The organism is Thalassospira xiamenensis M-5 = DSM 17429 (assembly GCF_000300235.2).
Lineage (GTDB): Bacteria > Pseudomonadota > Alphaproteobacteria > Rhodospirillales > Thalassospiraceae > Thalassospira > Thalassospira xiamenensis.
Genome location: NZ_CP004388.1, coordinates 1599362 through 1655950 on the forward strand (window position 1 = coordinate 1599362; position 56589 = coordinate 1655950).

54 protein-coding genes and 1 pseudogene (2 of these 55 only partly in view) are annotated in these 56589 nt (G+C 55.7%); 31 read left to right on the forward strand and 24 right to left on the reverse strand.

Annotated elements, in window-relative coordinates; genetic code table 11:
- Both TH3_RS07495 and speB read right to left on the reverse strand, forming a co-directional pair.
- A protein-coding gene (locus TH3_RS07495) for an ABC transporter substrate-binding protein (protein WP_007091791.1) crosses the window boundary here: on the reverse strand, window positions 1-909 show its 5' portion. It extends 72 nt beyond the left edge of the window; only the first 909 of its 981 coding nucleotides appear in the window; its start codon is at window positions 907-909; its stop codon lies beyond the left edge, outside the window.
- An 83-nt stretch (window positions 910-992) separates the two neighbouring features.
- Window positions 993-2015 (reverse strand): agmatinase, encoded by a 1023-nt coding sequence (speB, locus tag TH3_RS07500; protein WP_007091792.1) that lies wholly within the window; start codon window positions 2013-2015, stop codon window positions 993-995.
- 99 nt (window positions 2016-2114) lie between these two features.
- Here speB and TH3_RS07505 point away from each other — a divergent pair, with 99 nt between their 5' ends.
- Complete coding sequence (locus TH3_RS07505; protein ID WP_007091793.1) at window positions 2115-3053, forward strand: LysR family transcriptional regulator; 939 nt, start codon at window positions 2115-2117, stop codon at window positions 3051-3053.
- A gap of 27 nt (window positions 3054-3080) precedes the next feature.
- Here TH3_RS07505 and TH3_RS07510 read toward each other — a convergent pair whose 3' ends face one another.
- Window positions 3081-4766: a pentapeptide repeat-containing protein gene (locus tag TH3_RS07510; RefSeq protein ID WP_007091794.1), complete on the reverse strand. Its 1686-nt coding sequence runs from the start codon at window positions 4764-4766 to the stop codon at window positions 3081-3083.
- Between the two features lie 421 nt (window positions 4767-5187).
- Here TH3_RS07510 and TH3_RS23555 point away from each other — a divergent pair, with 421 nt between their 5' ends.
- Window positions 5188-6393 carry a LysR family transcriptional regulator gene (locus TH3_RS23555; protein ID WP_007091795.1) on the forward strand — a complete coding sequence of 402 codons (1206 nt, stop codon included), beginning with the start codon at window positions 5188-5190 and terminating at the stop codon, window positions 6391-6393.
- 68 nt (window positions 6394-6461) lie between these two features.
- On the opposite strand, the gene TH3_RS07520 is transcribed toward TH3_RS23555, so the two are convergent.
- The 4 genes from TH3_RS07520 to TH3_RS23425 are packed head-to-tail and all read right to left on the reverse strand — an operon-like array spanning window position 6462 to window position 11416.
- Window positions 6462-7391 carry a hypothetical protein gene (locus TH3_RS07520; protein WP_007091796.1) on the reverse strand — a complete coding sequence of 310 codons (930 nt, stop codon included), beginning with the start codon at window positions 7389-7391 and terminating at the stop codon, window positions 6462-6464.
- Between the two features lie 16 nt (window positions 7392-7407).
- A complete protein-coding gene (locus TH3_RS07525) occupies window positions 7408-8958 on the reverse strand; it encodes a hypothetical protein (protein ID WP_007091797.1) in 1551 nt (516 codons plus the stop codon).
- 28 nt (window positions 8959-8986) lie between these two features.
- On the reverse strand, window positions 8987-10228 hold the full coding sequence (locus TH3_RS22820) for a hypothetical protein (RefSeq protein ID WP_007091798.1): 1242 nt from the start codon (window positions 10226-10228) through the stop codon (window positions 8987-8989).
- Window positions 10229-10276: 48 nt separating this feature from the next.
- The gene (locus TH3_RS23425; protein ID WP_007091799.1) at window positions 10277-11416 is read right to left on the reverse strand and encodes a collagen-like triple helix repeat-containing protein; all 1140 of its coding nucleotides are present in this window, start codon (window positions 11414-11416) and stop codon (window positions 10277-10279) included.
- 552 nt (window positions 11417-11968) lie between these two features.
- Here TH3_RS23425 and TH3_RS22825 point away from each other — a divergent pair.
- Entirely contained in the window at window positions 11969-12112 is a 144-nt protein-coding gene (locus tag TH3_RS22825) for a hypothetical protein (RefSeq protein ID WP_007091800.1), read from the forward strand.
- Between the two features lie 86 nt (window positions 12113-12198).
- Here the strand turns inward: TH3_RS22825 and TH3_RS07540 are convergent, their stop codons facing one another.
- Window positions 12199-12966, reverse strand: coding sequence for an outer membrane protein (locus tag TH3_RS07540; protein ID WP_139328314.1), 768 nt, complete (start codon window positions 12964-12966; stop codon window positions 12199-12201).
- Between the two features lie 287 nt (window positions 12967-13253).
- Between TH3_RS07540 and TH3_RS07545 the strand changes: the two genes are divergently transcribed.
- The 3 genes from TH3_RS07545 (at window position 13254) to TH3_RS23490 (ending at window position 16001) form a co-directional block, all read left to right on the forward strand.
- Window positions 13254-14369: a patatin-like phospholipase family protein gene (locus tag TH3_RS07545; RefSeq protein WP_007091802.1), complete on the forward strand. Its 1116-nt coding sequence runs from the start codon at window positions 13254-13256 to the stop codon at window positions 14367-14369.
- A gap of 424 nt (window positions 14370-14793) precedes the next feature.
- A complete protein-coding gene (locus TH3_RS07550) occupies window positions 14794-15264 on the forward strand; it encodes a hypothetical protein (RefSeq protein WP_007091803.1) in 471 nt (156 codons plus the stop codon).
- 176 nt (window positions 15265-15440) lie between these two features.
- The gene (locus tag TH3_RS23490) at window positions 15441-16001 is read left to right on the forward strand and encodes a sugar O-acetyltransferase (RefSeq protein WP_007091804.1); all 561 of its coding nucleotides are present in this window, start codon (window positions 15441-15443) and stop codon (window positions 15999-16001) included.
- 64 nt (window positions 16002-16065) lie between these two features.
- Here the strand turns inward: TH3_RS23490 and TH3_RS07560 are convergent, their stop codons facing one another.
- On the reverse strand, window positions 16066-16599 hold the full coding sequence (locus TH3_RS07560; protein ID WP_007091805.1) for a cytochrome b/b6 domain-containing protein: 534 nt from the start codon (window positions 16597-16599) through the stop codon (window positions 16066-16068).
- Between the two features lie 115 nt (window positions 16600-16714).
- Window positions 16715-17020 (reverse strand): PepSY domain-containing protein, encoded by a 306-nt coding sequence (locus TH3_RS07565; RefSeq protein WP_007091806.1) that lies wholly within the window; start codon window positions 17018-17020, stop codon window positions 16715-16717.
- A gap of 187 nt (window positions 17021-17207) precedes the next feature.
- Here TH3_RS07565 and TH3_RS07570 point away from each other — a divergent pair, with 187 nt between their 5' ends.
- From TH3_RS07570 to TH3_RS07580, 3 genes are all read left to right on the forward strand, one after another.
- On the forward strand, window positions 17208-17879 hold the full coding sequence (locus tag TH3_RS07570; protein WP_040060702.1) for a response regulator: 672 nt from the start codon (window positions 17208-17210) through the stop codon (window positions 17877-17879).
- 9 nt (window positions 17880-17888) lie between these two features.
- A complete protein-coding gene (locus TH3_RS07575; RefSeq protein WP_007091808.1) occupies window positions 17889-19289 on the forward strand; it encodes a sensor histidine kinase in 1401 nt (466 codons plus the stop codon).
- 88 nt (window positions 19290-19377) lie between these two features.
- Window positions 19378-20952, forward strand: a complete 1575-nt coding sequence (locus TH3_RS07580; protein ID WP_007091809.1) for a DUF5677 domain-containing protein — start codon at window positions 19378-19380, stop codon at window positions 20950-20952.
- A gap of 61 nt (window positions 20953-21013) precedes the next feature.
- On the opposite strand, the gene vapC is transcribed toward TH3_RS07580, so the two are convergent.
- The gene (vapC, locus tag TH3_RS07585) at window positions 21014-21412 is read right to left on the reverse strand and encodes a type II toxin-antitoxin system tRNA(fMet)-specific endonuclease VapC (RefSeq protein WP_007091810.1); all 399 of its coding nucleotides are present in this window, start codon (window positions 21410-21412) and stop codon (window positions 21014-21016) included.
- A 3-nt stretch (window positions 21413-21415) separates the two neighbouring features.
- Complete coding sequence (vapB, locus tag TH3_RS07590) at window positions 21416-21646, reverse strand: type II toxin-antitoxin system VapB family antitoxin (RefSeq protein WP_007091811.1); 231 nt, start codon at window positions 21644-21646, stop codon at window positions 21416-21418.
- A 329-nt stretch (window positions 21647-21975) separates the two neighbouring features.
- Between vapB and TH3_RS07600 the strand changes: the two genes are divergently transcribed.
- From TH3_RS07600 to TH3_RS07625, 6 genes are read left to right on the forward strand one after another with little or no spacing between them, the layout of a single operon-like run.
- Complete coding sequence (locus TH3_RS07600) at window positions 21976-23016, forward strand: LacI family DNA-binding transcriptional regulator (protein ID WP_007091812.1); 1041 nt, start codon at window positions 21976-21978, stop codon at window positions 23014-23016.
- An 11-nt stretch (window positions 23017-23027) separates the two neighbouring features.
- Window positions 23028-24032, forward strand: a complete 1005-nt coding sequence (locus TH3_RS07605; protein WP_007091813.1) for an ABC transporter substrate-binding protein — start codon at window positions 23028-23030, stop codon at window positions 24030-24032.
- Window positions 24033-24953, forward strand: a complete 921-nt coding sequence (locus tag TH3_RS07610) for an ABC transporter permease (protein WP_007091814.1) — start codon at window positions 24033-24035, stop codon at window positions 24951-24953.
- Window positions 24954-24955: 2 nt separating this feature from the next.
- The gene (locus tag TH3_RS07615; RefSeq protein WP_007091815.1) at window positions 24956-25774 is read left to right on the forward strand and encodes an ABC transporter permease; all 819 of its coding nucleotides are present in this window, start codon (window positions 24956-24958) and stop codon (window positions 25772-25774) included.
- Window positions 25771-26847, forward strand: coding sequence for an ABC transporter ATP-binding protein (locus tag TH3_RS07620; RefSeq protein WP_007091816.1), 1077 nt, complete (start codon window positions 25771-25773; stop codon window positions 26845-26847). Before TH3_RS07615 ends, TH3_RS07620 begins: the two co-directional genes overlap by 4 nt.
- Window positions 26848-26871: 24 nt before the next feature.
- Complete coding sequence (locus tag TH3_RS07625) at window positions 26872-27702, forward strand: phosphodiesterase (RefSeq protein ID WP_007091817.1); 831 nt, start codon at window positions 26872-26874, stop codon at window positions 27700-27702.
- A 29-nt stretch (window positions 27703-27731) separates the two neighbouring features.
- Here the strand turns inward: TH3_RS07625 and TH3_RS07630 are convergent, their stop codons facing one another.
- On the reverse strand, window positions 27732-28922 hold the full coding sequence (locus TH3_RS07630; protein WP_007091818.1) for an FAD-dependent oxidoreductase: 1191 nt from the start codon (window positions 28920-28922) through the stop codon (window positions 27732-27734).
- Window positions 28923-29155: 233 nt separating this feature from the next.
- Between TH3_RS07630 and TH3_RS07635 the strand changes: the two genes are divergently transcribed.
- Window positions 29156-29482, forward strand: coding sequence for a DMT family transporter (locus TH3_RS07635; protein ID WP_007091819.1), 327 nt, complete (start codon window positions 29156-29158; stop codon window positions 29480-29482).
- Between the two features lie 9 nt (window positions 29483-29491).
- On the opposite strand, the gene TH3_RS22350 is transcribed toward TH3_RS07635, so the two are convergent.
- From TH3_RS22350 to TH3_RS07650, 3 genes and pseudogenes are all read right to left on the reverse strand, one after another.
- Complete coding sequence (locus TH3_RS22350; protein ID WP_076519708.1) at window positions 29492-30454, reverse strand: NAD-dependent epimerase/dehydratase family protein; 963 nt, start codon at window positions 30452-30454, stop codon at window positions 29492-29494.
- A gap of 193 nt (window positions 30455-30647) precedes the next feature.
- Window positions 30648-32016, reverse strand: a pseudogene (locus tag TH3_RS07645) (IS1182 family transposase).
- A gap of 99 nt (window positions 32017-32115) precedes the next feature.
- Window positions 32116-32580, reverse strand: coding sequence for a RidA family protein (locus tag TH3_RS07650; RefSeq protein WP_007091979.1), 465 nt, complete (start codon window positions 32578-32580; stop codon window positions 32116-32118).
- 227 nt (window positions 32581-32807) lie between these two features.
- On the opposite strand from TH3_RS07650, the gene TH3_RS07655 reads away from it, so the two are divergent.
- From TH3_RS07655 to TH3_RS07665, 3 genes are all read left to right on the forward strand, one after another.
- Window positions 32808-33713 (forward strand): DMT family transporter, encoded by a 906-nt coding sequence (locus TH3_RS07655; protein ID WP_007091978.1) that lies wholly within the window; start codon window positions 32808-32810, stop codon window positions 33711-33713.
- 194 nt (window positions 33714-33907) lie between these two features.
- Window positions 33908-35626 carry a phosphoethanolamine transferase gene (locus tag TH3_RS07660; RefSeq protein WP_202965960.1) on the forward strand — a complete coding sequence of 573 codons (1719 nt, stop codon included), beginning with the start codon at window positions 33908-33910 and terminating at the stop codon, window positions 35624-35626.
- 67 nt (window positions 35627-35693) lie between these two features.
- Entirely contained in the window at window positions 35694-36326 is a 633-nt protein-coding gene (locus TH3_RS07665; protein ID WP_007091976.1) for a TetR/AcrR family transcriptional regulator, read from the forward strand.
- Window positions 36327-36341: 15 nt separating this feature from the next.
- Here the strand turns inward: TH3_RS07665 and TH3_RS07670 are convergent, their stop codons facing one another.
- Window positions 36342-36764 carry a secondary thiamine-phosphate synthase enzyme YjbQ gene (locus TH3_RS07670; RefSeq protein ID WP_007091975.1) on the reverse strand — a complete coding sequence of 141 codons (423 nt, stop codon included), beginning with the start codon at window positions 36762-36764 and terminating at the stop codon, window positions 36342-36344.
- Window positions 36765-36941: 177 nt separating this feature from the next.
- On the opposite strand from TH3_RS07670, the gene TH3_RS07675 reads away from it, so the two are divergent.
- The 4 genes from TH3_RS07675 to TH3_RS07690 all read left to right on the forward strand — a co-directional run bounded on the left by TH3_RS07675 (window position 36942) and on the right by TH3_RS07690 (window position 40492).
- Complete coding sequence (locus TH3_RS07675) at window positions 36942-37274, forward strand: hypothetical protein (protein WP_007091974.1); 333 nt, start codon at window positions 36942-36944, stop codon at window positions 37272-37274.
- Window positions 37275-37397: 123 nt separating this feature from the next.
- A complete protein-coding gene (locus TH3_RS07680; protein WP_007091973.1) occupies window positions 37398-37964 on the forward strand; it encodes a cupredoxin domain-containing protein in 567 nt (188 codons plus the stop codon).
- A gap of 89 nt (window positions 37965-38053) precedes the next feature.
- Complete coding sequence (locus TH3_RS07685; RefSeq protein WP_007091972.1) at window positions 38054-39760, forward strand: copper resistance system multicopper oxidase; 1707 nt, start codon at window positions 38054-38056, stop codon at window positions 39758-39760.
- Window positions 39761-39766: 6 nt separating this feature from the next.
- Complete coding sequence (locus TH3_RS07690) at window positions 39767-40492, forward strand: copper resistance protein B (RefSeq protein ID WP_007091971.1); 726 nt, start codon at window positions 39767-39769, stop codon at window positions 40490-40492.
- 58 nt (window positions 40493-40550) lie between these two features.
- Here TH3_RS07690 and TH3_RS07695 read toward each other — a convergent pair whose 3' ends face one another.
- From TH3_RS07695 to TH3_RS07715, 5 genes are all read right to left on the reverse strand, one after another.
- Window positions 40551-41384 carry a DODA-type extradiol aromatic ring-opening family dioxygenase gene (locus TH3_RS07695; RefSeq protein ID WP_007091970.1) on the reverse strand — a complete coding sequence of 278 codons (834 nt, stop codon included), beginning with the start codon at window positions 41382-41384 and terminating at the stop codon, window positions 40551-40553.
- A gap of 149 nt (window positions 41385-41533) precedes the next feature.
- Window positions 41534-41746 carry a DUF3185 family protein gene (locus TH3_RS07700; protein ID WP_007091969.1) on the reverse strand — a complete coding sequence of 71 codons (213 nt, stop codon included), beginning with the start codon at window positions 41744-41746 and terminating at the stop codon, window positions 41534-41536.
- Window positions 41747-41932: 186 nt separating this feature from the next.
- The gene (locus tag TH3_RS07705) at window positions 41933-43591 is read right to left on the reverse strand and encodes an autotransporter outer membrane beta-barrel domain-containing protein (RefSeq protein WP_167710557.1); all 1659 of its coding nucleotides are present in this window, start codon (window positions 43589-43591) and stop codon (window positions 41933-41935) included.
- A 370-nt stretch (window positions 43592-43961) separates the two neighbouring features.
- Window positions 43962-44546 carry a cysteine hydrolase family protein gene (locus TH3_RS07710; protein WP_040060720.1) on the reverse strand — a complete coding sequence of 195 codons (585 nt, stop codon included), beginning with the start codon at window positions 44544-44546 and terminating at the stop codon, window positions 43962-43964.
- A 98-nt stretch (window positions 44547-44644) separates the two neighbouring features.
- The gene (locus tag TH3_RS07715; RefSeq protein WP_007091966.1) at window positions 44645-48355 is read right to left on the reverse strand and encodes a vitamin B12-dependent ribonucleotide reductase; all 3711 of its coding nucleotides are present in this window, start codon (window positions 48353-48355) and stop codon (window positions 44645-44647) included.
- A 982-nt stretch (window positions 48356-49337) separates the two neighbouring features.
- On the opposite strand from TH3_RS07715, the gene TH3_RS07720 reads away from it, so the two are divergent.
- The 7 genes from TH3_RS07720 to TH3_RS07755 all read left to right on the forward strand — a co-directional run bounded on the left by TH3_RS07720 (window position 49338) and on the right by TH3_RS07755 (window position 53428).
- Entirely contained in the window at window positions 49338-49700 is a 363-nt protein-coding gene (locus tag TH3_RS07720; RefSeq protein ID WP_007091965.1) for an NADH:ubiquinone oxidoreductase subunit NDUFA12, read from the forward strand.
- Window positions 49701-49856: 156 nt separating this feature from the next.
- Window positions 49857-50360, forward strand: a complete 504-nt coding sequence (mlaD, locus tag TH3_RS07730) for an outer membrane lipid asymmetry maintenance protein MlaD (protein ID WP_007091963.1) — start codon at window positions 49857-49859, stop codon at window positions 50358-50360.
- 154 nt (window positions 50361-50514) lie between these two features.
- Window positions 50515-50760: a hypothetical protein gene (locus TH3_RS07735; RefSeq protein WP_007091962.1), complete on the forward strand. Its 246-nt coding sequence runs from the start codon at window positions 50515-50517 to the stop codon at window positions 50758-50760.
- Window positions 50761-50766: 6 nt separating this feature from the next.
- Window positions 50767-51210 carry a DUF2155 domain-containing protein gene (locus tag TH3_RS07740; RefSeq protein ID WP_007091961.1) on the forward strand — a complete coding sequence of 148 codons (444 nt, stop codon included), beginning with the start codon at window positions 50767-50769 and terminating at the stop codon, window positions 51208-51210.
- Between the two features lie 421 nt (window positions 51211-51631).
- Window positions 51632-52225, forward strand: a complete 594-nt coding sequence (locus tag TH3_RS07745) for a YceI family protein (RefSeq protein WP_007091960.1) — start codon at window positions 51632-51634, stop codon at window positions 52223-52225.
- A gap of 73 nt (window positions 52226-52298) precedes the next feature.
- Window positions 52299-52853, forward strand: coding sequence for a cytochrome b (locus TH3_RS07750; protein WP_007091959.1), 555 nt, complete (start codon window positions 52299-52301; stop codon window positions 52851-52853).
- A 2-nt stretch (window positions 52854-52855) separates the two neighbouring features.
- Window positions 52856-53428 carry a YceI family protein gene (locus TH3_RS07755; RefSeq protein ID WP_007091958.1) on the forward strand — a complete coding sequence of 191 codons (573 nt, stop codon included), beginning with the start codon at window positions 52856-52858 and terminating at the stop codon, window positions 53426-53428.
- Window positions 53429-53512: 84 nt separating this feature from the next.
- On the opposite strand, the gene TH3_RS07760 is transcribed toward TH3_RS07755, so the two are convergent.
- Window positions 53513-55138 carry a methyl-accepting chemotaxis protein gene (locus tag TH3_RS07760; protein ID WP_233421852.1) on the reverse strand — a complete coding sequence of 542 codons (1626 nt, stop codon included), beginning with the start codon at window positions 55136-55138 and terminating at the stop codon, window positions 53513-53515.
- A 16-nt stretch (window positions 55139-55154) separates the two neighbouring features.
- On the opposite strand from TH3_RS07760, the gene TH3_RS23050 reads away from it, so the two are divergent.
- Complete coding sequence (locus TH3_RS23050; RefSeq protein ID WP_167710541.1) at window positions 55155-55400, forward strand: hypothetical protein; 246 nt, start codon at window positions 55155-55157, stop codon at window positions 55398-55400.
- Here the strand turns inward: TH3_RS23050 and TH3_RS07770 are convergent.
- Window positions 55397-56589: the 3' portion of a methyl-accepting chemotaxis protein gene (locus TH3_RS07770; protein WP_233421853.1), read on the reverse strand. It continues 418 nt past the right edge of the window; the window shows 1193 of its 1611 coding nt (coding positions 419-1611); its start codon lies off the right edge, out of view; its stop codon occupies window positions 55397-55399. The two genes, TH3_RS23050 and TH3_RS07770, sit on opposite strands and share 4 nt — an antisense overlap.

Below are 56589 nucleotides of genomic sequence, written 5' to 3' on the forward strand. Positions count from 1 at the left end.
AAGCGCCTTGGCGTTTTTGATCGTGCCCAGAATGCCGCCTTCGTTGGCCGGGTCCATGAAGGTCTTGTTCATCGCATCGTCATAGAAAACGATACCGGCACGGGTTTCGGCAAACACCGCCGGGTCTTCAAGCCAGCCGCCAACACCCTTTGCCATGATTTCATCGGCTTCTTCGACATTGTCCTTCTGCCATGCAATCGCCTTGGACCATGCCCGATACAGGCCTTCCATTGCCGGACGGTTTTTTTCAAGCATGTCATTGGTGGTGACCATGATGTCGGTGATCAGGCCCGGAGTTTTGGTGCTGTCGACCAGAACATGACCATGATCGGTATCCTTGCCACGCGTCAGCCACGGTTCCCACGTCACCGCCGCATCGACCTTTTGCGCGACAAAGGCCGCACCGGCATCGCCGGCCGACATGTTAAGCGCGTTAACATCCGAAAGCTTCATCCCGGCGTCTTTCAGAAGGACGCTCAGGAAAAACTGCGAAACCGAGCCCTCGGTAAAGGCGATGGATTTGCCCTTGAGGTCGGCAATGGTTTTGATGTCCTTGCCCGCGACAATGCCATCGCCGCCACGTGAATCATCAAGCGCGAACAGATAGGATAACGGGTGTTCGGGGCTGTAGAAGGCCAGCACCGTATCAATCGTGGTGACGGCAACGTCAATCCGGCCAGCGGCCAGGGCCGGCATGCGGGTTTTGACGTCTTCCATCACGACCAGATCTACATCAAGGCCTTCTTCTTCAAAGAAACCCTTGTCGCGTGCGATGTAAAGCGGGCCATAACCGACCCATGTGGAATGGGCGATGGTAAGTTCCTGATTGGCCGATGCCGGGGCCGATAGGCCCCAAACCGTACCAAGGGCGATGGCCGACAGGCACAGTCCTTTGAACAGATGTTTCATTTCAAGTCTCCGCTGTGAAGTTCACTGATGATGTTTTTATGGATGGGGGCTTTGGCCCCCTTTATGGACGTCATTTATGGGCGTCATTTATTGTTGGGGTTGCGTGTAGCTGGTGACGTGGCCAGAACACAAAGCAGTTCAAACATGATCGAAATGCCAAGCCATGCGGTGCCGCCCGACGGATCAAAGGGCGGGGAAACCTCGACCAGATCAGCCCCGATCAGGTTAAGGCCATTCAGCGCGCGCACCATGCGCTGTGCCTCCCGGCTGGTGAAGCCGCCGATTTCGGGCGTGCCGGTGCCGGGTGCAAAGGCGGGATCGATGCTGTCGATGTCAAAGCTGACATAGGTGGGCTGATTGCCGACGATCTCGCGGGCTTCGCGCATGACGGCATCAATGCCGCGATCTTCGACTTCTTCCATGCGGATGATGCGGACCCCTTGGGCAAGGCCCCATTCGACATCCTCGCCATCATACATGGTGCCGCGAATGCCGATCTGAACGACGCGTTTGGGATCAAGATAGCCGTCCTCAATCGCGCGGCGGAAGGGCGTGCCGTGGGTATAGCGATAGCCGTTGAAATAGCTGTCAAACAGGTCGGTATGGGCATCGAAATGCACCATGCCAAGCGGCTGATCCGCCCCCAGCGCCTTTAAGATCGGATAGGACACCAGATGATCACCACCCGCCGAAAGGGGTGCGATGTTTCTGGCCTTGAGCGCGCCGATGAAAGCACAGACCTTATCGAGCGTATCCATGATGTCGGCCGGGTTGACCGGGCTATCGCCGAGATCGGCGACATTGCGCACGGCAAAGGGATTTAACCCCGTTACCGGATGGCGCGGGCGGATCATGGTGGACAGGTCGCGCAACTGGCGCGGGCCGTGACGCGGACCGGGCCGGTTGGTGGTGCCGCCATCCCATGGCACGCCCAGAATGGCGATATCGACCTGTTCAAGGGCGGTGTCGGACAGGCCCAGCAACGGCAGGCGCATGAAGGTCGGCACACCGGCAAAACGCGGGATTTCCATGGCCGAGGGTGGCTCGAACGTTTTAATTACCGGGCCGGTATGGGGCTTTGCGGTGGGGATGGTGTCGCTTGGCATGTTTTTTCTCCGTGAAGTCCTTGCATTCACGTTGCCATAGGGTGACGTGTCCAATAATATCAAACTTCAAGAGTAAACGTCGGAAGTTTCCAACCTATCATGGCGGCCACCGTTCCCCCGTTAAGCGATGTTGATCTGCGGCAATTGCGGATTTTTCGCGCCATTGTCGAAAGCAACGGCTTTAGTGCCGCGCAGGAACAGCTTGGCCTGTCGCGTTCGACCATCAGTGCGCAGATGTCGGCCCTTGAAACGCGGCTTGGCGTTTCGCTGTGTCGGCGCGGGCGGTCCGGCTTTGCCTTAACCGAACATGGGCAGAAGATTTATAACGAGGCGATCAAGCTTTTTGCCGCCGAAGACAGCTTTCGCGCCGAGGTCGGCGCGATCCGTGGCAGCCTTGTCGGGGAATTGCGGATTGGTGTTGTTGATGCGGTGGTGGAAAACCCCAATTGCGCGCTTGATCTGGCACTGGCGGCGTTTAACGAACGCGCACCCGATGTGCATGTCACGCTTCTGATCGTGTCGCCCAACCAGATTGAAAATGCGTTGCTTAGTCGGCAGATGGAAGTGGCGATTGTGCCCAACCAGCCGATGAACAGTGCGGTGCAGATGCAGCAACTGTTTTACGAGGAACAGCGGCTTTATTGCGGCATGCGCCACCCGCTTTTTGAGCGTGATACCGCGAAAATGCCGATGGAAGATGTGGCGGAGCTTACCTTTGCCAGGCGGGGTTATTCGGTGGCAACCGCGTTTCAATCGCTTTTCAAACATCCGCCGAGTGCGACGGCCTATGACATGGAGGGGCTGGCGCACCTGATTTTAAGCGGCCGGTTCGTCAGCTTCCTTCCGACCCATTTCGCCGCCCGGTGGGAAGAACGCGGGGAGATGAAGGCGCTTCGCCCCGATTTCCTCAGCTTCAAGATCGGCATGTGCATGGCGCATTTCCCCAATACCGTGCTGTCGCGCATGGCACGTGAGTTTTGCGATTGCCTGAGTGCCGCACACCCGGTTTATGGCGGGGCGAAGAAGCGGGCGGGGTGACACGCCCGTGTGCCACTTTGCCGTGCGTTACAGACGGAACCGGTTGCGCAGACCAAGGCCGATCAGGAACAGGAAGATGAAACTGAGAACGCCTTGAGTGATCATGAGGATATCGACGCACAGGCCGGGGTCTGTGCCGTAAAGCGCGGTTAGGGCATCTGTGCGCAGGTCGCGCGATTGCGGGAGGAAGGGTAGGCTGTTGCTGGCTGACAAGACTGCACCTTGCGCCCATCCCGCCCACCAGTTGGCGAATGTTTCTGTCGCGAGTGTTTTGTAAGCGCCAATGCTGGCGGCGGTGAGCACGATAAGGGCGGCAAAGGGCCGCAGGATATTCTGGCCGTAATCGCTAAACGCGCTAAAGGCCATGTCGAGAACCGATCCAAGCCAGGATGTTTCAATCCACCGTCGCGCCCTGTTTTCATCGGCGGAAAAGCGCAAGGCAGCTTGATGGTCTTTGTTGGTTTCGGCGAACTCTTTGAGGCGGCGTAGACGTGCCCCGTCTTGCGGGTCTTCTGCGGCTTGCGAGAGTTTTATGGGCCAGCAGTGGCGTTTCCAAAGGCGACGCAGTTTGTTGAAATGCCTCAGGTTTATCCATTTCTTTCGGGCAAACTTGTATGAAAGTCGCGAAATAACGCCGACTTCCGAAACAGCCTTCATATGCAACTGATCGGATCGAAGGCCAGGTTTTTGCCAGCGACGTTGCAATTTGACGGTTAGCGCGCTGAGATCAACCTGATGCGCGTAGCGGGTGGCGCGAAGATCCGGGATGATCGACAGATTACCCTTAAGAGTAAGTGGGCCGTCAAAAGAGGCACTGTGCAGGTTGAGCGATTTTAGTTTAGAGGCAGAGGAGGGGAGAGTGAAAGTAGCCTGACCCTCGATAGTTAGCCCTTCAGCTTCAATGCTGCTTGATCCAATGGCTTTAGGGTTAAAGTTTAAGTGTCTGATCTGTGTTTGGCTCAAGTTTATTGAACAGTTGCCGAAAGAGACCTCAGAGAAGAGAGCGTCGCCGTCGTTGAATTTGGCTGCCGATAAGTTCAAGTTGCCTTTGTCGAAAGTAGCACCAGTGAAGTAAAGACTGCCTTTGTCGAATGTAGTGCGGGCTAAATAAAAATCGACTGTGCCGAAACTGGCGTCAAAAAAGTACAAGTTGCAATTATTGAATTTGGCGCCAGAAAATCTCAAAATTTCATTACCGAGGGTGGTATGAGAGAAAGAGACATCCCTGTTGTCAAAGTTGGTGCGCGAAAATTCGATTAGGTTGCCGTCAAATGTGGCGGCAGAGAAAATCAGATCGCCTTTGCTAAATTTGGCGTCAGAGAAGGATATTTTACCGTTACCGAAGGTGGACTTAGTAAAGTTCACTTGACCTTTGCCGAAAGCGACACCTGCAAAGCTCACGGTGCCGTCGCCAAAAGTGGCATTTGAGAAATTTAAGTTGCCATCGCCAAAATTGGCGTTACTGAAGTTTACGTCACCGTCGCCGAATGTAACGTCTGCAAAGTCCACGCTACCGTCACCAAAACGATAGCCTGAGAAAAAGAGGTTTTTGTTTGGATTCCGTTCGTGAGAAAAATCGACATTTGCAAAGCTGATATCCCAGCCTGGATGACGATCAATCCAACTGTTCCAAGCCTCTCGCCCTCGACGCCAAAGTTTGAGGGCTTCTTCGCCTTCTAGTTTTCGTATTTCCGGCTTGGTTTCTTCCTTCATGACCCTGAATTCATTCTCTGTTTTGTGCAGGTGCAGTTGGGCACCACAATGCCCTTTAAAGTAGCGTTTGGCGATATAAAACCGGGCGTGGCGGGAGAGGTTTTGTCGTCGGCAAGCTCATCCCCTATCCGTCATTCCGGGCGAAGACCCGGAATCCATCTTGCCACGGGCACGGTTTTTGACATGACCGGGTGAAGTGGATGCGGCACGGAGGACTGGATTCCCGCGGGCGCGGGAATGACGGGGGGTGGGTGGTTTGATGCGGCGGGGTCGTGTGTTGTGCCCGGTGGGGCCGGGGGCGCGTGGTTTGGGTTTGGGGGCGGTTTGGCGACGGGATGAGCGGGCGCATGCAGGAATAGCTGCACAACGCGCAATTTACCCGTTAGTGTTGCAGTCCGGTCAACCAGTTAGCGGATGAAACATGCTGTCTTCCATCAGTTTGCGCCATATGCGGGTTTTTGTTGCGGTTGCCGATCATGGCACCTTTACCGCTGCGGCGGAGGTTTTGGGGCTGACGCCGTCGGGATTGACGGCGACGATCCGGCAGTTCGAGGATGTGGCGGGAACGCCGCTTTTTGATCGCACGACGCGACAGGTGACGTTAAGCGCCACCGGCGCGCGGTTTTTACCCACGGCGCGCCGGTTGATCAGCGAGTTTGAAGAGGCGCTTGGCGATCTTGATGCGCTGTCCAAGGGGATTGGCGGGACGATCCGCATTGCCGCCGCCCCCTCGGTCCTGACGCGCATTCTGCCCGGCGTGATCAGCCGGTTTGTGGGTGAACATCCCGATGCACGGCTTCGCCTGGACGAGCTGAATGCGGGCGAGGTGCATGAGGCGGTGGCGCGTAACGAGGCGGATTTCGGCATTGCCGGGGAATGGCATGCCCTGCCCGATATTGCGTTCAGCCCGCTGTTTTCCGACCGGTTCGGGGTGCTGTGCCGCCCGACCCATGCCTTTGCCAAACGCAGTGCGATTGCGTGGTCGGAACTGGCCGATCAGGCGTTTGTCGGGCTGGGCCCGGAATCGGGCACGCGCGCGATGATGGCGGCACCGGGAAGCTGGGCCGGTGGCGCTGGTGGCACTGCCGGTGGTACTGGTGGCGGTGGCGCGGGAGAGGTGCCGGTGGACCCGGCGGAGGTCGCGGCCTCCGACGTGCTGAAGCGCGCCGCCGCCCTTGGCCTGCCCGAGGCGCAAATGGCCCTGCGCCGGGCGAATGCCAGCGAACGGGCGATTGAGCGGGTGGCGAAAATGGCGAAACCCCGCCAATCGGATGCGGTTCAGAACAGCAACGGCGGCGGGGCCAAGGACGGGCCGGGCAGTGCGATGATCGACCCGGTCGCGCAATTGCGCCCGATTGTCGAAACATCCAATACGCTGACACTGGCCGCGATGGTGGCCGAAGGGGTGGGGATCACCGTCCTGCCGGAACTGGCAGCAAGGGTCGCCGACCTTGCAGCACCGGGAAAGCTGGCCTTCGTGCCGCTATGCGAGCCCGTCCGCAAACGCCCGATTGGCATCATCACCCGCCAAAGCAGAAGCCTGTCACCGATTGCGCGGATTTTCCTTGCGATGGTGATCGAACAAGCCCCGAAAATGGATTTGCCTGCGGCGATTGAGTGGGGGTGAGGTTTCTTTCTGTGTTTTCCCTTGCGTAATGAAAGGCCAGACGTTCATGAATAGGGACCTGTGACAGGCTAGATTACTGCCCGTCTTGGGCTTGGCGGCTCGACCAAGGTATCGTCTCCCTGTAATGGCGTCGTATTGTCCCTGCGCCAGGGGCGCGTGAGACTTTGCGCAGGCGTTTCAGTCGGGATTGCCAGGCGCAATGATCCGCCCAGTTTTTCATACTGATCTTTCATTTGTTCTCTTGAGCGGAGCTGTTCCTTTGCCTTTGATGAATCCTTTCCGAGATTCATGACCTTTTTTAACCGGCTGTGTGGATAGACATCGTCAGCCGTTACAGGTGCGGTGAAATGGTTCAGCGTATATTCAATTGCGGCGCGCACGCCGATCTTCGCGATCTCCATTCTGCTTAGGTTTGCATCAATTGCGTCTTGCATGGCGTGGGTGACATAGGCCCTTCTGCGGGCATCCATCAGGGCATGGTTGCTTGCCGTGTCATGCGGATCTCCGAACAATCCCGATCCTGTGCGGGTCGGGTGCTGCATTACTTCCGTTTTTAATGAATATCCGGAATGTGATGTGGAAATCCGGACAGACGACATCAGGTCTACAAGAAGCTTGAAGGCATCCCAGTCCTTTGCCATGTCAGTTAATTTGAAACCCTTCACGATGTTTCTTGTCAGGGCTGTGGAAAACAGTTCATCCTGATTTTTCTCGGCGGCGCGGAACACCCGGTTCATGTCTTTATCAGATCGAAAGGAGCGGAATTTTTTTCCGTTTTTCTTCTCTTCTCGGGTCATGCGCGCCAAGACATCGGGTTTCAGGCTGTCGCGCAGCTTAAGGACAAGAAGCGTTCCGTTTTTTGAGGCCGAGATGCGGTCGCCAATTTTCAGAGCGAGGATGTCTCTGTCGCCGGTGATCCTTAAAAGACGCCGTATTGTGGAGGCAGGGATTTTTACCCCGCCTCCTTTTTTACTAACTTTTTTCGCTGGATTAGGCATGATTGCTTTTCCCCGATCAATCTGAACTATCGGTGATGGCGAGGGCCGACAGAGTATATTGATTGGAGGCGTTGGTTGGTGTTTCGGGAGTCACGGTGATGACAATCTTATTGGTGCCGACCACCAGATAGTCGTGATAATTTACCGAGGACAAATCGAGGTTGCGCAGCTCGATAGAGGACATGTTGTTTTGTGCTCCGCGGCCTTCAGACTGATCAACGATGACCTCTTCTGTCCAGATATCGTTGATAAGGCAGCTTAGTTTGCAGGCACTGCTTCCCGGTGCAATCCAGTGGCGCAACAAAAGCCTGAAATCGCTGAGCAGGTCGGCCGTTTTAAAGATGATCGTGAAGGTTGCGTTCTTTGCCGTATTGCTGAACGAAGTTGTCATGACCTCTTCAAAGCCAGAGCCGGTTACGAGAATATTGTTGGCCTGAGACACAATTTTGAAAGTCTGGGTCGCGCTGGGCTGGACATCAAAAAGATTGTTTCTGAACCCGATGCCCGCGCCATTTCCAGAACCGGCCTTCAAGGGGGCGAGGGCATATTGCCCGAGATCAATATTGGTTTCGTCAATACTTTGAGAACAGAGCGTATCCGTGTTCAGGGTAACGGTCGGCGCGTCTGTACCAGAAGTGTGGGTGGCGGTTAACAGGCTGAAATTATGGTGGATATCAAGCGTTTCGATACTGGTAAGGTTTCCGGGAAATGTGACTTCCCACTCTGCCATCATTGTAAAGTCAATACCGAAAAGGGAAAGATGGCTTGGTGGCTGGAGAATGGGAGTTGGGGTGCCATCTTCCTGCTCGATAATCTGCAGGCGGTTTAACACATATGTCGGAAGCTGCACGGAAGTGCCATTGAGCTGATGAAACTGTATGACATCCCAAGGGTAACTTTGAGCCCAAACCCATTCGGATGTCTCGCCAATCGTGTTGTTACCGACATCGTTGCTCAGATTTTTTGCCGCCCCGTAAGAGGACCAGTCCTTGATACTCATTTCCGTTCCGGACGCAGCTTGTTGGCTGCTGTCATATCCGGTGCCCGATGTATTGGACTTGGAATGACCACTTTCCCAGGAATGAGAATAATCGACCTCGACATTTCCGGTTGCCATATCTCCAAAGAACCCCAGGCCCGCCTGAACGCCAAAGGTGTTGATGTTGGAAGAGGACGATCCGTTTGTGTGTTCATTGGAGCGCGTTTTGGTCGAGCCGTCTGACGTATTGCTATTGGTTTCAACCGATGAATTCAATGTACGCGGGAACATGCGTTTGAGGGTTGCGGTGACATTTGGCACAGTACACCGAAGCGAGGTGTCAGCCTGTAGATAAACCGGATAATCCGCAAATCCATCGGGGTTTCCGGAGTTCATATTGACACCAATTCCCGGTGACAGAACCCGAACCTTGGTTTTGACATTGTAGCTGTTTGATTGTGAAAGGTTCTGAACGTTTCTGTTTTTGGTGAATTCGTAGGTTATGATTGCCTCACCAAAAAAGCCGTTTGTCGGGTCCGATAGTGTTTCCTTGAATTCCTTGGTGAAGAAGTCCTGTAACTTGGTCATGATCAAGGCCTCCGATCTGGATGTTTATTTAGGGATGTGTGTTTTCGAAAAGTACGATTTGAGGCGCAGGGCGGCTTTTGCCGTTGCGTCCTTTGAGACCATCGGGGCCATTGGCACCCGATCTGGCGTAGGAATATGGCGTTTGGTCAGGGATGCCACCGTGCATGCCACCCGATCCGCCCTTGCCACCCGTACCGCCATCACCGGCACGGCCGCCAACCGATTGAGACGTCAGGCATTGGATCATGTGGCGTCCGGCTGGCGGCAAACTGACATACACGTCACATGCAAGGCCGCCATTGCCGCCATTGCCGCCATTTCCCCCGCTGCCGCCATTGCCTCCCTGACCACCTTTGGTGCGGCCAACGAGACCGGAAGGAGTTTGAATGCCGTTGGCTCCGTCTCCTCCTTGGCCACCGTTGCCACCGTTGCCACCGTGTGATCCGGGAAAACCGTCTCCGGCTTTGGCATCGATTGTGATTGCACCCTTAGTCAGGTTGGTAAGTTTGCGCAGTCGGATATCTGCGAGATACAACATGCCGCCGTTGTCACCATTTTCACCGGGCTGTCCGTTGGATCCGTTCTTTCCGGCGGTTGCAACACCGTGTGCCGTGTCGGCCTTGGCATCAAGGTAGAACGGCGTTTGCACAAGAACCGGTTCCTGTGCCGGTCTTCCGTTTACGCCGTTCTTGCCATTGCGAAGGTTTTCGGAGACAGGAGCCGTCAGGCGTATTCTTGAGGCAGGAATACCGTCATCGCGCAGCTGAATGTGAAAACTGGCGCATTGATCTGGTAGTGCTTCAACGTTTTGGCAATCGAGAATGAAAACATTGCCCCGCAGCTGCAGGCCACTGTTTTTGCCGATCAACAATTTGCCAATGGTCATTTTCAGATAGATTTCCCCCGGGGCGACATCCCAGGGGAATTCAGATGCAGGTGTCGAAAAATCGACGGTCTGACCTTCGTGGATTGTAAGAATATCGGCATGTATGTGTTTGACGTTGAGCGGAAAATGTCGCTCCAACGATTTCTGGTCGGCATGAGGATAATCATGCCCGCCAAACATGTATGCTTCGCCCCGGTCATGTTCACCGATGCCCAGCTTTGAGCGTGTAGATGCGAGCAGGGGGCCGAAAGATTGCTGACTTCTCCAGATCCGCTCCGACTTTGAAATCGGACCAAAAAAGTTCTTGGCCTCTGTCAGATCGTGAAGCTGAAGATAGTCGGTTGTTGCCATTTTTACGCGATCAAGTGTTTGTAAAATGGTCATTTCGGCCCCCTGAGTTCGTAGGTGCTGGCTGCCGTTCAAGGCAGGCGGTTAGGCGTTGTTATTTTTCGTGACGGTCGCTGCCGGGCCACTGCGCCCCAAGGTACCCTGGGCACCTGCACTGCCAGCCGTCCCGTTAGAACCTTGCGGGCCGTGGTTGCGGTGTTTCGTGCCATTGCCGCCTTGGCCGCCAGTTCCGGCGGAACCAGCGCCACCGCCAGCGCCACCTGCACCACCGGCTCCTCTAACGCTGTTAATTGCAACGCTGGATTCCTGGGCTCGTGGCATCGTGAGGATAACTGCGCCCGTTGTCGGGGAGCCTTGACCACCCTGGCCACCATTGCCGCCATTGCCGCCGTTTCCGCCAGCTCCGCCCTTGCCACCATCTGACAAGTCTTGGCAGCCCGAAGAGTGCGCCGTGCCGCCGCTGCCGCCGGTACCTCCCGCGCCACCTGTCCCGCCTGGCCCACCCTGGCCTCCATCACCTTGCTTGATGTAGAGACTGAGTGGAGAACTGCCATCAATGGCGACTGTGCCAAAGTTCAGGTGGGCGAGGCTCGAAGGGTTTCCGGCAGTGCCGGTATTGCCGCTGCTGCCCGCTTTGCCGTTTTCGCCGGGGGAGCCTGCATTGGCGTAGCCCGTGCCACCGGTACCATTTTGGCCATTAGGGCCAGCGGCACCTGACTGACCGGCTGAACCGGCGTTGCCATCCGAGCCGGTCAATCCGATGTGATAGGGAATGCCGGGGCAGTTCTGTTTGACGGTGACTTTATTGGCTTTGATGGTCACCTGCGTTGATTCATAGAGCAGAGCGCCACCGTCAAAGATCAGCTCATCGACATTGATCAATTGCGGCATGCTGCCGGGCTTGAATGTTTCCAGATCAGAAATCGTTTTTTTCGTGCCGGTTGTCTGCGCCATCTTCATCGGGAAGAAGCTATCTGCATATTTCTGATCGTCATCGGAAAGCGTCGCCGACTTGTCACTCACATATGCTTGCAAGCGGGCCATGCGCTGCTGCTCGACGGAAGAGCCGACGGGTGGGGCAAGTGATGCCAGAAACTGTTCGCGTGTTGACGATGGCAAGGTGGAACCGATCAGGTCCTGCAGGTCTTTAATCGAACCGATTGTGACAATTTTTGTTACCGCGTCTTCCGACTTCGTAGCGGCTGTCTTGGTATTATTAGCCATTTGAGACTCTCCTGTTTGTTTCGTTGGCCTGTAACGGTTGGCCATGAGCGACTTGCTGCGATTTCGAATAGAGTCCCCGGGCCCGGGTTTCTGAAATTTCAATCAATGATTGATCAACAATAAAAGGATAATCTTATAAAAAGAAAAATGTCTATTTAAATTTTATCACAAAATATTTTATGCACTTAAAGGTTGTATTTTGAGTCGCGCGCTGTAGCTTGCTTGGGAGTAAAATCATATATATCTCAAGGAGATCAGGGCTGCTGGGGCGATGGAGTGACCAGCGTGGCATTTTGTTTCGTCGGGAGACGAGATGAGGGCGAAAACATTAGAAACCAGATTGGGAATCGAAGACTTGATTGCGGGAGAAGGCTGACAAAAAGCGATAGAGCTGGGCAGTTAGTGTCAGAATAAGATAACAATAAGCGAGGCCGACAAAGTGCAATAAAAGCCAACTCAAAATATCAACCTTTCGCTTCATTAGGGTACCGACAGGGCTTTTCCCTAGGAAGCTGGGGCAGTGGATTTTCTAAGGACGGGCAAGGCTCCGAGATGATTGAACCGTTCCGCAAACGCCCGATTGGCATCATCACGCGGCAAAGCAGAAGCCTGTCGCCGATTGCGCGGATCTTCCTTGCGATGGTGATGGAACAGGCTCCGAAAATGGATTTGCCTGCGGCGATTGAGTGGGGGTGAGGGGCGGTGTTACTCGCAAAGAGAATGCCGCACCAGAAGGCGGGCGTGGTGTGGCCTTCTGGTGCGTTTTGACTTTGGCGCGTGCTCTAGAAGCGTTTGATCAGGCCAATGCGGATATTATGGGATTGGAAATCCGAGTCATATTTGAAATCGTCGGTGTTTGCATTGTCCAGATTGTCGCTGCCATCGGTGATGTCCGGATAGTAGCTGAAGACATAATCGCCGCGCAGGGCCCAGCCATCATCAAGCATATAACCCGCACCGATCGCCGATGAAACGCCGATGGCGGTTTTCGTATCGGTGAAGGTCATGCTGTTCGGGGCTGCGTCGCTGAACCGGTGTGTGGTTTTAAACCGGCTGATGGACGGGCCCAGGGAGGCGTAAAGCTGGACCCTGTCCTGCACATATCCGATTTTTGGCCGCAGGCTCAGCGAGAAGTTTGTTTCAATGGTTGTGCTGCTGCTAAACGCGTTGGCATTTGTATTGTAGTTTCCGCTGAAATTCTCGGTTTCAGAGAAATCCATCACGCTGACATCGCCTTCAAGCCCGTAGGTGATGTTGCCAGTTTGCCAGTCATACCCTGCCAGTAACGAGCCGGTGACATCCCATCCGTCGATCTTCCGTTGCAGCAACGGGTCAAGCTGTGTCTTGTCCCCCGCGAAGAAATAGGGCGACACGATAGCGTTTGAGTCCGGATTTGCGGCACTATAGGCACCGCCCAGTGCCAGACCGCCATAGAGGCCCTGCCAGTTTTGGGTGGATTTTGCATCTTCGGCAAATGCCGGAGTGATCCCCGAAATCATTGCCGTCATTGTACCAAGCATCAAGGCCGCAGCCATTCTGCGTGTGTTCATTTCCCCACCCCTATATGTGAATATCGCACTGAAACTGTTCCTGAACTTCTGTCAAAAGCCGTTGAGGGAAGCAAGCATATTCGTGTTTCTATATATTTGAAAAAGCTTGATAAATTGACAGTGGGATGTATCTGGCGGTGTGCCATTGGTTTGCGCCGCGTGGGGGGGGAGGGCAAACTGATCCGGTTCCTGGCCAATTTTAACCCTTCCAAACTGGTAATTCTTCGCATGTGCAACATATCATGAGGGTGGGCGTGGCCCGCGAGTGAGATGGCGCAGGAGTTGGCATGAGCGAGAGTGCGAAGAAGTCGACGGCGAAGAGCAAGGTGAACGGGCGCGGGAACGCGAACGGCAAAACCAACGGCAAGACCAATGGCAACGGCAAGGCCAAAAAGCCGCGCAAGCATATCAGTCTGGCGTTGCAGGGCGGCGGGTCGCATGGGGCGTTTACGTGGGGGGTGCTTGACCGGCTGCTTGAGGATGAGGAAATCACGGTTGAGGCGATTTCGGGGACCTCGGCCGGGGCGATGAATGCCGCGGTGGTGACGTCGGGCTTTGCCAAGGGCGGTTATGAGGGGGCGCGGATCGACCTTGAGACATTCTGGCGTGCGGTATCGGAAGCCGCCCGGTTCAGCCCGCTTCAGCGCAGCCCGATTGATATCCTGTTTGGCAACTGGTCGCTTGAAAACTCGCTGGCTTATATGTGGCTTGATATGAGTGCGCGGGTGTTTTCGCCCTATGACCTGAACCCGGCGGGGGATAATCCGTTAGCCGCGATTTTGAACGAGGTTGTCGATTTCAGGGCGATCAATGAAAGCCCGGCCAAGCTTTTTGTCACCGCGACCAATGTTGAAACCGGGCAGGGGCGGGTGTTTCGCAATCCCGATATCACGGTGGATGTGCTGCTGGCGTCGGCCTGTCTGCCGACGATTTACAAGGCGATTGAGATTGACGGGGTGCCCTATTGGGACGGAGGATATTCCGGCAATCCGAGCCTGGGGCCGCTGGTGCGCGAATGCGGATCGGATGATACGGTTCTGGTACAGATCAACCCGGTCAAACGGCCCGGTGTGCCGAAAACATCGCGCGAGATTGCCAATCGCTTAAACGAGGTATCGTTTAATAGCAGCCTGATGAAGGAGCTTCGGATGATTGCGGTCCTGCGCCACGATATGCCCGACCATGCGTGCGAGGCCAGCAAATGGGGGGCGATGCGGATGCATTGCATCGCAAGCGATGTGATGCTGGAGCTTGATCAATCCTCCAAACTCAATGCCGAATGGGATTTCATGACCATGCTGCGCGACAAGGGGCGCGAGGCGGCGGCGAAGTTTTTGCGCAAACATCGCGGCGATATTGGCGAGCGGCCGACACTGGACCGTGATCTGTTTGCACCGGATTGACGGGGGAGGGTTTGCGGGTTTGGTGGCGGGGTTTGAGGTTGCGGCACGAAAGGCTGGATTCCCGCGTGCGCGGGAATGACGGTTTTTGGGGGTGTTGCTTTTCCATCCGTTCGTCACTCCCGCGAAGGCGGGAGTCCATGGGGCTTGCGGGCTCGGTGGCGGGGTTTGAGGGTGCGGCACGAAGGGCTGGATTCCCGCGTGCGCGGGAATGACGGTTTTTGGGGGTGTTGCTTTTCCATCCGTTCGTCACTCCCGCGAAGGACGGGAAGTCGTGGGCGGAGAGAAGCAGATGTTGAAATCGGTTGTTATGGGTGGCGGGATTGCGATGGCTCGCGCGGCTATACAAGCTGTGATCGGGGCTTGATTTCCGGTTTCGGGCAAAGGCGGGTACACCGGATGGAAAGATCAATCCGGAGAGAAGCAGATGTTGAAATCGGTTGTTATGGGTGGCGGGATTGCGATGGTGATGCTGGCAGGGTTTGCCGCCCCGTCGCAGGCCGCCCCGCAGGTTATCGAAATCACGCAGGTGCCCTGCCAGTTTCTGGAGCCAGAGGGCACCAACCATCATTATACCAGCACCAAGAAAGCCGATTGCGTTGCGATCAACAAGGAAAGCGGTGATCAGCGTGTGGCAAAGGCCGGCGAAATGACGCTGCCGCCCGGTGATTACATTTTCCGGGTGGCGAATGAGGGCGTGCCCTATGAGGTCGGTTTCTGGCTGCGTGACAAGGATTATGACTGGACCGACAAGATATTGAGCAAGAAGATTTCGGTGTCGGGCGGCGGGTTGCTTAAGGGCAAGACCAAGGATTATGCCGTGACGCTTACGCCCGGTGAGTATCTTTATAGCTGCCCGCTTAATACCACGCCGAATTACAGGCTTGTGGTGAAGTAACGATTTTCTGCCGCCTCCCTGACGAGCCGACTGGCAGGTTTGAAGATGTCCCCCCCTGATCTGACCTGCCGTAAAACCCGCATATGCCCCCACATATGCGGGTTTCTTTTGTTTGCGCGAGGTGCGGGCGGGGCGTAATCTGAGCCCCGCCATCCTTAACAACGCCCCGGATCGATATGCCCCAGAGCGAGTTTGAAAAAATGAAGGCCGGGCAGTGGTATAGCTGCCTTGACCCGGAACTGGATGCCATGCGGGCACGCGCCCATGAGGCGGTGCATGAACACAGCATGATGAGCCCGTCGGAGCGCGGCAATATCGCGCCGAAGCTGCGTGCGCTGTTTGCGCAATGTGCCGAAGACGCGCGGATCGAAACGCGGTTTCATTGTGCATACGGGATCAATATCCGGCTTGGGCGTGATGTATTCATCAATGTCGGCTGCACGATCCTTGATACGGCTTCGGTGATCATTGGTGATCATTCAATGCTGGGCCCGAATGTGCAGATTTACTGCGCGCAGCATCACAAGGACCCGGAGCTTCGAAAGCAGCATCTTGAAATCGCGCTGCCGGTGACGATTGGCAGGAATGTCTGGATCGGCGGCGGGGCGATCATCCTGCCGGGGGTCAGTATCGGCGATGATGCGATTGTCGGGGCCGGTTCGGTGGTGACAAAAAATGTCGCGCCGGGCGTCACGGTGGTCGGCAATCCGGCGCGCGTGATGGGCCATAGGGCGTAACACGCCCAGCGTCGGCGCACAAAAAACGGGCGGGGATAAACCCGCCCGTAAGGGACATCGAAAATCAGGAAATATCGTCAGACCCGGCAACCCGTTTGCGGCCATTGATCATGGCGCGGACAAGGTTTTCGTGGTGGCGCAGGCTTGCCAGCAGCACCCCGCCGATATGGACCAACACAAGGGCAAGCAGCGCATTGGCAAGGAATTCGTGGGTTTCTTCGACCCAGTCCACCCCCCAGAAGGCGTCGGTTGTGTACATCCAACCCGTAAGCGCACAGCCGATCATGCCGATGATCAGGGCGACAATCATCGCCGCCCCAGCCGGGTTATGGCCGATATAGCGGTTTTCGCGGCCGGTGATGATATCCTTAAGATAGGCCATCACGACCGACGGGCGGCGGATGAATTGCGAAAAACGGGCATAGCGCGACCCGATCAGACCCCAGATCAGGCGAAAGGCAATCAGGCCGCCGGCGGCATAACCGGCCCAGTGATGCAGGGCATCCCATTCATCAGCGGTGATCCAGGCGAGGGCGAAACTTGCCGCCAGGCCCCAGTGAAAAATACGGACCAGCGGGTCCCAGACTTTAACCTGCATTGATCGGGTTCCTTTTTGGCGGGGTGCGCCGGTGATGGGCGGGTGAGGGAGCGTCACATCACCGGAGCGGGGGCAACGGGTGCGGTTTGGAAAGATCGGATTGGAAAGGCCGTAATCAGTCTTCTTTGGTTTTGACGGCTTCGAAGGTTTTCGGGTTGAAATAGGCCTCGACCCGCTTGCCATCCGGGGTCTTGGCGTAAACTTCGTAGCAGCCGTCTTCGGTTTTGATGTTTTTGACGGTCCAGCCATCGGCCGTCAGCTTGGCCTCAAGGTTTTCCATCGGCTGCCATTCGGCTTTGGGGACGTTGCACAGATCATCGCTGGCGCGTGCCGGGGCGGATTGCAGGGTCAGGGCGGCACCCGCCAGAAGGGCAAAGGTCAGTGCGGTTGCAGAGGCAGTCGGGAAAAGCATTCTTTTCATTGTCGGGGTCCTTTAAGATCAATTTGAAACAGTCAAGGTTGGCGTATCGAATGGGGTGATCCTGCCGCGGTTTGCTGACAGGAAGCTGAACGGGGTTTGGTCCGGCCTTCAGGTTATTGTCAGCTTTGCACGGCATATCTGCCGGTTTGGGATCGTATTCGAACGGGAAACGGGGACGCGGGGCGCGATGCGGATTTTGCTGGTGGAAGATGAACGTTATCTGGCCGAGGCGGTGCGCGACCATTTGCTGGCGTCGGGGGATGCGGTTGACATGACCGAAAGTGTGGTCGAGGCCGAGATCATGTTGCGCGGCACACCTTATGATGTGCTGCTGCTTGACCTGAACCTGCCCGATGGCAGGGGGATTGATCTTTTGCGCGGCATGCGGCGGGCGGGCAGTGTGACGCCGTGCATCATCCTGACCGCGCAGGACCAGATTTCAGACCGGATTGCCGGGTTGAATGCCGGGGCGGATGATTATCTGGTCAAGCCGTTTGATTTGCATGAGCTTTCGGCACGGTTGCTTGCGGTGGCGCGGCGGTATTCGGGTAACCCGAACCCGTTGATCCGGCTTTCGGGGGATAACGGCGGTGCGATCGAGGTTGATCTTGCCAGCCGGTCGGTTGTGATCGACGGGCAGCAGACCGATCTGACATCGCGGGAATGGGCGTTGCTGGATCAATTGCTGCGCCGTCCGGGCGCGACCTTATCCAAGGCACAGCTTGAAGAAGCGCTTTATGAATTTGGCGCGGAAATCGAAAGCAACACGGTCGAGGTTTATGTCAGCCGCCTGCGGCGCAAGCTGGGCAAGGCGGTGATCCATACCGTGCGCGGCGTTGGTTATCGCATTGAAGGATGATCCGAGCTTATGAGCAAGATGGCCAAAAACAGCCTGCAATTCATGCTGGCGCGGCGATTGACGGTGACGGTCAGTGTTTTCTGGCTGACGGGGTCGGTTCTGGCCGGTTACAGCATGTATCACGAAATGCAGGAAGCGTTCGATAACAGCCTTGTCACCACGGCCTATCGCTATGCGCCGCTGATTGATGATTATCTGCAACGCCATGACGGCGGCAGTGCGCAGGAAGTGCTGCCAAGCCCGGCCAAGGGCGAAATCCGCACCGAGGACCACGGGGATGGCGACGGGGACGAGGAACTTGGCGAGGATTACCTGATGTATCAGGTGCGCGAGGGCGGGGGCGGGCTTTTGCTGCGGTCCTATAACGCGCAGGAAAATCCGTTTGAAGCGCCCCTGATCGAAGGATTTTATAACGAGCAGGATTTCCGCATTTATACCGCCGTCCTTCTGGGGGGCACGCGGATCATTCAGGTGGCAGAGCCGCTTGAACACCGGCGCGAGGCGCTTTTTGAAAGCGTGATGGCGCAGTTCCTGCCGATTGTGCTGCTGATCCCGGCGGTGATTATCGGGGTGATCGTAGCACTCCGGCGGGGGTTAAGCCCGGTGTTGCGCGTTCGCGATGCGATCGAGGAACGCGGCGAGGGTAATTTGCAGCCCCTTGAACTCGACGATGCGCCCGAGGAAATCAGCACCATCGTCACCGCCGTCAACCGGCTGATGGAAAAGCTTGATGCGGCACTCAGTGCCGAGCGGACCTTTACCGCGCATAGCGCGCATGAATTGCGCACCCCGATTGCCGCGGCATTGGCGCAGACGCAAAGGCTTGTGCTCGAACTGCCCGAAGACCATCCGGGGCGCATCCGCGCCCGGCAGACCGAGGAAAGCCTTAAACGGCTGTCGCGGCTATCAGAAAAGCTTTTGCAACTGGCGCGCGCCGAGGCCGGGGTCGGCACCAGCCCGACCGGGGAAAACCAGAAACTGGGCGCGACACTGGGGCTTGTGATTGATGATCTGGAACGGGTGGCCGATGGGGCGGGGCGCATCGCCTTTGACGCCAGATCGGCAACCGCGCTTTCGGCCAATATCGATCACGATGCCTTTGCGATCTGCATGCGCAACCTGATTGAAAATGCGCTTAAACATGGCAGCGATCAGGAAAAGGTGATGGTCGAGGTGATTGGCAGCGATACGGTCAGGGTTTCGAACGCGGGCGATGCGGTGCGGCCCGAAGACCTTGATGACCTGACATCGCGGTTCAAACGATCCAATACCAAGGCCAGCGGGGCGGGGCTTGGCCTTTCGATTGTCAAAACCATCGTTGGCAATATCAATGGGGAATTAACGCTCCATTCCCCGCGCCCCGGCAAGCCGGATGGCTTTATGGCGGAGTTGCGGTTGCATCAGAGTTGAGGCGGCGTGCCTTTATGCTGTAGTGCGCCCCGGTCTTGGTTGTGTTAAATGGGTAACAATTCTCGTGTCAGTACGTATGGGGGAGGAAATGAAAAAAAGAAATGCAAATAAAAGAAAATCAGGAAAGAAATTTCCAGTTCATCCTGATTTTAAAGATAGGAATATTACTCCTATCGATTCCCTTAAGAGGAGCGGAAAAACTTTAGGGAATGCATTCTCTTCTATTACAAGTGATTTAAAATTTATATCTTGGGTGGATGAAAGTATCCCAAATATGATTTGGGCTTGCATTCTGACATCTTTTTTAGAGCAGAAAGATTACCTCAATATATTTAGAGCTATTGTCATAAATGCGAGAAAAAACATTGCGGAAAGAAAATCTCTCCACATTACGCATAATTTTCTTGGAGCTATGAATGAGGATACATTTGATCGGTTAATGCAGCCAGTGCTTGAGCATCCGCAAGCGTTAATTTGGCTAAAAGGCTTGTTGCTTTTAGATTGTCTTCCTGACCGCCATCATTGGCGGAGACATCTTGATGAGCCTGATCCAGAAAAAGACTGGAACATTTTAATTCATGCAGTGGCGGACAACTACGATCATCAATCGCAAAGAGCTACTGATATTCGCTGGTTCAAGCTAATTTATGTGATGCTTTGTCGGGAGCAGATATTTCTTCCCGAAGGCAGTGATATTGGTGAACAGCTTCGTCTTTATCCAGATTTCGGGGACATGCGTTCTGTCCGCCCAATGATTAGATCTATGGAAATTTCCCTTCGCGAGTTGGATAAAAATGGAACTCTCGATGGGAAGAAACGCGAGGAAGACACACTCGAAATAGTGAAATTTCACGCAGATGATTTTTGGTCCGAAACCTTAAGGAAGGTAGATTGTATATCGGTTCCCAAGGGAGAAAAAATAGAATGTGGTCCCAGAGAGTTGTCTAAAGAGCTGATTGAAATTTTTCAGAAGATCGATAGCCACTTTTTCGAGACATTATCAACTACTTCAATCGACCCAAGGCACGATGGAGCGTTTGGGATCGCTTTATATGCAATTACATTTCTCTTAAATTCTGCGGTTGGTTACTCTTCTTCGAGGCCCGAGGGGCGTGTGTTGCTACGGACAATAGCTGAAACGTATATAACTCTCCATTATTTGACTGAGAAAGATGACCCGGCTTTGTGGCAAAAGTACCGTCATTATGGTGCAGGTCAAACAAAGTTGGCGTTTTTAAAGTATTTACGCGAGACGGATGTTCCTGATTTCATCGATATGGGAATGATGGAGTACTTGGCTAACGAGGATATGTGGCTTGAATTCCAAGATATCGATCTTGGGAACTGGGCTTCGTTGGATTTGAGGAAAATGTCAACAGAGGCAGGCTGTAAAGATGTCTATGACAACTATTACGATTGGACCTCAGGTTTCTCTCATGGGCATTGGGGAGCTGTAAGGGACTCAGTCTTTACAAACTGTCTTAATCCTTTGCATCGTTACCATCGTATTCCGTCATTCCCAGACGAAGCAATGCCATCAATGCTTGTAGATGGTTGCAAGCTTTGTAATCGTATTCTTGATGACTTAAATCGTCTTTATCCAAGTTTAAAAGTCAGAATTAAATGGCATAACAGAAAAACTGGTGTGGAAAAACAAGCTTGAGATAGGTGGTTTTTGGTTGCGTGTCTGCTTTAAAGATAAACTTTAAGATATGGGAGTGCTTTCATACCCAATCCTCAACCCGCAATCCATCCACCCGCTCAAACTCTCTGCGATTATTCGTCACCAGCGTTAAGCCCTGACTGCGCGCATGACCTGCGATCATGAGGTCGTAGGGACCGATAATGTTGCCCTGTTTTTCAAGGATGCTGCGGATATCGCCGTAATGACCGGCGGCGTTGGTGTCGAAGTCCAGCACCGTCAGGCGGGCGGCGAATTCTTCGATGGTTTTGAGGTTTTTTTCGGGCTGGGCCGATTTCATCGCGCCATAGATCAGTTCGGCCTGTGTGACGGTCGAAATGCACATTGCCCCGCTGTATCGGTTGAACTGTTCGCGGACCGACGGCGGGCGGTTTTTAAGCGTATAGATGCAGATATTGGTATCGAGCATGAAGCGCAGCATTTTCTAGAAATCCTCGCGCTTTTGCATGTCCGGCTGGTTGCGGGTGCTCATGAAATCGTCAGAGACGCTATGCGCGTCAAAGAAGCTGTCCCAAAGCTGATCGGTTGGCGTGAGCACACGGGTATTGCCGACCGTGATCACCTCGACCGATTTGGTGCCTTCGGGGAAGGCGACGTCCTTGGGCAGGCGGACGGCCTGAGTCTTGTTATTGAGGAAGATGGATGCCTGGGTCATTGTGGGCTCCTTTGGTATATACATGTTGCATATATTTTGTTGTGCGGCTCAGTATATGTCAAGGGTATATACGTGACGTGGCGCGTTTAGCAGCGTGACGGTTGGGTATATGTGGCGGGTGGGTTGTTCTGGCGGTGGCTGGCGGGGAAAAAAAAGGGGGCGGGGCCATGCCGGGGCTTGGGGTGTCGGGTTTTGGGGCAGGTCGCGGTTTTGTGAAATCGCGGTTTTCTGCCGATGTAAACGTTTCAAATGTTCATAAAACGGCAACAAATGCGTTATCAGACTGACTTGTAACTTGCCTATGGTGGGGGCGTTACAGGAGTTCTGGTATGTCGTCAAAACCCACCATGCGCGATGTGGCGCGCAAGTCCGGTCTTTCGATTGCGACGGTATCGCGGGTGATCAATTTCCCCGGCGAGGTTCCGGCGGAAACCGCCGCAATCGTCAATACGGCGATGCGGTATCTGAATTACCGGCCCAACATCAATGGCCGCCGGTTGAAGATGAGCCAGACCCGCACGGTCGGCGTTCTGGTGCCGACCCTTGCCAACCCGGTTTTTGCCACATCGGTGCAGGGGATCGAGCAGGAAGCCAATATCGAGGGGCTTACCGTCCTTCTGACATCGTCAAATTATGATCCCGAGCGCGAAATGGGGGCGGTTTCAGCCCTTTTGAACAATCGCGTCGATGGGTTGATCCTGACCCTTGCCAATGCGGACAACAATCCGGTGGTGGATTTGCTGCTGGCGGAGAAAATTCCGTTCGTGTTGCTGTTTAACCAGCCGGAACGTGCCGACATTGCCGCGATCAGTGTTGATAACGCCAAGTCGGCCTTTGACATCACCAATGCGATGATTGCCAAGGGGCACCGGTCGCTTGTGATGGTGGCGGGCCAGTTTGAAAGTTCGGACCGGTCGCGCCAGCGCTATGACGGGTTTTGCCGGGCGCTGGATCAGGCGGGGATCGAGAAAAAGCATCTGGTGCAGGTGCGGTTTGGCGAGACCGATCTGGTGGAGCCATTACGCGATCTGCTGTTGGGGCCGGATGCGGTCACGGGGATTGTCTGTTCGACCGACATGCTGGCGATTGCCGCGATCAGCGCGTGCCGGGCGCATGGGTTATCTGTCCCCGGTGATGTTTCGGTTGGCGGTATTGACGGAATTTCGGTGGGTGGGCTGATCACGCCAAAGCTGTGTTCGGCAGTTCAACCCACCCAGGAGATGGGCCGGCAGGCGCTTGCATTCCTGCGCGGCCTGATCAAGGGGCAGACAAACCCGCAGAGTTTGTTGCTGCCTCATCATCTAAGCGACGGGGACTCCATTGGAGCATTCCGAGGGGATTCCCGACGCCGTTCATCAACCCGAGTATAGGAAGATCAAAAGTGCGTTTCAAACAACTTGTCATGGGTGCGGCGTTTGCTGTTGTGGTTGCGCAGCCTGCCTTCGCCGAAGATGTTGCGATTTGCTATAACTGTCCGCCGGAATGGGCCGATTGGGGCGGGCAGCTCAAGAACATTGCGCGCGACCTTAAGATCGATGTGCCGCAGGACAACAAGAATTCCGGTCAGACTTTGTCGCAGCTTCTGGCGGAAAAGGATAATCCGGTTGCCGATGTGGCCTATTACGGGGTTTCGTTTGGCATCAAGGCCAAAGAGGAAGGCGTTGTTGCCGATTACAAACCGGCCAATTTCGACAAGATCCCGGCGGGCCTGAAAGATGAAAACGGCGCGTGGTTTGCCATTCATTCCGGCACCATCGGGCTTTTTGTCAATACCGAGGCCCTTGGCGGGGCGCCGGTTCCGCAAAGCTGGTCGGATCTTCTGAAGCCGGAATACAAGGGCATGGTGGGGTATCTTGACCCGTCAAGCGCGTTTGTCGGTTATGCCGGGGCGGTTGCGATCAACCGGGCGATGGGCGGGTCGCTTGACGATTTCACGCCGGGGATCGAGTTTTTCAAGAAGCTGAAAGCAAACGATCCGATCGTGCCGAAACAGACCGCCTATGCGCGGGTTCTGTCGGGCGAAATTCCTATCCTGATCGATTATGATTTCAATGCGTACCGTGCGAAATACAAGGACGAGGCCAGTGTCGCCTTTGTCATCCCGACCGAGGGTACGGTTGCCGTTCCCTATGTCATGAGCCTGGTTAAAAACGGGCCGCATGCGGAGAATGGCAAAAAGGTTCTGGATTATGTGATGTCGGACGCCGGGCAGGCCCATTGGGCCAATGCGTTCCTGCGCCCGGTGATTGCATCGGCGATGTCGCCGGAAGCCTCCGAAAAGTTCCTTCCGGCCGCGGAATATGAGCGTTCCCAGCCGGTCGATTACGCCAAGATGGCCGAAGTTCAGGCCGGTTTTGGCGAGCGTTATCTGTCCGAGGTACGGTAAGTGTCGTCGGTTGAACATATCAAAGAGGGGCGTTCGCGCCCTTCTTTCCCATGGGCTTTCCCATCCTCTTTGTTCGGGCGGGCAACGCCGGGGGCGGGAAGCCCGGCCATTCTGGCATTGCTGATGTTGCCCGGCCTGATCATTGTCGCGGCGTTTTTCGCGATCCCGATGGCGCTGGTGGCGATGCGGGTGGCGGATGGGCCGGACGGGCTTGCGACCTATTTCGTGATCCTGACCAATGATCGGTATCTGGCAAGCCTGATCCAGACGCTTGTGATGTCGGCGGGGGTGACGGTGACGGCGCTTATTCTGTGCGGGGTTTGCGGGCTGTTTCTGGTGCGTAACCGGTTTGCCGGACGCAATGTGATCACCGCCCTTTTGACATTGCCGTTGTCGTTTCCGGGGACGGTGGTTGGGTTCATGGTGATCATGCTGGCCGGGCGGCAGGGCGTGATCGGGTCGGTCACGGATGCGCTTTGGGGCGAGAAGATCGTCTTTGCCTATGAGATCACCGGGTTGTTTGTCGGTTATCTTTATTTTTCGATCCCGCGGGTGATTTTGGCCGTGATGGCATCGGCCGAGAAGCTTGATCCGCAGCTTGAAGAAGCCGCGCGGTCGCTGGGCGCGCCGACATGGCGGGTGGTCCGGGATGTGATCCTGCCGGGGCTGATGCCCGGTCTTGTGTCATCAGGTGCGATCTGTTTTGCGACCGCGATGGGGGCGTTTGGTACGGCCTTTACACTGGCGACCGATATCGATGTTCTGCCGATGGTGATCTATACCGAATTTACCCGAAACGCCAATATCGCGGTGGCAGCGGCCCTTAGCATCGCGTTGGGCGCGATGACATGGGCGGTTCTGGCCGCGGTGCGCATTTTTGTTGGTAATGGTGCGACATCGGGCACCGGTGGGGGAGCGTGATCATGCGGCGTGACTGGAAATTTTACAGCCAGCTTGGCCTGACGATTGTGCTGTGCCTGTTTATCGTGGTGCCGGTGGTGATGTCGGCATTGGCCGGGGTGACGGTCAATGTGTTCAAGGGGCTATCGTCGGGATTGACGTTACGCTGGATCTTCGAGGTCTGGGACCTTTATGCGCAAAGCATCCTGCTGTCGCTTGGCATTGCGATGGCGTGCCTTGTGGTGACGTTGGTCGCCGGTGTGCCGCTGGCTTATGTGCTGGTGCGCAGGCCCAGCCGGATGATGCGGCTGTTTGAGGAATTGCTGACACTGCCGGTGGCCATACCGGGGCTGGCATTGGCGCTGGCGTTGCTGATTACCTATGGCGGGGTCAGTGGATACAGATCGAGCTGGCTTTTCATCCTGACCGGGCATGTTTTGTTTACCCTGCCTTTCATGGTGCGCTCTGTCGCGGCGGTGATGGCGGCGATGGATATGAAGATGCTGGAAGAAGGGGCGGCAAGCCTTGGTGCCGGGTTCTGGCGGCGGTTCTTTGGCGTCATCGTGCCCAATGCCAAGCCGGGTATTCTGGCAGGCGCGCTTATGGTGGTGACGCTTTCCATCGGGGAATTCAACCTGACCTGGATGCTGCATACGCCGTTAACCAAGACATTGCCGGTCGGCCTTGCCGATGCCTATGCATCCATGCGCCTTGAGATCGGCAGTGCCTATACCCTGATTTTCTTTGTTTTGATCATGCCGTTGCTGATTGCGATGCAGGCACTTGCCAACCGGGGCAGTCGCGCATCCAGACGCATCGATACGGCGGAGGATACGTTATGAGTACGCAGATCAGACTTCGCAATTGTGCGAAAACCTTTGCCGATGGCACACGCGCCCTGGCCCCCTTTGACCTGACGATCGAGGGCGGGGAAACGATTGTTTTGCTGGGTCCGTCGGGATGCGGCAAGACGACGATTTTGCGGATGATTGCCGGGTTGGAATTCCCCGATGCAGGTGGTGTGATCAGCTTTGACGGGGATGATGTCACCCGCCAGTCGATTGAAAAACGCCGGGTCGGCATGGTGTTTCAGTCCTATGCGCTGTTTCCCAATATGACAGTGGCGGAAAACGTCGCCTATGGGCTTAAGGTGCATGGGGTGCCCAGCGCGGAGCGTGATGCACGCGTCGATGCGATGCTGGAAATGATGCATATCGATATGCTGGCCGACCGTGCGATTGATCAGCTTTCGGGCGGGCAGCGCCAGCGGGTGGCATTGGCGCGCGCGATTGCGGTGCAGCCGCGTGTCTTGTTGCTCGACGAACCCCTGACCGCACTGGATGCGAAACTGCGCGTAAGGTTGCGCACCGAGATCAATGCGCTTCTGCGCAAGCTTGGCATTACCGCGGTTTACGTCACCCATGATCAGGAAGAAGCCATGGCGCTGGGGGATCGGATTGTGGTGATGCAAAAGGGCGAGATCGCGCAGATCGGCACCCCGCGCGAGATTTACCGCAAGCCGCAAAACCCGTTTGTTGCCGATTTCGTCGGCGCGGCCAACCGGATGACAGGGCAGATGCGCGACGGGCGGTTGCATATCGGAACCCATGTTTTTGATGCGGTCGATGCGTTTGATCCGCGCCACGGGGCGATTATCGATCAGGGCCCGGTGGAGCTTTATTTCCGGGCGGACGGGCTTTCGCCCTGTGACCTGGACGAGGCGCATTTTACCGGCCGGGTCGAGGCGGTATCCTATCTGGGCGAACGGTTGCGCCTGACCGTGTCGGGGATCGGCCCGCAGGCGATCACGATGGATACCCATGCCGATGACGTGATTGAAGCCGGGGCCGATGTGCATTGCCGGGTCAATGCCGACCGGCTGACGGTTTTTCCCGCTGTTGCGGCCCAGTCATAAAACAAAAGAAAGAAATCAAAGAAAATGCTGATTGCACAATTGACCGACCTGCATATCGGGGCGGGCCGCAGGCTTGCCTATCGCAAGGTGGATACCGCAGGCGCGCTTGAAAAGGCGGTTGCCCATGTGATGGCGATGGAGCCGCGCCCGGATGTGGTGCTGTTTACCGGCGATATCGGGGATCTTGGTGCGCCGGACGAGTATGCGCTGGTGGCGGAAATCCTGACCAAACTGACGATCCCGTATTTCATGGTGCCGGGGAACCATGACCGACGCCAACCGCTGCGGGCAGCTTTTGCCCGTGCCACGCCGGTCCGGGCCGATACCGGATTTGTGAATTATGTGGTCGATGATTTTCCGCTTCGCCTGATTGCGCTGGATACGCTTGATGAAGGCAAACCGGGTGGCGTTTTGGGCCCCGAACAGCTTGACTGGTTGCGCGATGTGCTTCTGGACGGGGATGGCCGGGATTGCGCGATTTTCATGCATCATCCGCCGATTGTGACCGGTATTGCCCATATGGACGCGCAAAATCTGGGCGAAGGGGCAGAAGAACTCGCGGCAATCGTTTCGGTGCATCGCGACCGGATCAAGGCGATTTTCTGTGGCCATGTGCACCGCCCGATCCATACGATCTGGGCCGGGGTGCCGTTGATGATCGGGCCATCGGTCGCCCATCAGGTGGCGTTTGATTTACGCGCCGATGGACCATCGGCCTTTGTCATGGAACCGCCCGCGATGCATCTGCATGTGTGGGATGCGGGGCAGCATAATTTGATGACGCATCTGGCCTATCTTGACCGATATGACGGACCACATCCGTTTTTCGGGCCGGATGGGAAGCTGATTGTTTGACCGTTTTGGCGGAACCGGGTGGGGCTAAGTTATTTCCCCACCCCGACCTTGATCGCGAGTTTACGCAGCGGGCCGATGCGGTTGATGGCGGTCAGCCCCGCATAGCGCAGATCGCGCAGCGTTCTGGGTTCGAACATGGAGGCGCGGTTGAGCAAATCAATGCCGCCAACGCGCGCCAGCGTTTTGGGAAGCTGTTTGCGTTCGTAGGATTTAAGCAACGTGGTGGCCCCGATATCGTCGCCCTTGAGCTTGGCCTTTGCCATCAGGTCGGCCAGGGTTTCGATGTCATGGAGGCTCATATTAAGCCCCTGCGCGCCAATCGGCGGGACGACGTGGGCGGCTTCGGCCACCAATGCAAGCCTTGCCGAAATCAGGCGTGACGGGACCTGTGATATCATTGGCCAGACCGCGCGCGGGCTTGCGACCGTAAGCGGGCCAAACATCGACATGGTGTCACGGGTGATTTCAGCCGAAAGGGTGGCGTCATCCATATTGTAAAGCTGCTGGGCGCGGTCGGCGGGCGTCATCCAGACGACGGACGAGCACGGTTTGCCATCAAGGTCGGGCATCGGCACCAAGGTCAGCGGACCGCCGGTGCGGTGGATTTCGGTCGAGATATTGTCATGCGGTTTGTCGTGGGTGACGACAAAGACCAGCGCACTTTGATCATAGGCCCAGCGGCGATGTTTGATCCCGGCAAATTCACGAAGCGATGAATTGCGGCCGTCGGCGGCGACGACCAGCTTGGCGCGGACGATTTCGCCGCCGGATAATGTGGCCTCGCCATAGCGCGCGGTGCCGGTGAAGCCGGTGACGGTGGTGGAAAAGCGGAAATCGACATTGGGGAGCGTTTCAAGTTTCGCCATCAGCGAAACACGCGCGGCCTTGTTCGAGACATTCCAGCCAAAGAAGCCCTGATTGGTTTCGGCCCCGTCAAAATCGGCGGTTTCGCGCGGGGTCATTTCAGTGCCCCCGGCATCGACGATGCGCATGACGCGAAGTTCGGCACCCGTCGGTTTGATCGCGTCCCAGACACCAGCCTTTTTAAGGGTTTCGATGCCCGGTTGCAGGAAGGCGGTGGTGCGAAGGTCCGTCCCCTCGCCAATGTCGGCGGGGGCGGGATCGACAATCATGATCCTGTGTCCGTCGGCGGCAAAGCGGGCCGCCGCACTCATGCCGGCGATGCCGCCGCCTGCAATCAGAATATCAGTTTCGATCATGTCTTTATCCCTGTTTTATTCGGGCTTCAAATCCGGGCGCAGTGTCGCATGTTGGTGGTCGGGCTGCAATGCGCCCGCAATGTGCCTTGAGGTGAGATTATACGCAATGGCTTTGGCGGGTGGTTTGATACAGATCGGGGCAGGACGAAAATTATCGCGACGGATGGCTTGCCCCGCACGGCGGTTTTGGCCATTTTGGGCGCACAAAATCTTTGACCGTGAAAGGGTTGGTTATGCTGGCATGGGTTTATCTGTTGGGTGCGATCTGCCTTGAAGTGGTCGGGACGGTGTCGCTTAAACTGTCGAACGGGTTTACCGACTGGCGGTTTGCGGTTCTGACCCTGTCGCTTTATGGCGTCAGTTTCTGGGTGCTTTCGCTTACCCTTCGCACCCTGCCGGTCAGCACCGCCTATGCGGTGTGGTCGGGCCTTGGCACGGCGGCGGTCGCGGTGATTGGCGTGATGTTTTTCAAGGAACCGATGAGCGCGTTCAAGGCGGTATTCCTTTTGATGATCATTGGTGGTGTGATCGGGCTTAATGCGGTGGGCGGCAAGCATTAGGATTGCACATCATGAGGCGACGGGCAGGGGTGCCGTTACCTCGACACAGCTTTGAAGATCGCGCGTGATATCGGTATGGCGCGGTTGCCAGCCCAGTTCACGGATGGCCTTCTGGCTGGTCATGCGGTGGCTATGCGCCAGACCCCGGGCCCATTCGCCGTATTCGCGGGCGATGTCATCGGGGCTGATATGCTCAACCCCGCAATCGGCCCGGCCAAAGGTCCGGGCGATCTGGCGGGCAAGATCGCCGGTTGCGATGCCTTCGATGCCAACCCCGATATAGCTTTGGCCGCGTTCGCCGTTTTCAAGCACCAGCCGGTACAGATCGGCCAGATCATCAGCATGGATCAGCGGCCAGATGACCGAACCATCGCCGACAATCCGGACGCGGTTTTCATCGCGCGCCATGCGTGCCATGTCGTGAAGCGCCCCGCCCGGCAGGGTCGGGTGCGAACGAGACGGCGGATCGGTCCGATAGACGGTGGCGGGATGGATCACCATGCCATGCAGGGCCGGATCGGACAGGATTTTGGTCAGGCCCGCAACCATCCATTCAAAACCCGCAACCGGGGCAAAGGGCGTTTTTTCATCATGGATGGCGTCATCGGATGTGGTGGCGGGGTAAAGCCAGCTTCCGCCGGTATAGATGAAGCGTGGCAGGGTGGGGGCCTTGGGCCCGGATTGGCGATGCAGAACGTGCAGCAATTCGATCAGCATCCCGGCATCAACCGCGCCCATATCGGCGGAAAAATCACATGCGGCATGGATGACGGCATCGACAACGGGCAATTTATCGCACCACGGGCCGGGATTGTGGATATCGCCGCGGATCGGCCATGCGCCCATGACGGCAAGATTGGCGGCACTGTTTTCGTTGCGTGCCAGGGCAAAGACATGATGCCCGGCCGAAACCAGATTGCGCACAATCGCCGCCCCGATCAGGCCGCTTCCGCCCAGAATAAAAACACGCATCGCCATTCTCCTGAATTCGTGATGCGTTCGTTCATAGAACCTCAAGTAAGGGTAAGGTCAAGGGGGAAATTTTACCGAAAAATACAAAGCCGGGCATGTGCCCGGCTTTCAGACCGCTGACAAACCCCGTCATATTTTGGCGGGGTTTTTCTTTTAGAGGTGTTTGAAAGCTGGCTTGAGTGTGCCGAGGGGATTATCCCTCAGCGATTGGCCCCTTGGGGCCCAAAGCCAGGGCTATTTTCTTGATGTTTTGGGCGGCGGCGGCCAGCAGACATTGGCATTTGACATTGATCAGTCCCCGGAACCTTGCATATCGATGACCGTGAAGCTGTTTGGCATCTGCAAAAGAGCGTTCGACCGTCTCTTTTCGGCGCTTGTAAACCCGCTTACCCCACTCTGTCAGACGATAGGCGTCAGCCCGGTCTCTGGCGTCTTGCCAGACATGGCGCGTGACAGTTTTTCGGTGGTGGGCATTGGCGGTACAGGAAGCCAGCACAGGACAGGTGCGGCATTTTTCCGGGTCGCTGTGATAATGGCGGTATCCATTTCGGTCGGTTGTCGCATAAGACAGAAGCTGACCTTCGGGGCAGCGATAAGCATCACGCTCAGGGTCATAAACGTATTTGCGTTTGGGGATGTAGCCTTCCCGAAGGTTCGGGCGGCGATAGCCCGTCACGCCAAGGATGTCACGATCTTCAAGGCCTTTGCAATCGCGGCGGTCGCATAGCCCGCATCCAGTCCGACGGCGATAACATCAAGGTCAAAACGCTGCCCTTTGTCGGGTCAAGACGGTCGAGATAGGGAATGCTGTCATGCAGATTGGCCGGGGTGGCGTAACTGTCGGTAATGATCCCAAGCTTGCCATCGACCGTGCGGTGATCGAGATAGAAAAAGCCCTTGGGCTTGCCGTCGCGTACCATATATCCGCTGTCGGGATCGGTTCGGCTGATCTTGGTTTCTTTCTCAACCGGCTGGCGTTCCTTGGCTTTGAGCGGCTTTTTCGCATGAGCCGCCCGGTCTTCCTCAATCGCCAGATCCAGATCATCCCAATAGGCCGCGCGCGATTTGGCAACCACTTCGCGGTCCCATTTGTTCTTGTTGGCATCGGCCTTCAAATGCGTGCTGTCGGTATAGAGAACCTTACCATCCACCAGCCCGTGCCTGATCGCCTGCTCGACGATCTCGTCAAAAATATCCTGCGCAACACTGGCATCATGATATCGACGCCGCCGGTTCTGCGACAGGGTCGAGGCATCAAAGACCTTGTCGGTCAGCTTGAGTTGCAAAAACCAGCGATAGGCGACATTGACCTCAATCTCGCGCACAAGCTGGCGCTCCGAGCGCACGCCAAACAGATAGCCAATGAACAGCGCCTTAAACATCATCACCGGATCAAGGGCGGGACGGCCATTGTTCGCGCAGTACAAATCGGCCACGCGCGCATGGATAAAACTGAAATCGATCACGGCATCGATCTTACGAAGCAAATGATCGCTGGGGACCAAACTGTCGAGTGTCACCATCTCAAGTTCGGTTTGATGTGGGCTGGGTTTCTTAAGCATTCCCCATTGAATCAAAAATCCCCGCCAATGGCGAGGACTTTGTCAGCAGTCTGAAAGCCGGGCATGTGCCCGGCTTTTGGATGTTTGCGAAGGGCGTATTTACGCGACTTCGAAGATGCCGTCGATTTCGACCGCAACGCCGAGCGGCAGGGACGCAACGCCAACCGCAGAACGGGCGTGTTTGCCGGCCTCGCCAAAGATTTCGACCATGGTGTCGGATGCGCCATTGACGACCTTGGGCTGATCGGTGAAGGCGGGATCGGAATTAACGAACGCATTCAGTTTGACGACGCGTTTGACATTATCAAGATCGCCAATCGCGGCACGGACCTGTGCAATCAGGTTGAGCGCGCAGAGGCGGGCGGCTTTCTGGCCGTCTTCGACCTGATAATCGCGGCCAAGTTTGCCGATGAATTTCAGTTCGCCGTTTTCCATGGTGATCTGACCCGAGACATGCACAAGATTGCCGGAACGGACATAGGGCACGTAATTGGCAACCGGGGCGTTTGCCTGGGGCAGGGTGATGCCGAGTTCGGCAAGGCGGGCGTCGATTTTTCCGGCCATGGATTTGATCCTCGTGATTGGGTGTGGCGAAAACGGTTCCAACTTATCGGCCTTGGCGCGCAAACAAAACCATTTCTTTTGTGTGAAATGGTGCGGTGGTGGGAAGCTTGCATCAGCAATGCTGATCGATTGATGAGAAATTTGGATTTGTCATATACCCCAATCCGTCGCACAAGAAAGCCAAGCCGTAAACGGATGGCATAAAACAATCAGGGGACGCGGACGAAATGGGATCAGGACGGTTTAAAATTGCCGATTTGCACGGTGCGTGGCTTGTGCTGATCGGGGTTCTGATCATCAGTCCCGATGCGCTTCTGGTCAGGCTGGTCAAGGCCGATGACATGACAACCGCGTTCTGGCGGTTGCTGATCCTTGGGTCCACACTTGCCCTTATCGCGTTCTGGCGCGGGATGCGTCGCCGTCAGTCATTGCGCCATGCGATGATGCCGACCCGCGATGAAATGCTGGCGGGGCTGTTTTATGGCGGCACAAGTGCCTGTTTCATTCTGTCGATCCGTAATACCGATGCGGCCAATACATTGGTGATCATTGCCGCGACCCCGTTATTATCCGCCCTGATTGCGGTATTTGTGTTCAAGCGCGTTCTGGCCGTGCGGACATGGATTGCGTCCGTCGTGGTGTTTGTGTCGCTTGCGGCGATTGTCGGGGCGGGGTTTGGCGGGGCCAATACGCTTGGTGATATTCTGGCGCTTGGCACGGCGATCTGCATGGCGTGTTATTTCAATGTGGTCGGTACGCGCATTCATATCGATGCGGTGCGTGCGATGATGGTGGGCGCGTTTCTGGCGACATTGGTGATGGTACCCAATGCCAGCCCGATGGCGCTTGAGCCGCTTGATCCGATTTGGCTGATCCTGCTGGGCTGTGTGGTGTTGCCGCTGTCGTTTCTGTTCATTACCGCCGGGGCCAAGAAAATCCCGGCGGCCGAGGCCGGGCTGATCATGCTGAACGAGGCGATTTTCGGATCGCTTCTGGTGTGGCTGGTGATTGACGAGGTGCCCAGTCGCACGACGCTTATTTGCGGGTCAATCGTGATCGTCACACTGGCGACGCACAGTTACCTTGGACTTCGGCAAAGCAGAATGCGCAAGCGGGCCGCCAAAACCGCCTGAACCCCGTTTTGCAAAGGCAGGAAAGCACCGTTCAGGTTGCTGTCAGTTTCGATTGATAGCAATCGGGGGCCGGTTGGTTTGACCGGTTGCCCCACGTGATCGGGTTGATCCCGGCATTGTTGGTCCGGTTGCCAAACGCGGACACATATTGCAGCGCAGACGTGGGGCATTTGCCCCCTTTTGTGCGAGTGCCGATGCCCCGTTTCAGCCTTCCTGTTCGCTTTTTTAACCGGATGCGATTGCGTTTTTCGCCGATTGATTATCGCTTTGTCATTGTCGGGCTGGCGGTTTATTTCGCGCTTGTCCTGAACTGGAAGGTTCTGGGGCATTTTTATCAAATCCTCGGGCAGCTTGAGGCCTATGACCTTGGCTTTGCGGCCAGTGCGCCGTTTGTTTTGCTGCTGGGGTCTATCGTTTTATTCACGCCGTTTTCGTTCAGATACCTTCTGAAGCCGTTTTTTGCCCTGCTGATTTTGACCGGCGCGCTTGCGAATTATGCGATGGTCAAATACGGCATCGTGTTTGACCGCGGCATGATTGAAAATGTGGTCGAAACCAATTCAGCCGAAGCGTTTTCGTATCTGAATGTGCAATCGGCGATCTGGTTTATCGGGACCGGGATCGTGCCGGTGATTTTGCTGTTCCTGCTGCCGGTGCGCTATCCGCGCAGTATTGTGCGCGGGTTTGTGCAACGGGTGGCGATGATGGCGGTGCCGCTGGTGCTTTTTGGCGGGATTGCCGGGCTTTATTTCAAGGATTACGCATCGGTCGGGCGCAATCACAAGGTGCTGGGCAAGGAAGTTTCGCCGGTCAATTACGTGACGGGCAGTATTCAGTATGTCAAACGGCGCTATGTATCATCATCGATGCCATTCCAGACGGTCGGCAATGACGCCCATCAGGTGGTGAAGGTCGCGGGCAACGGCAAGCCGACCTTGATGTTCCTGGTGATCGGGGAAACCGCACGGGCGCAAAGTGTGCAGGCCAATGGCTATGCCCGCCCGACATCGGAATTTACCCAAAAAATTCCGGGGATGCTGGCGTTTCAGGATGTGCGGTCCTGCGGGACGGCAACGGCGGTTTCGGTGCCGTGCATTTTTTCGGTCATGGATCATGCCAATTATAATGGCGAGGTCGCCAGCCATAGCGAAAGCCTGATGGATGTGGTGGCGAAGGCCGGTGTTTCGGTGTTCTGGAAGGAAAATGACGAAGGCTGCAAAGGGGCGTGTGACCGCATCCCCAATGTTGACATCAAACCCGAAGATTTCCCGAAATATTGCGCCAACGGCACCTGCCATGACGAGGTGATGCTTGACGGGCTTGACGAACAGATTGCCGCGATGGCGGGCGACCGGCTGGTGACCCTGCATCTGATGGGCAGCCACGGGCCGACCTATTACAAACGTTATCCCGATGAACATCGCTTTTTCACCCCCGACTGCCCGCGCAGCGATATTGAAAACTGCACGCAGCAGGAGCTGATCAATACCTATGACAATACCATCCGCTATACCGATTTTGTGATTTCAAGGCTGGTGGAACGGTTGCAGTCCTATCAGGACCGATACAATACCGTGCTGCTGTATGTGTCCGATCATGGGGAATCGCTTGGCGAAAGCGGCATGTATCTTCATGGGGCACCATACATGTTTGCCCCGGACGAACAGACGCGGGTGCCGATGTTTGTCTGGGCGTCTGACGGGTTTGTCGCCGATCACGGGATCAATCGCGTCTGTCTTAGCGATCAGGCCAGAACCGGCAGTTTTTCGCATGACAATGTGTTTTCAACCGTGCTGGGCGTGATGGGGGTTGAAACATCGGTCTATCGCAAGGGGCAGGATATCTTTGCTCCTTGCGAAAACGCCACCTATCAGGCGGAGCTTGAAACGCAGCCCGAAATGACTGGCAATTGACAGCGGCAGGCATCAGGTTTAATTGAGTATGCTCATTGAGTATGCTCAATTAAACAGGGGATGTCTTATGCAGACCGGTGTGAACAGCCGTGCCACCAAACGCGAACAGACGCGTGAAAACATCCTGATCGCGGCGCGAAAATGCTTTGACGCGCAGGGTTATGACGGGACATCCACGCGCGAAATCGCCAGGGAAGCCGGGGTTGCCGAAGGCACGATTTTCAGTCATTTCCCGACCAAGGAAGAATTGCTGATTTCCAGTGTGGGCGACCATCTGGCTGATGCGATCAAGCAGGGGCTGCATACGATGGAGCCCGAATGGTGCTTTGTCGACAAGCTGATGCATATCGCATCCTATCGCTTTGCGCAGATCGCGTTGCAGCCGGGACTTTGGCAGGTGATTTTGCAGCAATTGGTGTTTTCACCGCGCAAGGGGGCGGTCAAGGAGCTGATGCGCGGTAGCGGCCTGATTGATGCGGTGATGCGCCTGATCGAGGATGGGCAGCTTGACGGGGAGTTGAACCCGGCAATTGAACCCGCAGCAATCCACAAAACCGTTATCGCGCTGTTTTTGTTCACCATCCATGAACATGTCGGGGTGGAGAATTACGATTGCGAAGACATGTGCGCGACATTGCGCGACCTGCTTGATACCCAGATCAAGGGCATCTGGCTGCGTCGGCCGGAAATGGCGGCGTAAGGCGGCAAGCCGGGCTTATTCCCCGATCAGATGCAGGGTGATCTGGCGGTGATGCGGGGCGTGGCGATGTTCGAACAGGTAAATCCCCTGCCACGTACCCAGAACCGCACGACCGTTTGTGACCGGGATGGTGAGTGATACATCGGTCAGCGCAGCCCGGATGTGGGCGGGCATATCGTCCGGGCCTTCGGCGGTGTGGCGATAGAGGCTGGGGTTTTCTTCGACCAGCCTTGCAAAGAAGGTTTCGAGGTCGCGCACCACATCGGGATCGGCGTTTTCCTGGATCGTCAGACTGGCCGAGGTATGGCGGCAATAGATTGTGACCTGACCGGTTTTGATGCCGGTTTGCTGTAACCAAGACTGGACCTGATCGGTGAATTCAAGCAGGCCCTGTCCGGTGGTGCTGATTTCAAGGGTGGTCTGGTTTTGCGACAGCATGGGGCATTCCGTCTTGCGAGGTTGATGTCTGAAAATGATCGTAATCGCCGGGGTGAACAATAACAAGGGCACCTAATCTTTTGAAATATAAGGATATGCGGCGTGCCGCAATATTGCCACTTGACGTTGCCCGTTGCCGGGCATAACGATTTGGGCGTTTACATTTAATCGGAAGCCATGTTGCGTTTCATTTCCTGCACACTTGTGATCCTGATGAGCCTGACAGTTTTGCTGTCGGTCAGCGGGAACGTGCGGGCGCATTCCGGCCATGACGGCAACAGCCATCATGGCATGGTCAGCGATATGGATGACATGTCCAAGCCGTTTTCCCACGATCCGTTTTCATCCCATGCCGATATTTGCGGCATGACGGTCTGCGGGCCGTTTGTCGAGGAACTGGTCGCTCTGGTATCGGTCACGCTTGTGGTTTCACAAGCTGCATTCTGGATCACGGAGCGTTCGTTCGTTTCGATTGAGGCAGATGGCAGCTACAAGCCGCCGCGCGCCTGAAAATAATCCCGTCTTTGTCTTAAATGCCGTCATCTGGTCGTCCGTTTCGGGGATCAGTGCAGCTTGCGCAGATGTTTGTGCAGCAACGGCAATCATTCTGACGACTATTTTCAGGAGCATGATATGCCCAACGTCAAATCGAATTTTCTTACCCGTATTGCCGTTTCAACCGCGATTGCAGGTGTCCTGCTGAGCGCACCGCTTGCCTTTGCAAGCCCGGGACATGGTCAGGGACATGGTTCGGTCGCCCCGGAAATCGGTGCGCCGGGAAATGCCGCCGATGTTACCCGCACCATCAAGGTTGTTATGGAAGACAATTTCTTTGATGCGGAAACCATCGAAGTCCGTGCCGGTGAAACCATCCTTTTCCAGATTGAAAACAAGGGTGAGTTTGTTCACGAGTTCAATATCGGCACGGCCGCCATGCATGCCAGCCACCAGAAAGAAATGATGATGATGATGGAGCATGGCGCGCTGGATGTGGACAAGATCCATATGGACATGATGAAAATGGATATGGGGAACGGTATGACCATGGAACATGACGACCCCAACAGCGTCCTTCTTGAACCCGGCCAGACCGCCGAGATCATCTGGACGTTCCCAGCGGATGCGGAGCTTGAATTCGCCTGCAATGTACCGGGCCACTATGAAAGCGGCATGATGGGCAAAGTCCGTCTGAAGTCATAAGCCGGTCGGTTCGAGGTGCGAGAGGCGGGGCGGTACCTTGCCGTCCCTGAGGCCTCTGGCGTTTCCGCAAGTTTTTGGGAATCCATTAAATGAAAATCAACTATGTCAAAGGCGTCCTTGCCGGGGCGCTGGCGATGGTTGCCCTGTCGACGGGAAGTCAGGCGGCGACCTATGACCTGACGGTCGATTATGTCACCATCGATACCGGAGATACCAAGACAAAGGGTATCGGCTATAACGGGGCATCCCCCGGACCGACACTTCGTTTCAAGGAAGGCGAAGAGGCGGTGATCAATGTCACCAACAATCTGAAAGAGGCCACCTCGATCCATTGGCATGGTCTTATCCTGCCCTATCAGATGGATGGGGTGCCGGGCATCAGTTTCCCCGGTATCGAACCGGGTGAAACATTCACCTATCGCATTCCGGTCAAACAGAGCGGCACATACTGGTTCCACAGCCATTCCGGTTTTCAGGAGCCGGACGGCGCATATGGCTCGATCATCATCGAGCCGGAAAAACGCGAGCCGTTCAAATTCGACCGCGAATATGTGGTGGTCCTGAAAGACAAGCATCCCCATTCGGGTGATCGCATTCTGCGCAATCTGAAAATGATGCCGGACTATTACAACCGCAAACAGCGGACCCTTGGCGACTTCATCGATGATGTATCGAAGAACGGTCTGGGTGCGACGTTGTCAGAACGCGGCGACTGGGGTTCCATGCGGATGATGCGGACCGACATCGAGGATGTGCAGGGCTTTGTCGGCCTGATCAATGGCATGTCACCCGATCAGAACTGGACCGGATTGTTCAAGCCCGAAGAACGGGTGCGGCTTCGTTTCATCAATGCGTCGGCGATGACCTATTTCGATGTCCGGATGCCGGGGCTTGAAATGACCGTGGTGCAGGCAGATGGCAATAATGTGCAGCCGGTCAAGGTTGACGAGTTCCGCATTGCGGTTGCCGAAACCTATGACGTGATTGTCCAGCCAAAGGACGACAAGGCCTATCCGATTTTGGCGGAATCCATGGGGCGGTCGGGCCATGCCTTTGCCACCCTGGCCCCGCGCGCCGGAATGCGGGCCGAGATGCCGGAATTGCGCACGGAATCACCGATGCTGACCATGGCCGATATGGGCATGGCGCATGGGGATATGGGCCATGGCGATATGGCGGGCATGAATCATGGTGCTGCTGCCACCGACAGCGGATCGCAAGGATCGATGCCGGGCATGGATCATTCGAATATGCCTGGAATGGATCATTCCAATATGGATATGGACGAGAAGGCCGATCCGTTCTATGCGGCGGGCAGTGGTCTTGTTCCGGCGGCAGCCAATGGCGGCAGGTTCCTGTCCTATAGCGATCTGAAAGCGCAGAAACCGCTTTATGCAGAACGTCCGGCCACCCGTGAGATCGAGCTTCGCCTGACCGGAAACATGGAACGGTATAGCTGGTCGATCAATGGCGTGAAATACGAAGATGCCGAGCCGATCCGCCTGAAATACGGGGAACGTGTCCGGTTCAAATTCGTCAATGAAACCATGATGACCCATCCGATGCATCTGCATGGCCTGTGGTCGATCCTTGATACGGGGCAGGGCAAATGGAACCCGGTCAAACATACGATCAGCATCAATCCGGGCACCACGGTCTATTCCGAAACCGAGGTTGATGAACCGGGCGAATGGGCATTCCACTGTCATCTGAGCTATCACATGGCAACCGGCATGTTCCGCAAGGTCGTGGTTGAAGGCGGCCCGGCAGTCACACAGCTTGAGAGCGGGAATTGATCCATCATGAAAAAACTTGATCTGATGCTGATCGGCGGGGGTGTCGCATTGGCACTCGGCCCGTTCGCGCGTGCCGGTATGGCGATGGATGCCAGTATTTATTACGGCTTTCAGGCCGAACAGTTTGAATATCGTGTCGGTGATGAAAGCGAAAAGCGCCTTGTCTGGGATGCGGATGCCTTTGTGGGCACGGACGAACTCAAACTGCGCTGGCAGGGGGAGGGCGAACGTGACCTTGATGCCGATAGTTACGAGAAACTTGAAAACCGGTTTGTCCTGCAAACCCCGATCAGCGACTTTTTCGATGCCAAGGGGGGCGTGCGTGTTGATACCCCCGAGGGGGCGGATCGCTGGTATGGCACGGTCGGCATTGTCGGACTGGCCCCGCAATGGTTTGAAGTCGATGCCGATCTGTTTGTCAGCGAGACGGGCGATGGTTCAGCAAGGCTTGATGTCGAATATGAAGGGCTTCTGACCAACCGGTTGATCCTCACACCATCGTTCGAGATCAATGCAGCCTTCTCGGAAGATCGCGAGATCGAAGTCGGCAAGGGGATTTCCAGCGCCGAGTTCGGCTTGCGACTGAGCTATGACCTGATTGATCGCGCCATCGTGCCCTATGTCGGTGTTGCCTATGAACGGAAGTTCGGGGATACCGCCGATTTCGCCAAACATGACGGCGAGGATTATGAGGCAACCTATATCGTCACGGGCATTCGCCTGATGTTCTAGACAAAAGGCCGGGAGGTGACGTCTCCCGGCCTTCTTGTTCTGGTCTGAATATGTTCGTTCAGGCCGCTTGCTGGATGCTTTGGGGATCGTCAAAGCGAAGTGCGGTCATGGCAAGGTTGCCGAATTCAAAACTGTCATGCAGGGTTTCGGGCATGAAACCCTCGTCCGCCGCACCGAGTGCCACATAAAACGGCATCAGGTGATCGTCTTCGGGATGGGCCATGGCGGCGTGCGGGGCCTGTGCGCGGTAATCAAGCAGGGTATCAATATCGCGGGCGGCCAGTTTGCCCAGCATCCAGTTGGTGAATTCCTGCGCCCACGGATCAATCGGGCCTTCGTTGCGGTCAAGGGCGCGCAGATTATGGGTCATCGCCCCGCTGCCAACCACCAGAACACCCAGATCACGCAAACCGCGCAGCTTTTTACCCAGTTCAAAATGATCCGCCGGGCTGCCATGGGCCAGCATGGAGAGCTGAAATACCGGGATATCGGCGCTGGGGCGGGCGATGATCAATGGCATCCATGCACCGTGATCAAGGCCGCGCGCGGCATCGGTGGCGGCCCCGATCAGGCTGGCGATTTCGGATGCCAGTGCGGGATCGCCCGCAACATCATAATGCAGGTCATAAAGCGGTTTGGGGAAGCCGTAAAAATCGTGGATGGTTTCCGGGCGGGCGGCGGTCGAGATGGTCGGTGTCGCGGTCTGCCAATGGGCCGATATGATCAGGAGGGCGCGCGCGCCATCAAACTGATTGCCAAGATCGCGGGCAAAGAAATCGAATGCCGGGGTGGTTTGGCGCGCAACCAGCATCGGCGATCCGTGCGAGATGAAGATCGGCGCAAGATTGCCCTGCGGGGCGGCAGAAACAGAGGGGGCAACGGGACTGGTCATGGTGGGGCACCTCGACATTCAAACAACATTGATTGCGAATATGTGCCTGTTTGGTCCACCTGACCAGTCACCGTTCGTCAACAGTGTGTTGCCATCACCCGCGAAAGGGCGGTTTGGGGAAACAATGACAACAGCCGGATCGGGAAGGATCAGCGGGCCTTGGCACCGAACATCATCATGATGAAGCCACCGATTGCGGCGGCACCACCGGCGATGAGATACCAGAGCGTTTCATCGGTGTAGCTGCCGAGGAAGGTTTCGGAGAGCTGGTCGGCGGCACTATCGGATGCGTTGAGACCAACGATCAAAAGGGCAATGCCGATGACGCAGATGACGATGCCGGCAATACGACTGATGGGCATTGGGGGCTCCTGTTATTATTTTATGTTGCGTTTGCGCGTGTCCCGAAAGCGGGACTTGTGTAACTGAGATCACAACGCGGCTTTCGCGCAGTTGTTCCCGCGGGTAAATAATTGATCTGGCTGGATGTATGGTGAAACGCAAAACCCCCGGCCTGTGACCGGGGGCTTCTGGTTGCGTGCCTGCGATCAGAAAGGCATCGATATCTGGATTTCGAGCCTGCTGGTGTCGGTATCGTCATCATCATTGGCAATCGACATCATGTGGCTGAGTGCAAGTTCGCTGGTAAGCGGACCGGTATCAAAGCCCAAACCGGTGCGGATACGCTGATTGCCATATTCGTTGAGGTTGCTGGCAAAGAACGGTGTGACGATCCCAAGGGATCGGCCATCATCGCCCATCAGGTCAAAGCCATAGGTGATTGTGCCGCCGATGGTGTATTCGGTGTAATCCGCACGCCCGGCAAGATAGTTGCCTTCAAGGGCGGCATTCAACCCCGTGAGGCTGTCAGACAATCGAACCCCGCCGCCGATATTGAACGCGGTTTTGTCATTGTTGATTTCATCGGTGAAATCATGGATCAGGCCGGTTTCAAGGAAGGGCGATATGGTCAGGCTTTGGGTCGGTGTGAAGTCATAGGCGGCCTCGATCGCCGGTCTGATCTGCCGGGTGTTGGATCGGCTTGTATCATTGTTTGTGCCATCGCTTTCACGATAGGCATCAACCGTCTTGCGTGCGGCGATAAAGGCCAGCGACGGGGTGAGGGACACGGGCAGGGTATCAATCGGGCGGACCACATAAGATGTGGTCAGGGCGGCATACCACATGTCAGATTCCGTATTGCCCGATACGGTACCATTGTCGCGGGTGACGTCGATGTCACCCATGCCATATCCGGCTTCGCCCGTGATGGTCAGGTTTTCCATCGGGCGGTAAATGACATAGGGCGATGCGACCCAGCCGGTTTCCTGATAGCTGCCAGTGTTAAAGGCAGTGGTCAGGTCGGTATCGTTATAGCCAAGTGACAGGCCCGCAATCAGGGCATCGGCAAAACGGTAATCCAGCCCGACATTATAGCCCCAGACATCACCGTCATAGCGGCTGTCGGTGGTGCCATTGACATGGTCGTTATCGACCGAGGTAAAGGAGCCATGCCCCCAAACCGTAAACGGGGTGACGGTATCAAAGGCCGAACGCCCGTCAATGCCGCTTGCCCCGCCGGTTGTGCCCTGATCGGTCGGGCCAAGGCCAAGCATCTGCATGCCCTGACCGGTGGAACTGTCAAAACTGCCCATCATCGCCATGCGACGCAGCGCATCATTGCGGTCGGTGATGCTGTTGCGATCATCATCGGGCGTTGTGTCGGTCGGGCTGGTGCGATGGGGGCCGGTTTCGACCATTGAGGCGGTTCGGGCGGGTACGCTATCGGTATTGATATTATTGGCTGTACTGATCACAGATGAGACCCGCGCGCCGATATTCTGTTGAATGACCGTGGTTTGGGACCGCGAGACGGCATTGACAACGGCGGAGGTGGTGCTGGCGGAGGATTTTAACTCTTCTGCTTCCGCGACCGGTTCTGTTCCGGCAACGCAGGTTGCGGTCATGTCGTACGTCGCGCCAATGGCCTTTATGGAAAGCTTGCCGTCTGTCGTATCGGCCGGGATTTGCAGGGTGAGGGTGACGGTGTCGCCAATGATGGTGCTGCCGGGCGTGACAGACCGCGAATTGGCGGCGTTATCGTTGTCGGTATAGGTGAAGGTGTAGTTGTTTGGCGAATTGCCGCTTTGATGTGTGAAGGTGACCTTGGCGACCTCCCACGCGCTAAAAACTTCGTTGGAAGTCACTATGGCGCTGGTGCTAATTGTAAGGTTCCAAAAACCGCAACCGACGCTAATGGCGAAGGCGCTGTTGGCAAAGGGCAGCGATAACCCCGTCAGGGCCAGCGCACAAAGCCCTTTTTTCACAACAGATTTGCACGCGGCGAGGAGCGAACGATCAGATCGTTCCTGTTTGAAGGTGCTTCTGTTCTTATACATTGTTCGCCATGCCCATACCCTTTTTGCCCGGTGCCGATGGATCGGTCCGTCGCAAGAGCTTTAGGGGCGGCGCATTGTGGGGGCTATGCTTAAAGGGGGGACTGTGTCGTTTCTTGACACTAAGTGGATAGGTTTTGCGCAAAGTGGATAGAGGGCCCGGTTTTCGGGCCGATTATCGTTATGCGGGCAGGGCGGCGATCACATCATCCGTCGTCGACAGCGCGCAATATTCCGATCCCAGAACCGCGGCAAACAGGTCAAACACGGTTTGCGCATCGTGACGCACCCCTTTGGCGTCGGTCACGTCAATCGCGGTGGTGGCATCAAGCGGCAGGATGACGTCAAAGCCCAGACAATGGGCCACCCGGATCGAGGCATCCATCGAATTGTGGATGACAACACCGGTAAAGATCAGGCGGGTAATGCCATGATCATGCAGGTATTTTTCAAGATCGGTGGCGATGAAGGCGCAATTGACGTTTTTGGCAATCACTGGCTCGCCCGCCAGCGGGGCGACTTCGGGTTTGATTGCGTTGCCCGGACCATCGGTGTGATAGGTCGAGGCGGGATTGGGTTCGTCATGGCGGATATGGATCACCGGAAGGTTGGCTGCGCGAAAGGCGGCCAGCAGATCGACGATTTTATCGACATAGCCGGGATTATTTTTTGATGCCCATTTCGGATCGTCGATGGCCTTTTGCACGTCGAGCACGACAAGCGCGGTTTCTTTGCCAAAGGCAGCATTGTTTTCGGGCAGCGGCATTTTGGAGTTCCAATCTTGGATGGTGAAAACAAAACCGGCCGGGAAATTAATCCCGGCCGGTTTGCTGATCAGATCAGATTTGAATGGTACCGGTCGGCTTACGAGCAGCCGGTGGTGCTTCCGCAAGAGTCGCATTTCAGGCAGGTGCCGTTGCGGACCAAGGTGAAGTTGCCGCATTCAGGGCAACCGTCGCCTTCGTAGCCCTTCATGCGGGCTTCGCGGATGCGGTCCAGTTTGGCATCCGTGGCCGACATGACTTCTTCGCTGGCGTTCAGGATCGCGGTTTCGCTGCTGGTCGGGGCAGCAGTGGTTGCGATGCTGGCGGTTTCTGCCTGATGGCTGTGGTCATGCGAGTGGGCATGATCGGTGCCGGTTGCCTTCATGATCACGCGTTCTTCGACCGGTGCACCGCCATCGACAACGTAAAGGTTGCGACGCACGAAGCCACTGGATGCGACCTTGCGGATGGTTTCAATCGCGCGGTCTTCGGCCTTGGCTTCCTCGCCAAGGTCGCCCTCAGCCACGCCCTTGCCAACGGCGTCCGGCAGAACGTCGGACGGCTGGACATGGGCGAGGTCGTTACGGCCCAGATAGGAAATGGCCAGTTCGCGGAACATGTAATCAAGGATCGAGGTTGCCATTTTGATGGCGTCGTTCCCGGAAACCATGCCTGACGGCTCGAAGCGGGTGAAGGTGAAGGCTTCGACATATTCCTCCAGCGGCACGCCATACTGAAGGCCGATGGAAACCGCAATCGCGAAGTTGTTCATCAGCGAGCGGAAAGCAGCGCCTTCCTTGTGCATGTCGATGAAGATTTCGCCAAGTTTGCCGTCTTCATATTCACCGGTGCGCAGATAGACCTTGTGTCCGCCGACGGTGGCCTTCTGGGTATACCCCTTGCGGCGCGACGGCAGCGAACGACGGTCGCCACGAATGACGCGTTCGATGATTTTTTCGACGATCTGTTCGGAAACAGCGGCGGCCTTGGCGGCCGTCGGCTGATCGGCGTAATCGTCTTCTTCGACCAGGGCCGAGTTCAGCGGCTGGCTGAGTTTCGAGCCATCACGATAGAGCGCGTTTGCCTTGAGGCAGAGGCGCCAGGACAGCATATAGGCATCCTTGCAATCCTGGATCGAGGCATTGTGCGGCATGTTGATGGTTTTCGAAATCGCACCGGAGATGAACGGCTGTGCCGCGGCCATCATGCGGATGTGGCTTTCAGCCGACAGGTAACGTTTGCCGATACGGCCACACGGGTTGGCGCAATCAAATACCGGAAGGTCTTCGTCACGCAGGTGCGGGGCCTGTTCGAGCGTCATCGCGCCGCAAACATAGGTGTTTGCCAGTTCGATCTGCTTTTTGTCGAAGCCAAGGGCGGCGAGCATGTCAAAGTCCATGCTGTTGAGTGCCTTGGCATCAAGGCCGAGCTGCTTGACGCAGTATTCTTCGCCAAAGGTGTATTTGTTAAACACGAATTTGATGTCGAATGCGTTGGCAAGTGCGCCTTCGATTTTCGAAATCGCATCATCATCAAAGCCCTTGGCCTTGAGATCGTCATGGGTGATGGTTGGCGAACCGACCAGGGTGCCATGACCGACCGCGTATTTTTCAATGTCGCGGATCTGGCGTTCGGTATAGCCGAGTGTGGCGAGTGCAACCGGAACGGTGCGGTTGATGATTTTGAAGTAACCGCCACCGGCAAGCTTTTTGAACTTCACAAGCGCGAAGTCCGGCTCGATCCCGGTCGTGTCGCAATCCATGACCAGACCGATGGTGCCGGTCGGCGCGATAACGGTGGTCTGTGCGTTGCGGTAACCGTACTTTTCGCCCAGTTCCAGCGCCTTGTCCCATGCGGCACGTGCGGCAACCGGAAGTTCGGCATAAGGAGAATCAGCAGCAACCAGCGGAACCGGATTGATCGACAGGCCTTCGTAGCCTTCCTGTTCACCATGCGCGGCACGACGGTGGTTGCGCATGACACGCAGCATTTCCTTGGCGTTATCGGCATAGCCCGGGAAGGCACCGAGTTCGGACGCCATTTCGGCCGAGGTGGCATAGGAAACGCCACACATGATCGCGGTAAGCGATGCGCCGATTGCGCGGCCTTCGTCGCTGTCATAGGGAATGCCCATGCTCATGAGCAGGCCGCCAATATTGGCATAGCCAAGGCCAAGCGTGCGGTAACGATAGGACAGTTCGGCGATACGATCCGACGGGAACTGCGCCATCAGAACCGAGATTTCCAGAACAACAGTCCAGAGACGCACGGCATGTTCATATGCCGCGACATCAACGCCACCGTCGTCAGAACGGAAGTTCATCAGGTTCAGCGACGCCAGGTTACAGGCGGTATCGTCAAGGAACATATATTCCGAGCACGGGTTGGACGCATTGATGCGACCCGAATTCGGGCAGGTGTGCCATTCGTTGATCGTGGTGTCGTACTGGATACCCGGATCGGCGCACGCCCATGCGGCTTCGCCGACCTTGTCCCACAATTCGCGGGCGGCAAGGGTTTTATGAACCTTGCCATCGGTACGGCGGATCAGTTCCCAGTCGCCATTATCGAGAACAGCCTGAAGGAAGTCGTTCGAGACGCGAACCGAGTTGTTCGAGTTCTGACCCGAAACGGTCAGGTATGCCTCGGAGTCCCAATCGGTGTCGTAGGTCTTGAAGCTGATTTCGGTGAAGCCCTGACGGGCGAATTCGATGATCTTGTTGATATAGCTATCGGGGATCATCACCGCACGGGCGGCCAGCACGGCTTCTTTGAGCTGCGGGTTGGCACGCGGCAGGAAGCGATCCTCGGAATCGGCGGCACCGTCCCAGTTGGTGCAGGCAGCCAGAACGTCGGTCAGGTGCTTTTCGGCCAGTTTCGAACCGGCGACGAGGGCCGCGACCTTCTGTTCTTCGACGACTTTCCAGTCGATATAGTTTTCGATGTCCGGGTGGTTGATATCAACCACGACCATCTTGGCCGCACGGCGCGTCGTGCCGCCCGACTTGATCGCACCAGCTGCGCGATCCCCGATTTTAAGGAAGCTCATGAGGCCGGAAGAACGGCCGCCACCCGAAAGCGTTTCGCCTTCGCCGCGCACATTCGAGAAGTTCGAACCGGTGCCCGAACCGAATTTGAACAGGCGGGCTTCGCGGGTCCAGAGATCCATGATGCCGCCCTCGTTGACGAGGTCATCGGAAACTGACTGGATGAAGCAGGCATGGGGCTGCGGATGTTCGTACGCGCTGGCCGATTTGGTCAGTTCGCCGGTTTTGAAATCAACATAGGAGTGACCCTGCGCCGGGCCATCAATGCCATAGGCCCAATGCAGGCCGGTATTGAACCATTGCGGCGAGTTCGGCGCACCCATCTGGTGGGAGAGCTGATAGCGCATTTCATCAAAGAAGGCCTGGGCATCGGATTCGGCATCGAAATAGCCGCCCTTCCAGCCCCAATAGGTCCAGGTGCCCGCAAGGCGGTCAAAGACCTGGGTGGCGCTGGTTTCGCTGGTGTAGCGGGACTCTGATGGCATTTTTTCGAGCTTGGCCTTGTCCGGCGCCTGACGCCAGAGCCAGGACGGAACGTCCTTTTCCTTGACCGGTTTCAGCGCGACCGGAACACCCGCCTTTCGGAAGTATTTCTGCGCCAGGACGTCACTTGCCACCTGCGACCAGGAGGACGGGACGTCGATATCTTTCATTTCAAAGACCACCGATCCATCGGGGTTTTTGATGACGCAGGATGACTTACGAAAATCGATGTCTGCGTAGGGGCTGACACCTTCCTGGGTGAACTTTCTGCTGATCCGCATGGTCTGCTCCGTTTTGGTCAGACTTGATGTCGTGCGCATAAGCACCAACACGGCCTGAACATTATATAGTTTGCTCAACGCTCATACGCTGCCCCCTGGCCCTTATAAACGGCCATGATTGGGCGAACGGAATTCGGTAATCTGTGGTGGTGGTTCCTTGGTTGTCCCCCCTTGGAACCGTCCTGTCCGTGGGCAGGACTATAAGGGGAAAATTTCGGGCTCGTCCACCAAACTTTGTGGTTGACAGCAATTTTTATCACTAGATGTAGTGTTTCAATTGATGTCGCGCATATCTGATGTTTGGAAAATCTCGTTAAGATTGTTTAAACGCGCGGCAAGCCCGCGGAATACTGCGCTTTTGCCGCGGCGGCGGCGAGGGCAAGCCCGTAAGACTCGGACTACATGTTGTGCCGGGACGAGAGAACCCCCACAAGGCAAAAACAAGCTAACGCCGTTTGGGTTTGAAATCCAGCATCAAGCACAAACAATCTTGTGCCTGTTGTTTTGTTAGCATGAAAAAGTTCGATAACATTTTGATATTTATGTGAAAATCGTTGTTTCCGTCCGGCGCGAATTTTCAAGCCGGGCAGGGTATGTTTCAAACCGTTCGCGTTGAAATGCTGTGGATAAACAGGTGGACAAGGCGGCGTGATGATTGTGTTGCAATGAGTCGGGCATACACAAGTGGTTGTGGGTTGTTTTGATGGTGTTTTCGCGGAGTCATACCCCATATTGTGTGTATATTGTGTGTCTGTGGCGGTTTCGGGCGGCCGTGTGCGGGAAATGCGATGTGATGGCCTGTCTGAAACATTGACTTTGCGCTAACATCACGACATATAAGGTCCTTATTGACCGCCGGACACAGGCCGCAAAATCAGACCCGCCAGCAAACACTGGTTTGCATACAACCGGTTTGCATATACGGGCCTTTTGTCTGCGCGCCGCCAAAGGCGGAAGAACCAGATCTGGAGAGAGACCACACATGGCCACCGTCGGGACCCGCATTTTTACCGCGCTGTATGGCAAACGCGTCGGCGAAGACCGTTTTGGAAATATCTATTACACCGAAAAGAAAGCCGCCAATGGTCGCCGTGCGAAACGCTGGGTGATCTATAAGGGTATTACCGAGGGTTCCAAGGTTCCGGCTGAATGGCATGCATGGCTGCATTACACCGTTGATGCGCCGCTGTCGGAAAAGGCCGAAGACCGTTACGAGTGGCAGAAAGAACATCTGCCGAACCTGACGGGGACCAAGCATGCCTATCGCCCGAAAGGCCATGAATATAGTGGTGGCAAGCGTGCGAAAGCGACCGGTGACTATCAGGCATGGTCGCCGGAAGGCTGATCAAAGATCGGTATATTCTGCATCCGGGCGCGACAATATGTTGGCGCCCGGTTGTGTTTTTGCTGTGTTTTGCCTGATGGTAATTGACCCGGTTGTTTTTTCGGGTCGCACAAGACAATATGCAGATCAACAAGATACCACAGACGGATCGTATCCATGAGCAACAGACTGATCGAGAGCCTTGCCGGGGCAGCCGTAATCGCAGTGGCGGTCGGCTTTGCGGCCTATTCCTATTCCCGGGCGGGCATCGAGTCTGTTGACGGATACGAACTTTCGGCAAACTTCAACAGGGTTGATGGTTTGGTGGTTGGCAACGATGTGCGGATTTCGGGCGTCAAGGTTGGTTCGGTCACGGCACAGGACCTGAACCCGCAGACCTATATGGCCGTCGTCAGGATGACGGTGCGTTCGGATATCGAATTGCCGACCGACAGTTCGGCCAAGATTGCATCGGACGGTTTGCTCGGCGGCAAGTTTGTATCGCTGGAGCCGGGCGGGGATATCGATATGCTGGCCCCGGGCGGCGAGATTGAATACACGCAAGGATCGGTCAATCTGGAAGAACTGATCGGGCAGGTGATTTATTCGTCCGGTGGTGGCTCCAGTGGGGGTGCCAATAATGAGGCGGGCAGCACTTCATCGGAAGAAAGCCCGCAATAGGCAGACAGGGCAGATCGGTAAAGGCGGCCATGATTTTGCCGGTTTTGCAGGTCAGTTTCCCGGAATATCCTTTGGGCAGCTTGCGTGAAGCGATGTCGACACCGATATTCTCGGCAGATATCCAGAGCAGATCGAAAGGCAGCGGAGCCAATTGATGAGCAAGTCTGAGAGCATGAACAAGAATTTCCCCACATGGCAGGACCCGAAAGGGGCGCCGCTTTCGTGTGTGGAGAAAATCAAGGTTCTGAACGAGAATTTCGGCGAACTGCGTGACATGATGCAGGACGCCATGGAAGACGCGTTGCTGATGGGCTGCGACGAGGAACAGTTCCGCCAGGTGATGCGCAGCGTCGTTGAAGAGCTGCACAATCCCTATGGCAAGCCAGACGATCAGGACTGATTATTGATGAAAACCAAGATAGTGTTTGGTGCTGCTGTTGGCGCGGTTGTTTCGGTGGCGGCAATGACGTCTGCCTTTGCGCTGGATTACCGCCCGGCCGAGATCGCCCAGCTTCAGGGGCTTGATAAAATCACCGCGCGTATTTCGACATTCGAGGTGCCGGTCGGGCAGATGGCGAAATTCGGCACGCTTTCGATCCGGGTGGATGCCTGTTATCGCACGCCGCCGGAAGAGCGCCCGGAAAGTGCCAGTTTCCTTGAAATTTCGGACCAGCGCGAAGATGCCAGTGGCACGGTTGATCAACTGTTTTCCGGCTGGATGTTTGCATCTACCCCCGGTCTGTCAGCCCTTGAACACCCGGTTTATGACGTTTGGGTCAAGGAATGCATTGATGCAGGCGATCAGGGAGCCGGGGCCAGCGAACAGGGGCAACCGGCACCGGCCCAATAATCTTGCCGCCGGGAATGCGTGATGCGCCATGTGTTCCCAAAACCTTCGGAGCATCAATTGTTTCCCAATGCTGGCCGATGCACAGTGTGTCGGCCACAATTGTTTGGACGGGATGATTTGTGACGGCGTGATTTCAAGCGGTTTGACGTTACGTCATGCGGGGGATTCGCGGTTTGGGTGATGCGCCGTTTGCCTTTTGTTGCGCGAAATTGCGGGCAAAGTGCAGTGATTTTAGTTTCAATATAAGACCGTTCTCATTCTGGATAAAATAAGGCGGAAACGCCGATGATTGTTTCCATATGAGAAAATGAGTGTTGAGGACTGCCCGACTTGAGGCGGCGGAGGTCAAGTGTCATTCTCTGTTCAGTTTGTTGCGATGCGGTATTGTGTGTCGGACGATTTTGAAACAAGGGATGTGCATATGTTTACTTCGATCAAAAAGGCCGGTTTTGTTCTGGCGATTGCGGCGGGTCTTTCGGGTGCGGCTTTTTCGGCGCAGGCAGCCGAGAATTACAAACTTGATCCGACGCATACCAGCGTGATTTTCATCGTTAACCATCTTGGTTTTTCCAACTTCCAGGGCCGTTTTGGCGGCACGAGCGGCGAACTGACGCTTGATCGTGAAAACCCGGCAGCATCGTCGGCCACCATTTCGATTGACCTGACACAGGTCGATAGCGGTGTCGAAGGTCTCGACAATCATATGAAAACCGCTGATTTCCTGAATGTTGAACAGAGCCCGACCGCGACGTTCAAAAGCACTTCGGTTGAGATGACTGGCGACAAAACCGCCACCATCACCGGCGATCTGACCCTTCTGGGCCAGACCAAGCCGCTGGTTCTGGACGTGACGCTGACCGGTGAAGGCGATCACCCGATGACCGGTGATCATGTTCTTGGCTTTGGCGCGACCGGCACGGTGACCCGTTCGGAATATGGCATGAACTATCTGGTGCCGGCTGTCAGCGACGAAGTCGAACTTCAGATTTCGGCCGAGTTCCTGAAACAGAAATAATGATACTGACACACCGGCGGCGACAGATGATGGCCCCGCCGGTGTGTCTGTTTTTGATCAGAAAGGCTCACATATGGCGCTTCGCAGTACGCAAACGGGCTTTGGTCCGGTGACCAAGGGGTTTCACTGGCTGATTGCGATCCTGTTTGTCACCATGTTTGCGATTGGCTGGTATATGGATCTTCTGCCGCTGGGACTGGAAAAGCTGGCATGGATTTCACGCCATAAATCGATTGGTGTGACCATCCTTTTGCTGGTGGTTTTACGCATCATCTGGCGTCTGACCGAACAGACACCGGAAGGGCTGGGCGAAAAGGCATGGGAACGACAGGCCGCGAAGCTTGCGCATTTCGCGCTTTATGCCGTGATGCTGGCCATGCCGCTTAGCGGGTGGTTGATGTCGTCAGCGGCGAATTTTTCGGTCAGTGTGTTTGGCCTGTTCACGCTTCCTGATCTGGTCGGGCCGGACAAGGTGCTTTATGAACAGCTTCGCTTTACCCACTGGATACTGTCCTGGGTGATTGTCGGCCTTGTCGGGCTGCATGTGGCGGCGGCTTTCAAACATCATTTTATCAATCGCGATGCGACGCTCCGCCGGATGCTTCCGGGGACGGGGAAAGGGAATTGATCATGACGTCTTTGTTTAAAAATATTCTGCGGGCTTCGGTGATTGTTCCGGCGATTGCCGTTTGGGCACCGGCCTTTGCCGCCGATACATGGCAGGTCAAAGCCGATGACAGCGATATTAAATTTGCAGGCACCCAGCTTGGTGCGGATTTCGAGGGCGCGTTCGATAAATTTACCGCCGAGATCGTATTTTCGCCGGATGATCTTGCCGGATCAAAGGTTAGCGTTCTGATCGATATCGCGTCGGTTGATACCGAAAATGCCGATCGCGACAGTCAGATCATTTCCGCAGACTGGTTTGATGTCGCCCAGTGGCCGACCGCCAGGTTTGAAACCAAGTCGTTTCGGGAAATCGGCCCGGGGCAGTATGAGGCGGTCGCCGATCTGACGATCCGGGACGTGACCAAGGAAGTCGTGTTGCCCTTCAATCTTGAGATCGAAGGCAATGAAGCCGATGCGGAAGGGACGCTTGTGATCAAGCGTACCGATTTCGGCGTCGGGCAGGGACAGTGGAGCGATACATCGCAAGTGGGCGACCCGGTAACGATTGAAATTGACATAGAGGCAACGCGCTGATCCTCTGTGAATGAGATTATTACCCCGGATTTTTCAAAGGCCGTCCTGTTGAACAGGACGGCCTTTGGTCATGGTTCCAGAAAGTTATGCGAGCCCTGCACTTTTCCGCAGGTCGCAAAGGAAGTTTTCAACTTCGTGATCAAGCGTACTGGCTTCCTGCACCAGTTTTTCAGCGGCCTTTGCAAGCAATTCCGTTCCTGCCGACACTTGGCCTGCATTTTCATTGACGGTGCCAATACGTTCGGAGACTTCATTGGTCCCGAGTGACGCTTGTTGAACATTTCTGGAAATTTCGCCAATAGCGGCATTTTGTTCCTCGACCGCAGCCGCAATCGCGGTTGAGCTGTCGGCCACTTTGGCAATCGTTTCGGAAATCAGGCGAATGGCATCAACGGCTTCGCCGGTTTCATTTTGTACAGATGCGATTTGCTGATTAATTTCTTCGGTTGCTTTGGCGGTCTGGTTTGCCAGGTTTTTGACTTCTTGGGCGACAACGGCGAACCCTTTGCCCGCATCACCAGCACGGGCGGCCTCAATCGTTGCATTCAACGCTAGAAGGTTCGTTTGTTCGGCAATGTCGCCGATCAACTTGGCAACTTCACCGATTTTTTGCGCTGCCTCGGCAAGGCCGGTTACCGTTTCATTTGTACGGCTGGCCTGATCATTCGCCTGATTTGCAATCTCGGCCGAGTTCGCAATTTGGTGTGCGATTTCATCTGACGAGGCTGTCAGTTGTTCGGCAGCTGAGGAAACGGTCTGCACGTTAAGTGATGTTTGTGTCGTTGCAGAGGCGACTGCCGCAGACAGATCACTATTTCTATTGCTGGCCTGTTGCATTTGTGCAGTCGATTGTTTCATTTCGGATATTGCAGCGGAAATAGACTGGATCAGGCCCTTGACCCGATTTTCCAGATTGTTGGCCATATTGGTAAGATCTTCGCGGCGCTGTTGGGCGGTTTGTTGTTCCAGATGTTTCTGACGGTCTTGCAGTTCCAGGTTCTGAGCGGCTTGCTGTCGGAAGGAAACCATTGTGCGGGCCATTTCGCCAACTTCGTCCCCGCGCTCTTGGCCTTCAATCTCGCCTTCGAGGTCTCCGCTAGCAATACGATCCATCCGTTGCGATAGCCGTGACAGGGGCGATGTAATATCGCGTCCGATAAAGTACCCGATGACAAAGAGTAAAACAGAAAGGGCGCTGCCAATTGTCAAAACGAACAGGGCATTTTCCCAGAATTTCGCCTCAATGTCATCGACATAGAGTCCTGTCGTCAGGATGTCAGACCATGGAAGCTGCCTTGAGTAGGATATTTTTTCAAAATGCTGATCTTCGGGTTGGTTTGGCTTTGTCCAGTAATAGCGTGTATAGCCACCATCGGATTTTTTGCCTTGCTCTACCAGATCAATGGACATCAGATAACCATTGGCGTCCTTGAGTTTCGAAACGTCTTTTCCGTTTAGTTGCGGGGCTTTCGGGTGCATCTTCATGACGACATCATCCGAAATAATCAAAAAATACCCCGTCCCACTGTCATAGTTGGCAACTCTTGCGATCTCATAGAACTGCGATATTGCATCATCCTGAGATAATGTTCCTTTGCCCACTTTGTTTTGCAGCTCTTCGGCTATCGTTACCAATGTCATTGTCGCGGTTTTGATCTTGTCCATTCTGTCGTCTACAAGATTGCTACGCAGGTTGAAAATCTGAACCAAAGACAGGGTCATGGTAATGACAAAGGCCAAGCATGCGATTGATGCAATTTTGCGCCCGATTTTAATGTTTCTCAACATAGGGTGGAATCTTTCGTATAGAATTTTTCCTCAAAAGTATATTGTATATATACATATGTATTTATTTGAGGTGGATCAAGATGTTTTGCAAAACGCTTTGGTTCTGTCTGCTCTGATAAAAACAGAAAAAGACTGGAGCGGTGCTGCCCCACCCTTTGGGTGGTTGATTAACTGTCGAGCTTAGCCTGTTGCGCGTTTGCGAAGATCGGCAAGGAAGCTTTCGACGGCTTCGTCGAGGGATACGGCTTCGGTGACCAGCTTTTCGGCGGTCTGGGCAAGCTGGGTCGTGCCCGAAGATACCTTGCCCGCATTGTCATTGACGGTTTCAATGCGTTCGGACACTTCGCGGGTGCCGTTGGCGGCTTCCTCGACGTTGCGCGCGATTTCGCCGATGGCGGCGTGCTGTTCTTCGACTGCGGCCGCAATGGCGGTGGAGCTATCGGCGACCTTGGCAATGGTTTCGGAAATGCGGCGGATGGCCTCGACGGCCTCGCCGGTTTCGTTCTGGACCGAGGTGATCTGCTGATTGATTTCCTCGGTCGCCTTGGCGGTCTGGTTGGCAAGGTTTTTGACCTCGCTGGCAACCACGGCAAAGCCCTTGCCGGCGTCGCCTGCACGGGCGGCTTCGATGGTGGCGTTGAGGGCCAGAAGGTTTGTCTGTTCGGCGATGTCACCGATCAGTTTGGCGACGTCGCCGATTTTTTGCGCCGCATCGGCAAGGCCGGTCACGGTTTCATTGGTGCGGGTGGCTTCGTCATTGGCCTGATTGGCGATATCGGCAGAATGCGCGATCTGCTGGGCGATTTCATCGGAGGAGGCGGTCAGTTCCTCGGTCGCGGCCGAGACGGTCTGAACATTGCCGGATGTCTGGGCTGTGGCGGTTGCAACCGCGCCGGAAAGCTTGCTGTTCATTTCGGTCGCGGACTGCATGTTTGCCGTCGCTTTTTTCATATCGGCAATCGATGCTGATATAGACTGGATCAGCCCCTTTACCCGGCTTTCAAGATTACGGGCCATTTCAAGCACGTCTTGACGGCGTTTGTTATCCGCCTCGGTTTCCTGCTGTTTCTGGCGATCCTGAAGTTTGCGGTTTTCGCGTGCCTGTTCGCGGAAGGCAACGACGGTGCGTGCCATATCGCCGACCTCATCGCCGCGTTCCTGGCCTTCGATGTGGCCTTCGAGGTCACCATTGGCGATGTGGGTCATGCGTTCGGAAAGTTTTTGCAATCCGTTGGCAATGTCGCGCCCGATCCAGATTCCCGTCACGGCAATCAGGGCGACAATGATGCCGCACAGGATCATGAAGGATGTTGCGGCCTCCCAGAAGGCGGTGTCGACATCATCGATATAGATGCCGGTGCCAATTACAGCCC

What these genes read in the sequence shown, in the direction of transcription:
- TH3_RS22820 (WP_007091798.1), bottom strand. Translation starts at nt 10,228, where the DNA reads ATGACCATTTTACAAACACTTGATCGCGTAAAAATGGCAACAACCGAC.
- TH3_RS07720 (WP_007091965.1), top strand. Translation starts at nt 49,338, where the DNA reads ATGGCCACCGTCGGGACCCGCATTTTTACCGCGCTGTATGGCAAACGC.
- TH3_RS07715 (WP_007091966.1), bottom strand. Translation starts at nt 48,355, where the DNA reads ATGCGGATCAGCAGAAAGTTCACCCAGGAAGGTGTCAGCCCCTACGCA.
- TH3_RS07580 (WP_007091809.1), top strand. Translation starts at nt 19,378, where the DNA reads ATGAAAAAAAGAAATGCAAATAAAAGAAAATCAGGAAAGAAATTTCCA.
- TH3_RS07755 (WP_007091958.1), top strand. Translation starts at nt 52,856, where the DNA reads ATGACGTCTTTGTTTAAAAATATTCTGCGGGCTTCGGTGATTGTTCCG.
- vapB (WP_007091811.1), bottom strand. Translation starts at nt 21,646, where the DNA reads ATGACCCAGGCATCCATCTTCCTCAATAACAAGACTCAGGCCGTCCGC.
- TH3_RS07560 (WP_007091805.1), bottom strand. Translation starts at nt 16,599, where the DNA reads ATGCAGGTTAAAGTCTGGGACCCGCTGGTCCGTATTTTTCACTGGGGC.
- TH3_RS22825 (WP_007091800.1), top strand. Translation starts at nt 11,969, where the DNA reads ATGATTGAACCGTTCCGCAAACGCCCGATTGGCATCATCACGCGGCAA.
- TH3_RS07520 (WP_007091796.1), bottom strand. Translation starts at nt 7,391, where the DNA reads ATGCCTAATCCAGCGAAAAAAGTTAGTAAAAAAGGAGGCGGGGTAAAA.
- TH3_RS23050 (WP_167710541.1), top strand. Translation starts at nt 55,155, where the DNA reads ATGACAAAGGCCAAGCATGCGATTGATGCAATTTTGCGCCCGATTTTA.
- TH3_RS07575 (WP_007091808.1), top strand. Translation starts at nt 17,889, where the DNA reads ATGAGCAAGATGGCCAAAAACAGCCTGCAATTCATGCTGGCGCGGCGA.
- TH3_RS23555 (WP_007091795.1), top strand. Translation starts at nt 5,188, where the DNA reads ATGCTGTCTTCCATCAGTTTGCGCCATATGCGGGTTTTTGTTGCGGTT.
- TH3_RS07615 (WP_007091815.1), top strand. Translation starts at nt 24,956, where the DNA reads ATGCGGCGTGACTGGAAATTTTACAGCCAGCTTGGCCTGACGATTGTG.
- TH3_RS07620 (WP_007091816.1), top strand. Translation starts at nt 25,771, where the DNA reads ATGAGTACGCAGATCAGACTTCGCAATTGTGCGAAAACCTTTGCCGAT.
- TH3_RS07670 (WP_007091975.1), bottom strand. Translation starts at nt 36,764, where the DNA reads ATGCTGTCGCAAAACCAGACCACCCTTGAAATCAGCACCACCGGACAG.
- TH3_RS07710 (WP_040060720.1), bottom strand. Translation starts at nt 44,546, where the DNA reads ATGCCGCTGCCCGAAAACAATGCTGCCTTTGGCAAAGAAACCGCGCTT.
- TH3_RS07650 (WP_007091979.1), bottom strand. Translation starts at nt 32,580, where the DNA reads ATGGCCGGAAAAATCGACGCCCGCCTTGCCGAACTCGGCATCACCCTG.
- TH3_RS07685 (WP_007091972.1), top strand. Translation starts at nt 38,054, where the DNA reads ATGAAAATCAACTATGTCAAAGGCGTCCTTGCCGGGGCGCTGGCGATG.
- TH3_RS07600 (WP_007091812.1), top strand. Translation starts at nt 21,976, where the DNA reads ATGTCGTCAAAACCCACCATGCGCGATGTGGCGCGCAAGTCCGGTCTT.
- TH3_RS07750 (WP_007091959.1), top strand. Translation starts at nt 52,299, where the DNA reads ATGGCGCTTCGCAGTACGCAAACGGGCTTTGGTCCGGTGACCAAGGGG.
- TH3_RS07625 (WP_007091817.1), top strand. Translation starts at nt 26,872, where the DNA reads ATGCTGATTGCACAATTGACCGACCTGCATATCGGGGCGGGCCGCAGG.
- TH3_RS07680 (WP_007091973.1), top strand. Translation starts at nt 37,398, where the DNA reads ATGCCCAACGTCAAATCGAATTTTCTTACCCGTATTGCCGTTTCAACC.
- TH3_RS07550 (WP_007091803.1), top strand. Translation starts at nt 14,794, where the DNA reads ATGTTGAAATCGGTTGTTATGGGTGGCGGGATTGCGATGGTGATGCTG.
- TH3_RS07695 (WP_007091970.1), bottom strand. Translation starts at nt 41,384, where the DNA reads ATGACCAGTCCCGTTGCCCCCTCTGTTTCTGCCGCCCCGCAGGGCAAT.
- TH3_RS07665 (WP_007091976.1), top strand. Translation starts at nt 35,694, where the DNA reads ATGCAGACCGGTGTGAACAGCCGTGCCACCAAACGCGAACAGACGCGT.
- vapC (WP_007091810.1), bottom strand. Translation starts at nt 21,412, where the DNA reads ATGCTGCGCTTCATGCTCGATACCAATATCTGCATCTATACGCTTAAA.
- TH3_RS07510 (WP_007091794.1), bottom strand. Translation starts at nt 4,766, where the DNA reads ATGAAGGAAGAAACCAAGCCGGAAATACGAAAACTAGAAGGCGAAGAA.
- TH3_RS07570 (WP_040060702.1), top strand. Translation starts at nt 17,208, where the DNA reads ATGCGGATTTTGCTGGTGGAAGATGAACGTTATCTGGCCGAGGCGGTG.
- TH3_RS22350 (WP_076519708.1), bottom strand. Translation starts at nt 30,454, where the DNA reads ATGCGTGTTTTTATTCTGGGCGGAAGCGGCCTGATCGGGGCGGCGATT.
- TH3_RS07745 (WP_007091960.1), top strand. Translation starts at nt 51,632, where the DNA reads ATGTTTACTTCGATCAAAAAGGCCGGTTTTGTTCTGGCGATTGCGGCG.
- TH3_RS07525 (WP_007091797.1), bottom strand. Translation starts at nt 8,958, where the DNA reads ATGACCAAGTTACAGGACTTCTTCACCAAGGAATTCAAGGAAACACTA.
- TH3_RS07630 (WP_007091818.1), bottom strand. Translation starts at nt 28,922, where the DNA reads ATGATCGAAACTGATATTCTGATTGCAGGCGGCGGCATCGCCGGCATG.
- TH3_RS07690 (WP_007091971.1), top strand. Translation starts at nt 39,767, where the DNA reads ATGAAAAAACTTGATCTGATGCTGATCGGCGGGGGTGTCGCATTGGCA.
- TH3_RS07675 (WP_007091974.1), top strand. Translation starts at nt 36,942, where the DNA reads ATGTTGCGTTTCATTTCCTGCACACTTGTGATCCTGATGAGCCTGACA.
- TH3_RS07735 (WP_007091962.1), top strand. Translation starts at nt 50,515, where the DNA reads ATGAGCAAGTCTGAGAGCATGAACAAGAATTTCCCCACATGGCAGGAC.
- TH3_RS23425 (WP_007091799.1), bottom strand. Translation starts at nt 11,416, where the DNA reads ATGGCTAATAATACCAAGACAGCCGCTACGAAGTCGGAAGACGCGGTA.
- TH3_RS07660 (WP_202965960.1), top strand. Translation starts at nt 33,908, where the DNA reads ATGCCCCGTTTCAGCCTTCCTGTTCGCTTTTTTAACCGGATGCGATTG.
- TH3_RS07545 (WP_007091802.1), top strand. Translation starts at nt 13,254, where the DNA reads ATGAGCGAGAGTGCGAAGAAGTCGACGGCGAAGAGCAAGGTGAACGGG.
- TH3_RS07635 (WP_007091819.1), top strand. Translation starts at nt 29,156, where the DNA reads ATGCTGGCATGGGTTTATCTGTTGGGTGCGATCTGCCTTGAAGTGGTC.
- TH3_RS07740 (WP_007091961.1), top strand. Translation starts at nt 50,767, where the DNA reads ATGAAAACCAAGATAGTGTTTGGTGCTGCTGTTGGCGCGGTTGTTTCG.
- TH3_RS07700 (WP_007091969.1), bottom strand. Translation starts at nt 41,746, where the DNA reads ATGCCCATCAGTCGTATTGCCGGCATCGTCATCTGCGTCATCGGCATT.
- TH3_RS07565 (WP_007091806.1), bottom strand. Translation starts at nt 17,020, where the DNA reads ATGAAAAGAATGCTTTTCCCGACTGCCTCTGCAACCGCACTGACCTTT.
- speB (WP_007091792.1), bottom strand. Translation starts at nt 2,015, where the DNA reads ATGCCAAGCGACACCATCCCCACCGCAAAGCCCCATACCGGCCCGGTA.
- TH3_RS07505 (WP_007091793.1), top strand. Translation starts at nt 2,115, where the DNA reads ATGGCGGCCACCGTTCCCCCGTTAAGCGATGTTGATCTGCGGCAATTG.
- TH3_RS23490 (WP_007091804.1), top strand. Translation starts at nt 15,441, where the DNA reads ATGCCCCAGAGCGAGTTTGAAAAAATGAAGGCCGGGCAGTGGTATAGC.
- TH3_RS07655 (WP_007091978.1), top strand. Translation starts at nt 32,808, where the DNA reads ATGGGATCAGGACGGTTTAAAATTGCCGATTTGCACGGTGCGTGGCTT.
- mlaD (WP_007091963.1), top strand. Translation starts at nt 49,857, where the DNA reads ATGAGCAACAGACTGATCGAGAGCCTTGCCGGGGCAGCCGTAATCGCA.
- TH3_RS07540 (WP_139328314.1), bottom strand. Translation starts at nt 12,966, where the DNA reads ATGAACACACGCAGAATGGCTGCGGCCTTGATGCTTGGTACAATGACG.